Origin of the sequence: Marinobacter sp. CA1 (genome assembly GCF_020546665.1) — a bacterium.
GTDB lineage: Bacteria > Pseudomonadota > Gammaproteobacteria > Pseudomonadales > Oleiphilaceae > Marinobacter > Marinobacter xestospongiae.
The window spans coordinates 1,700,266-1,757,204 of the sequence record NZ_CP071785.1; the positions used below are offsets into that span (position 1 = coordinate 1,700,266).

Consider the following 56,939-nt stretch of genomic DNA (forward strand, 5'->3'; position numbering starts at 1 on the left):
AATCCAGGATCGAAGTTCTTTTCTTGCATCGCCGGCCGGGTCCCCGGACGTGAGATCCAGGTCGTCGCTGTTCGCATGTTCCTGGAGGATATCCGCCAGCATCTGCTGGGCATCCTCCAGCAGAATCTCTTCCCGGTTCTGTTCCAGCAAGGTCTGCAGGCAGCTTAGCACCAAGGGGCCACGGTTGGCGGAAAGCAACTTCCAGGCGGGGTGTTGATGGCGAGCAACCAGGTAGGTGCGGGTTTTCAGGTGGGTTTGTCGGTCCATAGGGCTATGGGGCGTTCATTCCCTCAGTCAGCTCGATGCCTCTTTTCAGAGGTGATCTTGAATTCATCAGTGTGTTGCTATCGACACTGGCCGTGGCTGCAAAGAGGCAGTACTCCCTCGAGTTGCTCGACGTGCCCCCCGCAGCCCACTCGCAATGATATGGCATTGGAAAGCTGCTGTCTGCCGCCCCCGTCAGGACCCGGCACCCCTACACCGGTATCACCTCAATCGGCCGCCTCATCCAGCCTTTCCCGATTGTACCGTTGTGTTCCACCGACGTTGTCCTGTGCCTGAGGCGGCGTAAACCCGGCCAGCCCCTCGGCTTCCAGCAGTTCCGCAAAGCGGATGGTGGTGAGGTCTTGCCCGGGGGCGGCGATAACCTGGACTCCAAAGGGCAAGCCGGCTGCCGTCCGGCCAATGGGCACTGAGGTGGCTGGCAGCCCCAGCAGCGAGGCCAGGGCGATCCAGCAGAACTGGTCCATGTAGGAGCGTTGCTGGCCGTTAACGGTGATTTGCCGTCTCACCACGGGATCACTTTGATCATGGGGAATGGCTGCGGTCGGGGTAATGGGTGTCAGCAGCACATCCACGCCCTGGAACAGGGATTCGATCTGGCTGCGCATCTGTTCCCGGTGTTCGTGGTGTATCAGCCATTGGTGCACCGGCTGGTTTACGCCACGTCCATACTGCCCGATCCCGGTGGTCATCGGTCCCAGATGGCGGAGTATTTTCTCCAGGCGACTGATCCACAGCATCTGCCGGCGTTGGGCCGGTTTCAGGGATGGACTCAGCAGGCTGCCCAGAAGGTTGAAGTAGAGCGGCAGGAGCTTGTCGAGGGACAGCAGAGGGTGATCGGCGGTGCCGATGTGGCAGGCCAGTCCTTTTAGCCGGTCGGCCAGGGTGTTGTAGCCGCCACTCAGTTCCTGACTGATGGGACAGTGGGGATCGTCAAACCACAGGCCGATCCGGCATTGGCTGAGGCTGGTAAGCGAGGCGGGCTCCATGTTCAACTGCCAGCTTCTGGCCTGATCCGGTCGTGGGCCGGCCAGGCCAGTCAGCAGTAATTCCAGGTCACGGGCACTGCGGGCCATCGGGCCTGCCACCGCCAAGTCCGGTTCAGACTGGGTGCCAGGGGGACCGGGGATATGGCCGCGCATTGAAATCAGATGACGGGAGGCCTTATGTCCGAAGACGCCACAAAAATGTGCCGGGGTTCGGATGGACCCTGCCAGGTCACTGCCCACCTCAAGAGGCGTCATCCCTGCCGCAAGGGCGGCGGCAGCCCCGCCGGATGAGCCTCCGGCGGTATGGCTGATGCCATAGGGATTGTTTGTGGTACCGAAGAGCCGGTTGTAGCTCTGCAAATCACTGGCGTAGAGTGGCACGTTGGTCTTGCCCAGAATGACGGCACCGCCTTCCAGCAGTCTGGCGATGGCGTTTGCTGCCAGGGTAGGGCGATGATGCTGCAATACCGGGGCGCCCGCGGTGCAGGCAAAACCGGGAACCTCCCAGGTATCCTTGATGGTCAGTGGCAATCCGTCCAGGGGGCCAAGGGGAGCACCTTGCTGCCGGCGCTGGTCTGAGGCCCGGGCGGCGGCCAGGGCCTGCTCCCGGTTCTGGGTGACAACGGCATTGATGACCGGGTTCTGGGTTTCGATTCGGGCCAGCAGGGCTTCGGTCAGGGCGACGCTGGTCACCTCACCCTGAGTCAGTTGTCGACTGAGTTCATGAGCGGGCAGGTAGTGCAAGGGTGCATTGTCCACGGTGGATGTCCTTATTCGTTGTTGTTGTCAATCGACAGCTGCTCTGCCGTTATTGTTGCGCTATGACTCTTTGGCGGCAGCCATTTCGGCGTTGGGCTGCTTGAGGTCCGAACGCCAGTGCTTGACCTGTACCTGGGTCTTGATGGCTTCAATAATCTCATTGATCAGCGAGATAAGCGCCTCGTTACGGACTTCCGGCGCTTCATGGTCGCCTGGTTGCGGCAGCACCACCTCAACGATGTCCTCAATAAAAGCGTGATTGGCCGACGAAGCCAGGTCTTCGAGGATCTGGTGGATTACGTTGGCGACGATGTCGCCTACCGCATCTTCCAGGGTTTCCTGGATGGTTGGGCCTACCATGGGGAGCAGGCGTAGCCGGGACAGTTCCAGGTTCTGCTTGAGAGCGTGATCCACCCGGTTCTCCAGGTAGACCCGCAGTTCTCCACGCTTGGGCATATAGCCTTCGCTGGCGGCACGGGAGACCCGGTCTGATAGCCACTCGGTCAGCATCGCCTTGCGTGGCACCAGAATGTCGTTCTGGATGCGCTCAAACAGCGGTGAACCCAGGGTGATTTCGCTCTGCACGCCAGAGAGAACCTTGATAACGATGCGGTCCGACAATTCCTCCAGAAAGGCTTCGTAGTAAAACGCGCAGAACTGGTACAGCCGCCACTGGGTGACATCGATGATGCGGTACTGATGCAGCCGGTAAATAATGGAGATGATCCGCAACACCCGCAGGAAGCGGAAGCTGCCCACCGGTATACAGCCCACCAGGTCGTACCAGTGAATGAACGGGTAGAAGTACCAGCGATCGTAGATCTTGGCTTTGATGGCGTAGCCCCAACGCACAAAAAACTCGGTCAGGAAGATCGCGACGAAGATCAGGTCGTAGAACAGGAAATTGGCGTGCACAGGCTTGTAAAGATCGTTGAACGCCGGCACCTGCTGGGCCAGGAACTGTTCAATGGCCTCAAAGCTGTATATGGAGTCGAAGATGATCAGGGTCAGGTTGAGGATCAGAAGACCCAGCATCAGAAAGTCGATGATGAACCAGATCAGCTGATGGCTGGTCTTCAGGTTTTCCCGGTTGATCTTGAGCATAGAGCCGTTCGGTTGCCTCCGAGACTGCGGATTCGGGTTATGGAGAGTGATGGCGTGTGCTGGACCGTGGTGGCAAGCATCGGTCAGTGGCAAACAGGAGAGCAGGGCCGTGACCCTGCACACCGGCTCATCAGAATACCCTATTTGAGTTCCCTGGACGACTTGCCCAGCAGTCTTCTGGCAATGATAAGAAGCTGAATCTGTTGAGTTCCTTCAAAGATATCGAGAATCTTTGAGTCCCGCGCCCATTTCTCCAGCAGCTCGCTTTCGGCAAATCCCAGGTGGCTGCACAGTTCCACGCATCTGAGGGTGATTTCGTTACCGACTCGCCCGGCCTTGGCCTTGGCCATGGAGGCTTCGCGGGAATTGGGTTGACCATTGTCCGCCATCCAGGCCGCTCTCAGGGTCAGCAGCCAGGCGGCATCCAGCTCGGCTTCCAGGCGTTGCAGCTCACGCACAGCGGCATTCTGGGTCCAGCCCTGGAGGCGATAGTCCAGATCCAGGCCGGTGCCTGCCAGCAGTTCCCGGGTTCGCTCCAGCGCGGCACGACCAACGCCAACCGCCATTGCCGCCACTACGGGACGGGTGTTGTCAAAGGTCTGCATGGCGCCGGCGAACCCTTTTTCCGCTTCAATGTCCGGATTACCGAGCAGGTTTTCCCGGGGGACGCGGCAGTTGTCGAATCGCAGGGTGGCGGTATCGGAGGCGCGGATACCGAGCTTCTTCTCCAGCCGTTCCACGGTCATTCCGGGGGTGCCTTTCTCCACCACAAACGACTTGATGGCCGCGCGGCCCTGGCTTGGGTCCAGGCTGGCCCACACCACCACCGCGTTGGCGCGGTCACCGGCAGTAACGTAGATCTTCTCGCCGTTGATGACATAGTCGTCGCCGTCCAGGGTCGCGGTGGTGCGGATGGCGGCGCTGTCTGAGCCGGCACCGGGCTCGGTGATCGCCATGGCCGCCCAGGTATCGCCGAAACGGGCGAGTTGTTCGTCGTTGGCAACGGCCGCAATGGCGGCGTTCCCCAGACCCTGACGCGGGATCGACAGCGCCAGCCCGACGTCTCCCCAGCACAACTCGGTCAGGCCGAGCACGGTGTTCATGTTGGTGCCATTGCGATTGCCGGTGTCACCTTTGGGGCCGGACTGGGCGAGCTTGCCGGCGCCAGCGGTGGCTTCGCCGGAGCCGGCGTTCATGCCATCCATGATGGTGGCGAACATGTCCAGTTCCCGGGGGTAGCTGTGCTCGGCCCGGTCATACTTGCGGGAGATTGGCCGGAACACCTCCCGGGCAACCTGCCGGGCCTGGTGGATGATGGGGCTGAACTTGCGGGGAATATCCAGATACATGATGCCGTCTCCTCAGGCGTGGGTGCCGCCGTAGTACACCGCGATGGACCGGAGGTCCCGATACCAGCGCTCGACCGGGTGTTCCCGGGTAAAACCGTGACCGCCGAGCAACTGCACGCCCTGGGTGCCAATCTCCACGGCTTTGTCGTTGCAGAATTGGCGGGCCAGACAGGCCTCCCGGTGCCAGCTCTGGCCGGTTTCCGCGCGGCTGGCTGCGCGCCAGGCCAGCAGTCGCATGCTGTCGGTTTCAATCGCCAGGTTGCTGATCGCAAAGGCGACGGCCTGGCGGTGGCTGATGGGTTCGCCAAAGGCTTTGCGTTCGTTGCAGTAGGGGATGATGTAATCCAGTACCGCCTGGGCGGTGCCAACCGCCAGGCCGCATCGCAGCAGGCTGCCATAGTCCAGAAAGGCGTTGTAATCGAAGTCGTCATCCCCCAACAGGGCGTCGGCCTCCAGCTGACAATCGCGGAAGGTCAGCCGGGTAAGCTGCGCCGCCCGCAGCCCCATGGCAGGCTCGCCCTGACGTTGCAGTCCGGGGGTGGTGCCGGGGACCAGAAACAGCCTGGGCTGGTGCTCCAGGGTCGCGGCGACCAGGATCAGGTCGCTGACATCACCCAATACGACGCCGCATTTCTCGCCGTCGAGGCAGTAACCGTTCCGGGTCCTGCGAGCCCGGGTTGTCAGCCGGTGGGGATCGAACATGGGGGTGGGTTCATCCACCGCGATGGTGGCAACCGCTGGCTCGGATTCGCAGAAGGCCGGCAGGAATCGTGATTGCTGCTCGCCGGTTCCCCAGTGGGTCAGTGCCTGGGCCACGCTGAACGGCGCCAGCAGGGCCATGGCCAGCGCCATGTCGCCCCAGGCCAGTTGTTCGGCGATCAGCACGCTGGTCACCGGTGATTGATGTTCGGCAACGCCGCCGAGGCTCTCGGGGATGGCGTAGAGGGGCAAGCCGAGTTCAGCGATGCTCTGGTGCAGATCGGCCGGCAGGGCGCCGGCTTCATCGGCTTCGGCGGCTGCCGGTCTGAGGGTGTCCCGGGCCAGACGCGCCAGCGTGTCGACGATCATCTGCTGGTCGTCATCCAGTCCCAGATCAAACAGCTCCGGGGTCGCTCGTTTGGACAATCGCTGGGTGGGTAGCCACTGTTTGGCGCGCCGGAACTGGCGGTTGGCCAGGTGCAGGGTCTGGAATCCGGCCCGCGTGCCGTGGAACGCGGCCTGCTCGACCGCGGGACGCAACCGCAGGCGGTCGAGCCAGTCGCTGCCAGCCAGCCGGGTCATGGCCGCCAGGGCCAGGCCGATGGGATCTCGGGTCATGGGTGGCTCCCCTTTTGTCTGCTGTTTTGTATTGTTGGTTGTTATTGGCTGTGTCTGATCATCTGGCCCGGGCGGTGCAAGACCATTGGCAGGGTTGGCAATGAGCTCAGGCAAATGGGTCAATCCTGGCGCAGGCGGTAAGTGCCTTCACCAGGCGGCGTGTTGATGGGCGTGGATTAACTTGACTGCCAGAGGGTAAAATCCCAGGCTTGGGGCCTGCTCCCTGCGCGGGGGCAATCTGAGGCTCCTTAAAGGATTGTTTGGAGGAAGTGACAGCGTGTCCCAATCGGTTTCAATGCAGCCTTACCCACCTGCCGAAGAGTGGTTAAACCAGGTCACTCATGGTCTGGCCGCGCTGCTGAGCGTGGTGGGCATGATCGTACTGCTGGTGATGGCGGCGCCGATGGACGATACCTGGAAGCTGGTCAGCTTCAGTGTCTACGGCGCCAGCATGACGCTGCTGTTTCTGGCTTCCACGCTGTATCACTCAGCCCGCCGACCGGCTCGACGCCAGTTCTTCAAGATGCTCGACCATTGCGCCATCTTCCTGCTGATTGCCGGCACCTACACTCCGTTTCTTCTGGTCAATATGCGTGAGGGCAGCGGCTGGACCCTGTTTGCGGTGATCTGGGGCCTGGCGCTTGGCGGCATAGCCCTGAAGCTGGCATTCGGGCACCGATTCAAACCGTTGCAGATCGTCATCTACCTGCTGATGGGCTGGTTGGTGGTGGTGGCCTCAAAGGAGCTGGCGGCCAGCGTCAATACGTTGGGGTTGTGGCTTGTCGTCGCGGGCGGCATTACCTACACCCTGGGCGTGGTGTTCTACCTGTTCAAACGCATTCCCTTCAACCATGCCATCTGGCACCTGTTTGTGGTTGCCGGCAGTACCTGCCATTTCTTTGCCATTTATCACGGGGTTCTGAACGGCCCCTCGGTGTGATGGATCAACTCGGCATGTTCTCCCGGCAGCCAGGCGCTGCCCAGCGAAGCCTCCGGCGCTTTGCCGTCCGGTGTCTGGCCGGGTTGGCCGGGGCGTTGCTGGCTGCAATCGCCTCGGCCCAGCAGGTGCTGGTGGAGGTTCAGGGCGATTACGACAACCTCCAGGACAATGCGGAAGCCTTCATTGGCGATGTGGAGGGGCGCAGTGAGCAGCGGCTGCGACGCTACATCCCTACCGCAGTCGGGCAGGTTGAACAGGCGCTGAAAGCTCTGGGCTACTACCAGCCCACCATCGAATCCCAGATGTTTGAAGATACCGAGCTGCCCACCGTGCTGTTGACGGTGATCCCCGGCGAGCCGGTTCGGGTGCGCACCGTCAACGTCACCATCCGCGGACCGGCCCAGGACGATCCCTTCTTCCTGCCGGTACTGCCGGAAAAACCGGCAGTGGGTGATGTGCTCAATCATGGCCATTACGATGCTCTGCGCCAGACTATCCGCAACCGTTCGCTGATCCTTGGCTATTTCGATGGTGAATTCACCAAGCGGACCCTGCTGGTGGACCCGGAAAACCATACCGCCGATATTGAGCTGGAATTCGTCAGCGGCGAGCGTTTCCGCCTCGGTGAGGTGACCTTTAATGGTGGCGACGAGTTTGATCGCTCACTGCTGGATCGGTTTGTGGAGATCGAGTCGGGCGATTACTACCATGCCGACAAAATTGCTGAACTCAGCGGCGATCTCTCCAACAGCGGCTATTTCGCTGAAGTCCTGGTGGACGCACCTCAGGAGGATGCGGTGGACCGGGTCATCCCGGTCAGTGTCCGGGTGCGGGCCCGGGACCCTCGCTCGGTATCGGCGGGTGTTGGCTATTCCACCGACGTTGGTCCCCGCCTCCGCGGGACCTGGCGGGAGCACTGGATCAACGAGCAGGGCCACCGTCGTGGTGCCGAAACCGAGTTGGCCAAACCCCGCCAGAGCATCAGTGGCTGGTACGAAATTCCCCTGGACCCGCCGATGACGGATCTGTGGCGCTTTTCCAGCGGTTACCTGCGTGAGGACATCGAAGACGTCGAGTCCGAGCGGCTGACGTTTGGGCAGCAGTGGCAGCATGAGAAAGACAATGGCTGGCTGCAGATCCTGTCGCTGCGCTGGGAGGGCGAACGCTACAGCATCGGTGGTGAGGAAACCAACCGCAGTTACCTGTTGTTGCCCGGCATTGGCTACTCCAAGCTCCGGGCCGACTCCCCCCTTGACCCGTCCCGGGGATACCGGGTGCAGTTCGACCTCACCGGCGCCCACCGGGAAGTGTTTTCCACCGCTGACGTGTTGCACCTGAATGTTCTGGTCAAGGGGCTGATTACCTTTGCCGACAAGCACCGGTTACTCACCCGTTTCCAGTTTGGTGGTGTGGCGACCAACGACTTTGATGAAGTACCGCCGTCGTTGCGTTTCTTCGCCGGTGGTGACCAGAGCGTCCGGGGCTATGGCTACGAGACCCTGTCCCCGGAGGACCGCGAAGGCGTGTCGGTCGGTGGTCGTTACCTGATGGCCGGCAGTGTTGAATACCAGTACACCATTGCCGATCGCTGGCGGCTGGCGGCGTTTTTTGACCGCGGCAATGCCATTGATGATCTGTTTGACCCCCTGGCCACCGGCGTGGGTGCCGGCATTCGCTGGATCAGCCCGGTAGGCCCGTTGCGGCTGGATATTGCCAAGGGGCTGGACCCGGAGTTTGGCGGTGACTGGCGCCTGCACTTCTCCATGGGGCCCGAGCTATGACCGCCACCGTACGTCACCCATTGCGCTGGCTGCTGCTGACGTTGCTGGCCCTGCTGGCGGTGGTGGTGTTGGCCATAGCCGGTGTCTTCGCCATGCTGCGTTCCGACACCGGCACCCAGTGGGTGCTGGAGCAGATCCCCGGGCTTACCGTCACCGCTGGTCAGGGCTCGCTGCTCGGGCGCTGGCAGGCGGAATCGCTGCACTGGCAGGGGTACGGGGTCATCGCAGAGGTTGCCTCGCCGCTGGTGGACTGGTCGCCGACCTGTCTGTTTGGCATGGAGTTGTGTCTGGAGGCGCTCTACGCCGAACGGGTGGACGTCACACTGCAACCGTCCGATGCTGAGCCGGCCAGCGGGCCGATACAGCTGCCGGAGCTGAACCTGCCGCTGGCACTGACCATTGGTGAGATTCGCCTGGGCCCGGTGACGGTTAACGGCAACCGGGTGGCCCAGTTGGCGGTGTTGCAGGCCGCCGGTTCCGGCGCCGACTGGCAGCTGCAGCGCCTGCGTTACCAGCTGGACGACATTGACGTCGACGCTCGCGGACGCCTGACCACCCGGGGAGACTGGCCGCTGAATCTGGAGGTGGCTACCCGCCTGCCACCGCCGGTTGGTGACCAGTGGCAGATTCAGCTGGAGCTGGCCGGCAGCGTTGCGGATCTGCGATTCCGGGGCCGGAGTGAGGGCTACCTCAACGCTGACATCGAGGGTCGCACCCGGCCGCTGCAGCCCACCTTGCCGGCCCGAGTGGCGGTGACCTCCAGTCGCTTCTTGGCTCACGACAGCCTGCCGCTTACCCTGGCGCTCAATGACTGGCGACTGGCGCTGGATGGCAGTCTCGAGTCGGGGTTTGCCACCGACCTGAAGGCCCGCCTGGAAGGCACCGAGGGCCCCGTGCAGCTGGCCCTGAGCGGGCAAGTCGGTACCACCGGCGCGGAGTCGGTAGAGCTGTTACTGACCACCGCCAAGACTGCTGAGCGGCCCGCCGGTCGCGTCAGTGTCAATGGCGAGGTGGACTGGTCCGGGGAGCTGGATGCCCGGGGCGAGCTGACGCTGGACCGGTTCCCCTGGCATTCACTGTTGCCGGATGTGACGCCACCGCCGGTGAACCTGACATCTCTGGTGGCTGGCGGCCATTACCGGGCAGGGAACTACCAGGCAGAGGCGGAAGCTCAGGTTACGGGTCCCCAGGGACCGGCGACCGTGGAGACCCAGTTCACCGGCGACCTGTCGGCGGTGTCACTGGACCGGGTGTTGGTGACGACTGAGGCCGGTCGGGCAGAAGGCAGCGCGGACGTCGGCTTTGCCGGCCCCCTGACGTGGCAGGCATCGCTGGAGCTGGCTGGCTTCAATCCCGGCTACTGGCTGCCGGTGCTGGAGGCAAGCCTGGATGGCGCCGTCAGCAGCCAGGGTCGCGTGGTCTCCGGGCACCCCCCGCAAGTGGCCGCCCAGTGGCAGGTGGCTGGGCAGTGGCAGGGCCAGCCAGCCGAAGCCCGGGGCCAGCTGGATGCAGCGAACGATCGCTGGCAGGTTGCCGGGCTTGAGCTGTCGGTTGGCCCCAATCAGGTATCCGGGGAAGGCGTCTGGGCCCGGCAACTGGAGGCGATGCTGACGTTGACCATCCCCCAGCCGGACATGTTGCTGCCCGGGCTCAGTGGGCAACTTAGTGCGGAACTGAAAGCCTCTGGGTCACCGGACCGTATCGATGGCCAGTTACATCTGGATGGCCAGAGCCTGGGCTGGCAGGACAGCGTTTCGCTGGAAAGCCTGGCGGTTAAGGCGGATCTCACGGACAGCCAGCGGCTGTCGGCGACGGTGACCGGTTCCGGGCTGGAGGCTGCGGGTCAGACTCTGGCGTCATTGGAACTGGCCCTGAACGGGGGGATCGAGCAGCATCAATTGACTCTGACCACGGTCCGCGACGAACTGGAAACCTATTGGCAGTTTGAGGGCGGCTGGCAGGACGGCTGGCGGGGGCAACTGGCCGACGGCCGCATCGACCTGCCACAGCAGGCCCAGCAGTGGCGTCTTGCGGCGCCAGCGGAGCTGGTTTACCGGCAGGCTGGGCCGGAGCTGACATTGGGCCAGCATTGCTGGCGCTGGCAGCAAAGTGAGGTCTGCGCCGGCGATCAGCAACTGATGCCTGAGCTGGCCATTGAATACCGCCTGACGGATTTTCCAACGCTGGCGTTGTCACCGTTCTTCCCCGATACGCTTAAGTGGGACAGTCGCCTGGATGGTCGGCTGGCATTCCGGCTGCCCGACGCCGGCCCTCAGGGTGAGGTGGTATTGACCGCCGATGCCGGCGCGGTGGAAGTGCTGGTGACCGACGCCTGGCATACCCTGGATTACGACACCCTGGACGTGCGCCTGGAGCTGATGCCGGAGGCGGCCAGTCTGGATCTGACGCTGGCGGGGCCGGACATCGGGCGACTGGTGACACAGGTAAGCCTGGACCCGAGTTCCCCCCGTTATCCAATGACCGGAACATTTGATCTGGCGGATCTGGATATCGCCTTCCTGGGCCCAATGCTGGATCTGGAAGCCGTGACCGGGATGGTCAGTGGTTCCGGCAAGGTGGGGGGCGAGCTGCTGTCGCCCCGGCTGGAAGGCGAGCTGTCCCTGGTGCAGGGCAGTCTGGTGGATCAGCGTCTGCCTACGCCGGTGCAGGATCTGGTGCTGGTGGTACGACTGGATGGCCAGCGTGCCGATCTTGAAGGGCGCTGGGCGGCGAATGATCGCAGCGAGGCCCGTATCGACGGCACCATGAACTGGCAGGGATCGCCGGAGATGACACTGTCCCTGGCGGGGCAGCGACTGCCGTTTAACTATGAGCCATACGCCAGCGTGGAGCTGGCTCCGGACCTCTCAATTCGCTACGCCGAGGGCGGGCTGACTATCGGCGGTGAGCTGAACGTACCGCGCGGTCAGATTCAGATACGTCAATTGCCGGAGCAGGCTGTGACAGTATCGGACGATGAAGAGCTGGTGGGCGTTACCCGCGAGGAGCCGGCGCTGCGCTCCCTCAATATGAATGTGACGGTCTCGGTGGGGCAGGATGAGGTGTCGTTTGACGGCTTCGGGGTTACCGGCAACCTGCAGGGCGGCCTGCGTCTTGGCAATGACCTGGACACCCGGGGCTCCCTGCAGTTGCGAGATGGTCACTTCGAGGCCTACGGCCAGGAGCTGGAACTGAGGCGTGCGCGGCTGGTTTTTGTGGGTCCTATCGCCGAGCCCTACCTTGATATTGAGGCCATTCGCCGAGTGGATCAGGTGGTGGCCGGGCTACGACTGTCCGGGCCAGTGTCGGAGCCGTCGACGGAGGTGTTCTCCGAGCCCTCGATGTCTCAGGCCAATGCCCTGTCTTACGTGATTCTCGGGCGGCCGTTACGTTCCGAGGGCGACCAGGGACAGGTGAGCCAGGCCGCGATTTCACTGGGCCTGACCCAGGCCAGCAAGGTGACCCAGAAGATTGGTGAGGAAATCGGTATCGAGCAGCTGATCCTGGAAACCGAAGGCTCCGGCGACCAGGCCTCGGTGGTCGCCAGCGGCTACCTGACAGAAGACCTCAGTCTGCGCTACGGGGTGGGTATCTTTGAGCCGATATCCACCATCGCTCTGCGGTATGATCTGGGAAGGTACTTCTACCTGGAGGCCGCCAGCGGACTCGCCGCGTCGCTGGACATCTTCTACACCCGTGATTTTTAGGTGAACCATGCTGCTTCATCAGGACCAGATTCGACTTACCCGCCGCGAGTGCCAGGTATTGCAGAAGCTGACTGGCGCGGATCCCAGTGGCATCACCAATCGCCAGCAGCTGCAGCGGTGGACCGAGACCCATCTCACCAGTCTGCCAGACGATGATCCTGCCGTGGCGGCCATCAAGGCGATCCTGCGTCAGCATCTGCCGATCTGACTGCCCCTGGCGTTAGGCCAGGGCCTCCCGACCTTCCAGTCGCGCCAGTTTTCGCAGTTTGGCGGCATGCACCAGGCTGCTGAAAATATGGCGATGGCCAGGGTGATAGAGCAGGTACTCCGGGTGCCACTGCACTCCCAGTACCCAGTGGCCCTCGGTATGCTCTATGCCCTGGACGAACCAATCGTTGTCCACCGCCACTACCCGCAGGTGTCGTCCCAGCACTTTGATCGCCTGGCTGTGAATGCGGTTGGCGCCAATGGAGGGTGCCGGCATGATCCGCCCCAGTAGACTGTTGTTCACCAGGCGCACCGTCTGTAGCGGCAACAGTAACGGGTGATGTCGGGTATGGACTCGCAGCGGGGTGACGTCCTGACACAGCGAGCCACCCCGAAACACGTTCAGCAGCTGTGCTCCCCGGCAGATCCCCAGTACTGGCAGATCCAGCCGTTCGGCCTGTGCCAGCAGGGACCAGTCGGTCTCGTCCCGGCGTCGGTCATAACCGGCTGAGACCTCCGGCTCCTGACCATAACGCCCTGGGTGAACGTGGGTGCCACCGCTGAGCACCAGGCCGTCCAGCAGGCTGACATCGACCCGGGCGCCAGGCCGAATGTAGAGCGTACCGGCGCCAGCGAGGCGCAGGGCCAAAGCGATCAGCCGATGGGGCATCCGTTTGCGTCTTGGTCCACTGATACCGATCGTTACCCCGGGATGCTCGCGCTCCGGCTTGTCAGACATAGTCGTTGACCTGCAGCCATTGATGGCAGGTTTCCGTCCAGCTGTGGGTCAGGTTGTGGAGGCTCAGGCGGTGGCTTTCACGGAACGCCTGCATCAGCTCCTGCAAGTGCGCTGGCCGGTTGGCTATGCGCTCAAGAACCACCCAGTCATTCCACACCGATGAGAAGTGCCAGCCCGGGTTGTCGATGTCGCAGTCCGGCAGGCGGTAATGCAGGGTGGGGCGGGACTTGATGCGATGGTCCTGGACATAATCCGCCAGCAGTTCCGGGTTGAGATGGGCAAACAGCGGCAACAGGTCCAGCGCACGGTTACGGGTGGGATTATCACGCAGGTAGTCCTGCATCAGCTCGTCGAGATTGGGGTGATAGTCAGGCTCCACCAGGCGTTCCACAAACAGGTGATCCCAGGGTTCGATGTAGCTGGTGATCTTGCGGCTGATATCGAGCTGATGGCGTTCCTTAAGCCAGTCGTACAGCACGGCAAAGGCTTGCAGGTAACGCAGCAGGGTGGGGGCCGACAGGTCCGGCAACTCTGGGTTCAGTTGCAGGGCGAAGGCGTAGTAGATGGCTTCCCGGCTGCCAAGAGCGCCCGCCTCCCGCAAGGCATTGCACAGGTCTTCGATCTGCTCAAGATCCTGGAACGCGATGGGCGGTGTGACAATCTCCAGGGGCACCAGCTTCTCGGCTGCGGCGTCAATCAGATTCATTGCATGACCACCGAGTTCCCGCAGGGATTCCGGCAGTTGCTCGTCCTGGAGATCCAGGTCCTTGATCGGATCGGAATCCAGCTCGATGGTGAAGTCGCCGTGATCGGTGCGGATCCGGGTGACATAGCGGGACGTGATCTCAGCCTCGCCATTGAGCATCTCTGTCACCAGATCCACCAGGGCCTGGTAGCTGAGGCCGGATACCTCTATCTCAATACCCACCCGTCGGGGCTGTTGTCCGGCGGTGTGGCACACCTCCGGCAACTGACAGGCGCTGACTTGCTTGACTGTGGTGTCTTCCATGGGGTGAACAACCTCCGGTATCGGGAAAGAGTCTCCTGACAGTATCGACAGAACCGATCCGATGGCAAACGGGCTTTGGGGCCAGCCAGCCTCACAGTGAAATGCGGCTTGGGGTTTACACTGGATAAAACACTGTATATATTTTGGCTTACTGTATAAAAAAACAGGAAGACACCATGAAGCTTACGGCAAGGCAAAGCCAGGTGCTGGATATCATCCGGCGCTATCTCGACGATACCGGCTATCCACCCACCCGGGCCGAGATTGCGGCGGAGTTGGGTTTCCGTTCAGCCAACGCGGCGGAGGATCACCTGAGGGCACTGGCACGCAAGGGCGCCATTGAGATGGTTCCCGGTGCCAGCCGGGGGATTCGTCTGCCGGAAGCTGAGCCTGATCTGGGGCTGCCAGTGATTGGTCAGGTGGCGGCGGGTAGCCCCATTCTGGCACAGGAGCACATTGAAGATCACTGTACGCTCAAGCCGGAGTTTTTCTCGCCGAGCGCGGATTACCTGTTGCGGGTACGCGGGATGAGCATGAAGGACATCGGCATTCTCGATGGTGATCTGTTGGCCGTGCACCGCACTCAGGACGTTCACAACGGCCAGGTGGTGGTCGCCCGTGTTGGCGAGGAAGTGACAGTCAAGCGCTTCCGCAAGCAGGGCTCCACGGTATGGCTGATTGCCGAGAATGAGGAGTTCGCCCCCATTGAAGTCGATCTCCGTGAGCAGGAAGTCTTTATCGAGGGGCTCGGCGTCGGCGTGATCCGCCGCTCCGACCTTCACTAGTTATTGCGTAGACCAGGCCATGCCCGGCGAGCGGGCAGGGGGAGAATGAAATGGAACAGCTCAGTTTCGACCGCAACCTGACCGTACCCGGAGCCCTGGCCGGTGGCATGAATGCCGGGCGGCGTATTGGTTCGCTGGCGCTGCGGCCCGCGCACCCGAAAGCGTCTGAACCTTCGGAGGCTGGCCCCCGGTTCTCTTCCCCCGCCCAGGCAGATGCCGAGACCGGTAATGTCACCGAAATCATTTTGCCGGCGGGGCAGGGAGACAGTGTCCAGTTGCTTCTGCCAATGCTGACCCAACTCAATCAGGAGCGGCGCTGGTTGGCCCTGATTGATCCACCGGCAGCCCTGGTCGGCAAATGGCAGACCATGCACGGGATTGTGGCGACAGAACTGCTGGTGTTGCGTTCAACCCCGGAGCATTCCGCCCAGGAGTTGGCAGAGCGGGCGTTGAGTGCCGGTACCTGCCATGCCGTGGTTATGTGGACCTCAAAACTCGCAAGGCCTGCCTTCCGGGCACTTCAGGCCGCCTCGGCCATTGGCAACAGCCACGGTGTGGTGCTGCGCCAGCGTTGAGTCGAGATGCTACGGGGCGTTCGGCCTGGATCAGGTGATCTGATGTGGTCAGGCTGGATTTGGCAGGAAGCGGGGCGGCCTTTACCAGGTAGGCGTTGAGCTGGGAAGGAAAGGCCGCCCGGGGTGTCGCGTCAGTGCAGGGTGTAAGACGGCTGGGTTTCGAAAGTGTCGTTGTCGTCCTCTTCCCAGTCGATATCGTGAGTCATGTTACCAACGGCTTCAATGCCAGCCGCAATCATCGCTTTGGCAACGGCCATATCGCGATCTTCCATCATTTCCCGGGCTTCTTCGGAAAACGAGATCTTAACCAGGGGCGCGCTGTCGTCGTCGATGCGGCGCAGGGCGTAATCGCCGTTGGTGAGTTGTACAATTTCAAAATAAGAAGGTGACATCAGCTCTGCCTTTGTCGATCGGGTTTCGGTGGTGTACAGAGGTGGCTCTGGTGATTACCACTCGTTGTGTCGTTCGGCGACGGTATCCGCAAACGCTTTCATGGCGGTGGCCATGCTGTTCAGGGTTGCGGTTGACCTGTCGGGGCCGGCTTCGGCCGATACGGCAATAATGTTGTCTGCCGAGACTGTCTTGCGTTTGGCGGCTGGTCGGGACAGGGAATGAGCCAGTTGATCCAGGCCTGACCACCAACTGTTGGTGTCCTGCTGAAGCTGTTCCAGCATGGAGATTTCGGGCCGGTCCTCGCCAATCAGTGCGGCCAGTTGATCCAGCTCTCCAGGGTTGGCGTCCTTGTGCTGATAGAAATCAGCGACCATGATCAATAACAGGGCACGCGCCCGTAGCATGAGCTCGATACTGCCCTGAACGATGGCCTCACGGACCGGCTGGCTTGAACCGTCGGTTGCGGAGTCAAGCAGAGTCCTGGCCAGAAACAGTTTCTGGGAAACGAGAGAATGCCACTGGGACGCCATCAAGAACCTTATCAATGCCTGGCCGGGGCCAGCGTTGGATACACAGCCCTTGAGCATACCATTTCCGGCAACGGATTTCTCCCACTGTCGTCGCTTCAATACAGATTGCCGTGATTCGGAGTTGGTCAAAGGTGCCTTAAGGCAAGTTGCTGATAAGTCGGAAAATCAATAGCCGCTCGGGCCTGCGTCTGACAAGATTCTACAAAAAAGCCCTTGTAACAAATTAAGCATTCAGGCAAAAAGCACATCAAATTGTAATATTGGTCATTTGCGGGCGAGTCAGCCCACAAGTGCCCGGGGTGGTTCTGCCGCTCCGATAAACCGGCCCGTCTGGACTGTTTGCTGTAGCCGCGGGGCCGTCCACACAACCGTGAAAGGTAAGTTAGAGCGGAGGTTAGTGAATGCGTAACCTGATACTTGTCGCGTGTACTTCGGCGGCAATGGTCTGTGGAGGACTGGCGCAGGCTCGCGTTAGTGAAGTTGAGGCAGCAAAACTGGGCAAGGAGTTGACACCGGTTGGCGCTGAGCGGGCAGGCAATGCTGAAGGCACCATCCCGGCCTGGACCGGTGGTCTGACCGAGCCACCCAAAGGCTGGCAGCCAGGGGAGCGTGAGATCGACCCGTTCCCGGGAGATCGCCCGCTGTTTACCATCACCAAGGACAACTACGAGCAGTACCGTGATCATCTGACCGATGGCCACATTGCGATGATGGAAACCTACGGCGATGACTATTTCCTGCCGGTGTACCAGACCCGTCGCACCGCTGCGTTTCCCGAGCACGTCTATGAAAAGTTCAAGCAGAACGCGCTGACCGCCGAGCTGCTTGATAACGGCAACGGTGTTCGCAACACCATCATGACCAGTCCGTTCCCGATTCCCCAGAACGGTCTCGAGGTGATGTGGAACCACACCTTGCGGTATCGCGGCGAGCAGTTGCTGTTCCGTGCGGCCCATGCCACGCCGACCGTCGGCGGAGAGTTTACGCCGATCCTCAAGGAGTACAGCTACTATTTTGCTTACGCCGAGCCAGGGGCTGAGCTGCAGGACATCGACAACAAGATCTTCTACCTGAAGACCGAGACCATTTCGCCGCCAAAGTTGGCCGGTACCCTGACCCTGGTCCATGAAACCCTGGACCAGGTCCGTTCACCGCGACTGGCGTGGCGTTATGAGTCCGGTTCCCGCCGGCTGCGCCGCTCCCCGAACCTGGCGTATGAAACCGACCTGCCGGATTCGTCCTCCTTGCGGTCTGTCGACCAGAAGGATCTCTATAACGGCGCGCCCAACCAGTATGACTGGGAGCTCAAGGGCAAACGCGAGATTTACGTACCCTACAACGCCTACGAGCTGCATTCGGACGAGCACAATGCGGAGGACGTCATCCGCGCCGGCCACATCAATCAGGAGCTCACCCGTTACGAGTTGCACCGGGTATGGGTGGTTGAGGCCAAGCTGCGGACTGGTATCAGCCACATCTACCACCGTCGGGTCTACTATGTGGACGAGGACAGCTGGCAGATTCTCGCCACTGAAGAGTACGACGAGGACGACAACCTGTGGCGTGTCTCCGAAGCCCACAACATCAGTTACTACAGTGAGCCGGTGTTCTGGACCACCCTGGAGATGACCTACGATCTCAAAGCCCGTCGCTACTATGTCGACGGTCTGGACTACGACCAGGCACCGTATGATTTTGATCCCGGGTTCCGCAGTCGCGAATTCACCGCATCCGCAGCCCGTCGGGCGGCCCGCCGCTAGGCAATCTCCTGCTGCTCAGGTAACTCCTGATTAGGGAGGCCGGCGCCTGTTTTCAGGCTTGCCGGCTCCCGACCCTCCCTCTTGTCATGGCACTGGCCCAGTGCTGGCCAACAGCAATCTGAGACGCTCTGTCCGGTGGCGCCGTGTTTGGATGCTTTCTGCAATGCCGCACAGGACCCCTCTGCAATACCCTGAACGGGATTCCTGCGGTTCGGGAACCACGGGCCCCTGCGCCGTGATATGCTCTGATGGTTGGCTGGAAAAGCCGTAACAGCAGTCACTAAAGGACACAGAGACTATGGCAAATTCGCTGGAACAACTGGATACCCTGATGGATGCCATCCGCCATGCGCTGACTCAACAGGACTGGGAGGCCATTGCGAAACTGGATGCCGAGGTACGCCCGGTGGTCGATCAGGTCATGGCGAGTCATCATGATGGTGACCTGGCGATGGAAGTGGTTCATGAGCGCCTGGAGCAGCTTCAGGCGTTGTGTGACGACGCCAGGGCCGGCGCTGAGACCGCCCGGGCTGAGGCCAAGGCCGGGCTGGATGAGATGCGCCAGACCCGGAACGCAACCCGTGCCTATCAGGACATCTCCGGTCGCTGAGGTGGTGGGTCAGGGTGATACAGGGATTCCGTCGCCAATGGGCGTCATAAAATTGACTCAGCCCGGTTAACCGTCTTAAATACGGCACAACGATGACGGACTTTCACTGCTGGTGCTCACCCTGACCCAGCCCGAGTGACGCTACTGCGAGAGAACCTACTGAATGTCAAAGAACAACAACGTCCTGGTGTTGTGCGATGATGCTTCCCGATGCCGAGATATAGCCACGATCCTGGAATTTATTGGTGAAGAACAGGTCGTGTCCGGTGAGTCAGCTCAGCAACTGCTGGCGGAGGCTGATCGCGAACAGTTGGATACGCTCTCGGTGGCGATCATCAATGGTGAAGAGGACTCTGCCGAGAATGCGGTCAAGGCTGTTTGCGGTGTTGACGATGGGCTGCCCATCCTGCTGATCGGCAATCCGGAGTTCAACGGGCTCAGCGAGCAGGAACAGAGCCGCATCATCGCCCGTCTGGACTGGCCACTGAACTACACCAAGTTCGTTGACTCTCTCTACCGCGCCCAGGTCTTCCGCGACCAGTTCGCCCGTTCCCGCGAGCGTGGCCAGCAGCGCAGCGTGCAACTGTTTCGCAGCCTGGTGGGCACCAGCCGCAGTGTGCAGCAGGTGCGTCAGCTTATGGAGCAGGTGGCGGACAAAGACGTCAGCGTGTTGATCACCGGCGAGTCCGGCACCGGCAAGGAAGTGGTTGCCCGTAACCTGCACTATCATTCACCGCGCCGGGATCGGCCGTTCGTGCCCGTCAACTGTGGTGCCATTCCCGCCGAACTGCTTGAGAGTGAACTGTTTGGGCACGAAAAAGGCGCTTTCACCGGCGCCATCACCGCCAGGATAGGGCGCTTTGAAATGGCCGAGGGCGGTACGCTGTTCCTCGATGAGATCGGTGACATGCCGCTGAACATGCAGGTGAAAATCCTGCGGGTTCTGCAGGAACGCACCTTCGAGAAGGTGGGCAGCAACCGCACCCAGTCCGCTGATGTGCGGGTGATTGCTGCGACCCACAAAAATCTGGAAGACATGATCGAAGGGGGCGAGTTCCGGGAAGACCTCTACTACCGCCTCAATGTCTTTCCCATCGAGATGCCGCCCCTGCGTGAGCGGGTGGAAGACATCCCGCTGCTGATTAACGAGCTGATTGCCCGCATGGAGAAGGAGAAGCGCGGCTCCCTGCGGATGAACTCTGCGGTGATTATGAGCCTGTGTCGCCACGACTGGCCCGGTAATGTGCGGGAGTTGGCCAACCTGGTGGAGCGTCTTGCGATCATGCACCCCTACGGTGTGATTGGCGTGCAGGAGCTGCCGAAGAAGTTCCGTTACGTCGACGATATCGATGAGAACCGGCCGGTCGAGGATTCCGGCATGCCGTCTGGGGTGCCCGGCCTGGTTGGGCTGGACGCGCCGGCGCTACTGCCGGTCAATGGCATTGATCTCAAGGATTACCTGGCGAACCTGGAGAAACAGCTGATCCAGCAGGCGTTGGATGAAGCTGGCGGTGTGGTTGCCCGTGCTGCCGAGAAGCTGAGAATTCGCCGCACCACGCTGGTGGAGAAAGTGCGCAAGCACGGTCTGCGGCAGAACGAATCCGAAGAGGCGTAGGGCATAGGGGTATTGGGCCGTAGAAGAGTGTCAACGGATTGTCGTTGGCCCCAGAAGATATTCCCCGCGACCGGAAGGGCGGCGACAAAAAATCGCCGCCTTTTCTTTTTGGTTTTTATTAATCCTTGAAATTATAGAGAAAAGTGAAGTTGGCATGAAGCTGGCTTAAGTCCCTGCAAACGAATCAAGTGGTCCATCCAGGGCCGGGAGTCGTCAGGGGGAATCATGAGCCAGCCACAACTTTCCATGCCAGCGTCAGAGCAGGACAGCGCCACCAACGCCGCTGCCGATGCCAACGACAAGGTGACCGCGCTGTTTCCCCAGCAGGTGGACGATCAGGCCGTTGGCACCGCCCTGGATCTGTTCAACCAGATGTCCCGCCAGATTACGGACTCCTACCGCACCCTCGAATCCCGGGTCAATCAACTGTCCGGCGAACTCACCGCCGAATCCCTGCAGCGCCAGCGCGAGCTGGAAGAAAAAGAGCAGCTGGCGGACCGCCTGTCCACCCTGCTGTCGGCGCTGCCTGCCGGGGTGGTGGTGCTCGACAGCCAGGGCGTGGTCACCCAGTCCAACCCGGCGGCAGTCGGTCTGTTGGGTGAGCCACTGGAAGGTGAGCGGTGGGTCAGCATCATTCAGCGTTGCTTTGCACCGCGCCGGGACGATGGTCACGAGGTGTCCTTGAAGGACGGTCGCCGGGTCAGTATCGAGATCCGGACCATGGAGAACCAGCCAGGTCAGTTGATCCTGCTGACCGATCTTACCGAAACCCGTCAGTTACAGACCCAACTTGCCCACGCCCAGCGACTATCGGCCATGGGCAAGATGGTGGCGTCACTGGCGCACCAGATCCGTACCCCGTTGTCGGCGGCCATTCTGTACGGCGGCCATCTCAGTGAGCAGGATCTTGACCCGGAACTGCGCCAGCGTTGCGCCAGTCGCCTGATGTCGCGGCTGACCCACCTGGAACAGCAGGTCCGGGATATGCTCATTTTCGCCCGGGGTGAAACCCGGCTGGCGGAGGAACTGCCGGCAGAAGCGCTGGTGTCCGGCCTGGGGTCGGCGCTGGAAGCCATCAATCTGGGTGGCGGGGCGCAGGTAAAACTGACCTCAGACATTACTGGGCTGTCGCTGCTGTGTAACCGCGACGCCCTGGTCGGAGCCTGCACCAACCTCGTCAACAACAGCATCGAGGCCGGTGCGACGCAGGTGGACGTGCGCCTGACGCGCACCGGTCAGGGTCTGGAGATCCGGGTACAGGACAATGGTCCCGGCTTTGCGGCCAACGAGGCGGGACAGATGATGGAAGCTTTCTATACCACCAAGTCCCATGGTACGGGGCTGGGCCTGGCGGTTGTCCAGGCGGTGGTCAAGGCGCATCAGGGCGAATTCTCCCTGGAAGCGCCCACCGTGGGAGGAGCCTGTGCCGTCATTCGGCTGCCGGTGTGCAGTCGTGCTCCTCATCAGCAAGATCACAGCAGTCAGTAAGCGGAGGCGATTATGGCCCGGTCTCAGATACTTCTCGTCGAAGACGATCACGACCTGCGCGAAGCGCTGGTGACCACCCTGGAACTCGCCAAATTCCGGGTGCGTGAGGCGGATTGCGCCGAGCAGGCGCTGGAGCGGTTGGCTGAGGATACCGTCGACATGGTCATCAGTGACGTCAACATGCCGGGCATGTCCGGTCATGAGTTGCTGGCGGAAGTCCAGCGCCGATACCCCGGCCTGCCAATGATGCTGATGACCGCGTATGGCCAGATCGACCAGGCGGTGTCGGCGATGCAGTCCGGCGCCACCGATTACCTGGTGAAGCCGTTCGAGTCACAGGTGCTGGTGGAGGCGGTCAACCGTATTGTTGGTAGCGCGCCCTCCGGTAAACGCGACCAGCCGGTGGCGGAAGATCCGGTCAGCAAGCGCCTGTTCCAGCTTGCCAGCAAGGTGGCCGCCAGTGAGTCGACCGTGATGATCTCTGGCGAGAGTGGTACCGGTAAGGAAGTCCTGGCCCGCTACATTCACCAGCAGTCGCCCCGTGCCGATCAGCCGTTTGTCGCCATCAACTGTGCGGCCATTCCTGAGAACATGCTGGAGGCGATCCTGTTCGGGCATGAGAAAGGGGCGTTCACCGGCGCTCATGCCGCCTCACCGGGCAAGTTTGAACAGGCCAACGGCGGCACCCTGCTGCTGGATGAGATTTCGGAAATGGAGCTCGGTCTGCAGTCCAAGCTGTTGCGGGTTCTGCAGGAGCGAGAAGTCGAGCGGGTGGGTGGTCGCAAGACCATTGCCCTGGATGTACGGGTACTGGCGACCACCAACCGGGACCTGGCGGACTACGTTCGCGAAGGCAAGTTCCGAGAGGATCTGTACTACCGCCTGACGGTCTTCCCAATGCAGTGGCAGCCGCTGCGGGAGCGGCCGCTGGATATCATGCCGCTGGCCCAGGCGCTGCTCAAGAAACACTGTCGCAAGATGAAACTGACCGGTATCCGGTTCAGCAACGGTGCCCGTGATGCGCTGTTGGACCATCCCTGGCCGGGCAATGTTCGTGAGCTGGACAATGCCATCCAGCGGGCCCTGGTGCTGCATCAGGGCAATCTGATCGAAGCCGGAGACCTGTGTCTGGAATTTGGCATTACCGGTCAGGTGGCCCCGGCGCCGCAACCGGAAGCGATCGTGCCGCGGACCACGGTGGTGGCGGAGCCGCCCCGGCAGCCAGCCGCGCTTGACGCTGAGGCGGAGCCAGAGCCGGAAGCCCGGGAGGTGTTCCAGGAACCGGCTTCCCTGGGGGACGACCTGCGCCAGAAAGAATTCCGGATCATCATCGACACCCTGCGTCGCGAGCGCGGTCGCCGTAACCGGGCCGCGGAACAGCTGGGTATCAGCCCCCGCACCCTGCGTTACAAGCTGGCCCAGATGCGGGATTGCGGCATCGATCTGGAGGCCGAGCTGGCCACAGCCTGAATCCATACTCCTTCGTCGGCGCCTACGGGCGCCGTTTTTTATTGCCGCCGGGCGCTGAGCAGGTCCGTCAGTACCCGCGAGACCACCCGGTAGGGCACCGACATATGGTCCTCACCCGGCTCGATCCGCACGCTGCTGCGCAGGCCATGGCCTGACAGGGGCCCCAGCCGCAGGGCCAGCGCCTGGGCATCCTGGATCTCCTGGGCGGAGTCCCACTCCGCCATCACCAGCGCCAGACTGGTGTGGGTCACAGAAACGTTGCCCTGTTCCACCTGTTGCCGAAACCGTTGCTCCGGTGCCAGCAGGTAACGGTCACGCCACCACAGACTAGGGCTGACCGCCACCACGTGGTCGAACAGCGCCGGCCGCTGGAACAGGGCGTAGACCGCAAACATCCCGCCGAAGGAGTGGCCGAACAGGCTCTGTTGATGCGGGTCCACCGGATAGCGCTCCGCCACCGCGGGCATCAGCTGTTGTTCGATAAAGTCGAGCAACTCATCCTGGCCACCCTGGGGAGGCTCGTTCTGATCGGCCGGCGCCGGGGGCGAGAAGTCGTAGGAGCGCCGCAGGAAATTCAGGGCCTGCTCATCTGGATAACCGATGCCCACCACAATGGCTTTCTGAAGCGCCGCCTGGGTCTGCTTGGCGGCGTGAAAGGCGGGAAAGTAGGCATTGCCGTCCAGCACATAGACCACCGGATAGCCACCGGTATAAGGCACCTCGCCCTGAGGCTTGCTGACCATGATGTGATAGGGGCGGCCCTGGGCGTTGGTGAGATGCCAGGACTCGGTGCCGGCCAGCGTGACGGCGGTTTCGGGGGCCGCGCTGTCCGCCCCGGAGGGCCCGGCCGGTTCTGTTGACAGGGTATCCGCGCCGGCAATCGACGCAGAAAGGATCAGGGCCGGGAGACCCAGTCGGGTAAGCCGTTGGCTCATGTCAGTGTCCTCTGGTGCAAAAGGTGTTTGGTCGGGCACAACCGAAACCACCCGGCAAACGGGTCGCCGGGTGGTTGTCGAAAGGTGCTTGTCGAAGGGCGCCGGGCTTACCAGCGGTAGCTGACGCTGCCGATCACGCTGCGGCCTTCGCCGCGGTAGCAGTAGCCGCTGGAGCAGGTGATGTACTGCCTGTCGAGCAGGTTCTTGGCGTTCAGCCCGAGGCGGATGCCCTTTAACGCCCCCGGCAGTGTGTAGTGCAGTCCCAGGTCCACCAGGGTGTAGCTGGCGTTCTTGCTGGTATTGGCCGCATCGTTATAGGCACTGCCGGTCCAGCGGGCGCCGCCGGACAGCGCCAGGCCGCTTAGCACCCCCTTGGCGACATCGTAGTTGAGCCACAGCGACGCCAGCTGCTCCGGCTTGTTGACCGGCGCCTTGCCTTCATTGCCATCGTTGCTGCGGGTGACCTCAAGGTCATTGAAGCTGTAGCTGGCGGTCAGCCGCAGACCGCTGGCCAGCTCGGATACTGCCTCCAGTTCCACACCACGGGCCCGCTGCTCACCGGTCTGGATGCGGTTTGCCGGGTTGGCGGGGTCGGCGGTCAGGACATTGGACTGGGTAAGCTGGTAGACCGAGGCGGTGTACAGGCTGTTGCCATCGCCGGGCTGGAACTTGAGGCCCAGCTCGTACTGCTCTCCCTCGGTTGGCTCGTAATCCCGGCCACTGGCGTCGCTGCCGCTCTGGGGCACGAAGGATTGGGCAAAGCTGGCGTAGGGAGCCAGCCCGGAGTCGAGGCGATAAAGCAGGCCAAGCTGGCCGCTGGTGCGGTCGTCATGGCGCGAGCTGGCGGTGCCGGCCAGGTGGTTGCGCTGGTCACTGTTGACCCAGTCCTGCCGCAGGCCCAGCGACAGCCGCCAGCGGTCCCAGGCGAGCTGGTCCTGCAGGTACAGGCCACTGTTGTGGCTGCGGCCGCTGAGGTCGGAAATGACGCTGTCCGGATGCGGCACCGGCTGGCGGTAGTCCGGCGACAACCGGTCAATGGCCGGCGCCTGGCCGCTGGCGTACTCCACCTCGAAGTCAATGTAGCTGTAGTCCAGCCCCAATAGCAGGGTATGGTCGATCGCGCCGGTCGCCAGCTTGCCCACCAGGCGGGTATCCACCGCCACCGACGCCATATCCTCATAGATGCCGTAGCTGGTCCGCTCCAGAGTGCGGCCATCGTCGGACGAACCGGCGACGCTCAGGTATTGATTGGTGGTATCAACCTGGCCAGCCCGCAGGTTCTGCTGGAATGACCACTGGCTGTTGAAGCCGTGTTCGAACTCATAGCCCAGGGCGTACTGGCGTTGGTCCAGTTTGTCGAAGTCTTCGTCACCGGCCCAGAACCGGGTAAGGCGAGTGCCGTCCTGGTAGGGGCGTGGAGAGCCGCTGGTCAGGCGCTCCTGGTATTGGCTGAGCAGGGTCAGATGGGTCCGCTGCCCCAGTTGCCAGCGCAGCGACGGAGCCAGGAAAACGGTGTCGTTATCGACCTGTTCGATCTCGGTCTCGGCATCGCGGACCACGCCCACCAGCCGGTATTTCAGGTCGCCACCCTGGTCCAGGGTGCCGCCGCTGTCGAACTGTCCCTGCCAGTGGTTATGGCTGCCACCCTGCAGTTCCAGCTCGTGCCGGTCTTCGCCGGTGGGGCGTTTGCTGATCCGGTTGACCATGCCACCCGGGTTGATCTGACCGTACAGAACCGAAGCCGGCCCCTTCAGTACATCGATGCGTTCCAGGTTGTAGGGCTCGGTACCGTAGTAGGACAGCCAGCCGGTGTTGGGTTGGCGCAGGCCGTCGAGAAAGTCGGCTGTGGTGGTGGCGGCAAAGCCGCGAATCTGGATCTGGTCGAAGCGCGGATCAAGGCCGGATTCCCCCACCCGAACACCAGCGGTGTAGGCAACCGCATCCTGAACGTTGGTTGCTTTACGGTCAGCGATCAGGTCGGCACTGATCACGCTAACACTTTGGGCGGTTTCCAGTAGCGGGGTGTCGGTTTTGCTGGCGGAGCGGCTGGCATTGGCGGTGTAGCCGCCAACCGGGCCGACGCCGCTGAGGGTGTCAGCTTCGATGGTGATGGGATTGAGCTGGTAGCCGGTGTCATCGCCGGCGGGCAGGATCACATAGCCGGTATCGGTACGTCGGGCGATCAGGCCGGTGCCTGCCAGCAGCCGCTGCAGGGCATCGGCGACGGTGTAGCGACCCTGCAGGCCGGAGCTTTGGCGGTCACTGACCAGGGTCGGGTTGAAGGTCAAGGTGATACCGGCCTGCTGGGCGAAGCGGCTGAGCACGTCATCCAACTGCCCCGCCGTCAGGGTGATCGCGCTGCTGGCGGTATCGGCGCTGGCGGCAAGGGCGACCATCGGAGTGAGCGCCAGGGTGGCGGTCAGGCACAGCGCCGTCCCCAGACGCCGACAAGGTGTCAGGTGGTGAGCGTGAGGGGATAGGGTGCTTGGTGGCAGTGAGCGTGTTGGCATAACGGGTCCCGCTATCAGTGGATTGGATACCCTGTAACCGAACCGGAAAGGAAATCCCGACAGTTTTTTTCGTTGGATTCCGAAATCCCAATCTCAACTCTTAAATCTCAACGCCTGGATCTCAACTCTTGGACTTCAACCTCGGGCAGTAAGGTTCGTCCACCAGCGAGTGCGGGACCGAATCTCGATGGGCAGTACCAGCGGCAGGTCTGCCAGCAGGGCATCGGGATCGTCCAGCTGAAACACGCCGGACAATCTCAGGTTTGCCACCTGCTGGTCGACGCCCAGGTAGCCATGGCGATAGCGGGCCAATTCGGCGGCGAACTCCGCCAGCCGGATGTCGTCCACCACCATCATGCCGCGAGTCCAGGCGGCAGGTTCCAGGGCGCCGTTACCGGTCCGGCTGACGCCGTGTTGATCCAGGCGCCAGGATTCGCCGGCACCGGCCTCTTGCCCCCGTCCACTCATACCCAGCAGCTGCAGTCGCCCCTGCTCAACCACCACCTGGGCGTAGTGTTCGTGTTGCCGCACTACAAAGCGGCTACCCCGGGTCTGGCAGTGGCCGAAGTCGCAGCTCAGCCGTAAGGAGCGTGGGTCGGATGTGGCGCCCAGAGTGTCCACCATCACTTCCCCCTGGTGCAGGGTCAGCTGGCGCCAGTCGGTGTCGAAGGCCACATCCAGTGCGGAATTGGTGTTGAGCATGACACGGGAGCCGTCGGCCAACTCAAGGGTCCGCCGTTCCCCGGTTCCGGTGGTGAAGTCTGAGCGCCATGGCGAATGCTGATGGACGGTGTAACCGGCAGGGCCTGCCAGCATCAGGGTCGCCGCCAGCAGCTTCAGGGTGCGGCGACGTTGCAGATCAGTGCCGGCGCGTTGCAGCACTGGCAGCGCGAGTTCGGGCTGCCCCAGGGCGTCCAGGCTGGCGCTCAGCTCCTGCTGCAGGGTGCCTAATTGCTGCCAGGCCAGGGCGTTCTCCGGTGCCCGTCGACACCAGGCCAGGATCTGGCGACGTACCAGTTGGCTGTCGTTCGCGGTCTCAAGCCTCAGTTGCCAGTGGATGGCGGCTCTTACAACCGAGTCTGACAGGGGCGTATTGGCCGCAGGGGCAGGAGTGTCACCGATCATCGAATCGCAGCCGGTAGCAGTGCAGCATGGCGGTGGCGACATGCCGTTCAACGGTGCGGCTGGACACACCCAGCTGTTCCGCGATGGCGCCATGAGTGAGGCCGCCAAGCCGGTACAGCAGAAAGGCGGTGCGGACTCTTGGCTTCAGGCCCTCCAGCATGGCGGCGATGTGTTCCAGGGTCTGCAGGGTTTCGTGATGCTGTTCTGCAGAAGGCTGGTGGGCTTCCGGCAGTTGCGCCAGTGCTTCCAGGTAAGCTCGCTCCAGGGCGCTGCGACGCCAGTGATCAATAACCAGGCCGCGGGCTATGGTGCGCAGCAGCGCACGGGGCGCCTGGTTGGCGACCGGTTCGGACCGCACCAAGATTCGGACAAAGGTGTCCTGCGCCAGGTCGGCAGCCTGCTGGGGGCAGTCGAGTTTGCCCCGAAGCCACTGGCACAGCCAGCCATGGTGGTTGTGGTACAGGGTATCCAGAGGAATGTGGGTATCCAGTGTGGTCGCTGACATGATTGTGGCTGGTACGTGGTGGCGTCGGGTCCGGCTTGTGGTGATGGCATTTGCGGTGCTGGGAACCGCTGCCCAGCGGTTTGGGCTCTGCGGGTTGGGGGATACATTATTCGAGAATGGTTCTCATTACAATGGTGTCATTTGGGTGACGACTTTTCAGCGCCCTGGTCGAGGTGTTGTGGTTCGCCTTTGAGGCGCCAAAAAGTCGGCGATCACGAGGGAAGGGGCTCTAAGGTTTATCTATAATATCATGTAAAATAAGGATAAATGTTTGATGGCCCGTGATTTGCATTTTAGGCCGGTAACTGACGTTATCGATGTCGACTGCTCATTACACCGGCGATATAGCCATGGGGTGGTCGATCAGAGGGGGAGCTATGGTACAACGCGCCGACATCAACAATGTGCTTTCTGAAATCCGCAATTTGCGGTCGCAGATGATGCAGAATCAGCGTGTTGAGCAGGACAACGCCATCCGTGGCGCGGTTGACCGGCCTCAGAAGGTGCAGGAAACCCAGGAAACACCGGGGTTTTCCGACATGCTAAGCCAGGCCGTCAACCACGTTAACGATCTCCAGAAGACCTCCAGTGATTTGCGCACGTCTTACGACATGGGAGATCCCAATGTCGATATCAGCCGGGTAATGATTGCGTCCCAGAAAGCGTCTGTCTCCTTCGAAGCAATGACCCAGGTCCGCAACCGGGTGGTCAAGGCCTATGAAGACATCATGAACATGCCGGTGTAATTGCGGAGTTAAGCCATGTCCAGCGTACCTGCGGAAACCGCCCCCACCAACCCGCCCGCGGATGAGGAAGCCACCGGGCTGGAGTCCAGAAGCGACCTGATGTTCGGCTTCAGCCGGCTGGCCCTGCTGCGTCAGATTGGCCTGATGGTGGGTCTGGCCGCCAGTGTTGCCCTCGGGGTCGCGGTGGTGCTGTGGGCTCAGGAACCCAACTACCAGCCGGTGGTGGGCGATCTGTCCAGCTACAACCCGGACGATGTGACTTCCATTCTTGAGCAGAACGGCATCAACTACCGCATGGAGCCGCGCACCGGTGCCCTGCTGGTGTCCTCTGAAGACGTCTATAACGCCCGGCTGAAGCTGGCCGCCGCCGGAGTGACCGACGAGAAAACCCTGGGCTATGAACTGCTCGATCAGGAGCGCGGCCTCGGCACCTCCCAGTTCATGGAGAACATCAGCTATCGCCGTGGTCTCGAGGGCGAGCTGGCCCGCACCATCGGCAGCATGCGCAATGTCCGCAGCGCCCGGGTTCACCTGGCCATTCCCAAGCGCTCTGTGTTCGTGCGCGATGCCCGTACCCCCACCGCTTCGGTGTTCCTGGACGTCTTTGCCGGGCGTCGTCTGGAGCATGAGCAGATCTCCGCCATCGTCAACCTGGTGGCGGGCAGCATTCCGGAAATGGACAAGGACAATGTTACCGTCGTGGACCAGAACGGCAATTTGTTGACGGACCGCGAAGAGCAGGGAAATCGTCAGCAGATGCAGGACCAGTATGAGTACCAGTCCCGCATGGAAGAGCGGCTGACCCGTCGGGTGGCCTCGATTGTCGACCCCATCATCGGCGATGGCCGCTTCCGTGCCGAGGTCACCGCGGACCTGGACTTTTCCTCCGTGGAGCAGGCAGAAGAGCTGTTCAACCCGGACCAGCAGGCGGTGCGCAGCGAGCGTCAGTTGTCTGAGCAGCGTACCAGCGATTTCATGGGCGGTGTGCCGGGGGCGCTGTCAAACCAGCCACCGGGTGAAGCCACCGTGCCGGAGCAGGTGCAGGGCGAAGGCGATGAAGATGCGCCAGCGACTCCGGTCAATATCCGCGAGGAGGCGACCCGCAACTATGAGATGGATCGCACAGTCAGCTACATTCGTCAGCAGCAGGGGCGCCTCCAGCGCCTGACGGTGGCGGTGGCAGTCGATGACATGAAAGTGATCGATCCCGATACCGGCGAAGTCAGCTACCAGCCCTGGCCGGAACAGGAACTGCAGCGTCTGACCATGCTGATTCGCGATGCGGTGGGCTACTCCGCCGCCCGTGGGGACAGTGTCACGGTGATGAACACGGCCTTTGCGCCGGAAGAAGCGGTCGTCTACGAGGCGCCGGGATTCTGGGAGCAGCCTTGGTTCTGGGACCTGATGAAGCAGGTGCTGGCGGGCTTTGTGATCCTGGTGCTGGTGTTGGGCCTGCTGCGCCCGACCCTGAAGAACCTCTCCGGTGGCGGCCGCAGCGAGCGTGGCGAGCTGGAGGGCGGCGAAGGCTACGACGAACTCGAGGGGCTGGGCAGTGACGGTTCGCTGCGGGATGCCCTCAGTTCCTCCGAGGATGAACTGCTTTTGCCCGGCGCAACGGACAGCTATGATAGACAATTAAATGCTCTCAAGGGCCTGATCACCGAAGACCCCGCTCGGGTGGCCCAGGTCATGCGCCAATGGGTGAATGTCGATGACTGATGAAAACAACCCACAGGGGGATGCGCCGGCCAAGCCGATGCGCAAAATCCCGCGTCTGGAGCAGGCCGCTATCCTGTTGATGACCCTGGGGGAAGCTGACGCCGCGGAAATTCTCAAGCACATGGGCCCGAAGGAGGTTCAGCGCGTGGGTATGGCCATGGCGCAGATGAAAGACGTCAGCAAGGATGAAGTCACCTTTGTGCTGAACCAGTTCGTGGATGCGGTGGGTGGCCAGACCGGCCTCGGTGTCGGCAATGACGACTACATCCGCGCCATGCTCACCCAGGCCCTGGGTGACGACAAGGCGGCCAGCCTGATCGACCGTATTCTGGTAGGTGGTAACACCACCGGTCTTGATACTCTCAAGTGGATGGAGCCGCGAGCGGTGGGGGACATCATCCGCTACGAGCACCCACAGATTCAGGCCATCGTCATTTCCTATCTTGATCCGGACCAGTCCGCCGAAATTCTGTCGACCCTGGATGAAAAGGTGCGCCTGGATGTGATGATGCGCGTGGCCTCGCTGGAGAGCGTCCAGCCCCAGGCCCTGCAGGAACTCAACGACATCCTCGAGAAACAGTTCTCCGGTGGTTCCTCGACCCAGACCAGCCGCATTGGCGGCGTCAAACGTGCGGCGGATATCATGAACTTCATGGATCGCAGTGTCGAAGGTGGCCTGATGGATTCCATCAAGGACATGGACCCGGACCTGGCGTCCACCATCGAGGACCTGATGTTCGTGTTCGACAACCTCAAAGACATCGACGACCGGGGCATACAGGCATTGTTGCGGGAAGTGTCCTCCGATGTGCTGGTTGTGGCCCTGAAGGGGGCCGACGAAGGGGTCAAAGAGAAGATCTTCAAGAACATGTCCAAGCGGGCGGCAGAGTTGCTGCAGGATGACCTGGAAGCCAAGGGACCGGTGCGGGTCAGTGAAGTGGAGACTGCCCAGAAGGACATCATCACCATTGCCCGTCGCATGGCCGAAGCCGGTGAGATCACCCTCGGCGGCTCCGGCGAAGAAATGATGTAATGAGCCAGGACCGTCGCAAGCGCATCCCCTCCGGAACTCTCACCGCCTATGAGCGCTGGGAGTTGCCGTTGCTGGACGAAAATGGCAATGAGGTGGTCGAGGAGGAGATCGAGGAAGTCAAACCTTTGACGGCGGCCGATCTCGAAGCGATTCGCAAGGAAGCCTGGGACGACGGTCACCAGGAAGGCCGCGCAGCCGGTATTGAAGCGGGCCATGCCGAAGGTCGTGAGCAGGGCTTCCGCGAAGGGCATGAGGCCGGGCTTGCCGAGGGTCGCGCCAGCGGCCATGAAGAGGCGCTCAGCCAGACCCGCGGTGAGGTGGAGGCCAAACTGGCGAACCTGGAGTCGCTGCTGGGGGAGCTGCTGCTGCCTATCCAGCGTCACGAAGATGAGCTTGAAACGGCTCTGGTTAACGTCACCACTGTGCTGGCCCGGGCGGTGGTGTTCCGGGAGCTGAGCATCGACTCCTCCCACATTGCCATCGTGGTACGTCAGGCCCTGGCAGCGCTGCCGTCCACCCAGGACAACGTCCGGCTGTCGGTCAATCCCGCCGATGCGGAATGGGTCCACCAGGTCGCCGACGACTACGAAGCCGATACCTCCATTATCGAAGATCCCACCATCCTTGCCGGCGGCTGTAAGGTGGAAACCCGTCACAGCCTGGTGGATTTCACCGTTGAGAAGCGCTTCCAGAAAGCGGTCCAGAGCATGTTGAACCAGCAGCTGGCCAGTGAAGAGCCGGGCGACAGCGCGGAACTGAGTGACATGATGGGTGACCTGTCGGATTACCACGGTGATGTGCTTGCCGGTCCCGGTCAGCAGGAGGCTCCCGATGACGACCAGTCTGGCTGAGCGCCTCGAACGCCTGAAAGATTATCTCCCCCCTAAACTTGAACCGGAGTTGTCCGGTCGTCTGACCCGTATGGTTGGTCTGACCCTGGAGTGTGTCGGCTGCCCGATGGTGGTGGGCGACCGCTGCCTGATCCAGGGACAAGGTCTGGGGAATGTGGAGGCCGAAGTGGTGGGCTTCGAGGATGACCGGGTTTACCTGATGCCGCTCACCGCGATTGAGGGGCTGCGCCCGGGGGCCCGGGTGGTGCCGCTGTCGGCTGCCAGTCGGGTACCGGTAGGACCTGAGTTGTTGGGGCGTGTCGTCAACGGCACCGGCGATCCGCTGGACGACAAGGGGCCGCTGAAAACCCAGCAGCAGGTGTCGCTGGCTGGCGAAATCATCAACCCGCTGAACCGGGCACCGGTGCGCCAGTCCATGGATGTCGGCATTCGCGCCATCAACGCTCTGCTGACGGTGGGTCAGGGGCAGCGTTTGGGGCTGTTTGCCGGCAGCGGTGTGGGTAAGAGTATGCTGCTGGGGATGATGACCCGGTTTACCGATGCCGACATTACCGTGGTGGGGCTGATTGGCGAGCGGGGTCGTGAGGTCAAGGAGTTCATTGAGGACATCCTGGGCGAAGAGGGCCTGGCACGCTCCGTTGTCGTCGCGGCACCGGCGGACGACTCACCGCTGATGCGTTTGCGGGCGGCCATGCTCACCACCCGCATTGCCGAATACTACCGCGACCAGGGTAAACGGGTGCTGCTGCTGATGGATTCGCTGACCCGCTACGCCCAGGCCCAGCGGGAGATTGCCCTGGCGGTGGGGGAACCGCCGGCGACCAAGGGCTATCCGCCCTCGGTATTTGCCAAGCTGCCGCAACTGGTGGAGCGCACCGGCAATGGCCGGCCGGGGGGCGGGTCGATCACCGCTTTCTACACCGTGTTGACCGAAGGCGACGACCAGCAGGACCCGATTGCTGACGCCGCCCGTGCTATTCTCGATGGTCACATCGTGCTCTCCCGCCGCCTGGCGGAAGAGGGTCACTACCCCGCCATTGACGTGGAAGCGTCGGTGAGCCGGGTCATGCCGCAGGTGACCGAACAGGAACACTTCGCCCAGGCCCAGCGATTCAAGCAGGTCTATTCCCGCTATCAGCAGGCCCGTGACCTGATCAGTGTTGGTGCCTATGTCCAGGGTTCCGACCCTGAAACCGACGTTGCCATTGCCCACATCGACAGCATGCGCCAGTTCCTGCGCCAGGGCTTGCGGGAAAGCGCGCCTCTGGCGGCCGCGATTGAACAGTTGCAGAGTGTGGTCCCGAAAGCCAGGGGCCAGGCCCGCCAGGAGACTAGCTGATGCTGCGCTCGCAACGGCTTGCCGTGGTGCTGGAGCTGGAGCAGCGGCGGGAGCAGCAGGCGTTGGAAAAGCTGGCTGCGGCCCGGGACCAGTGGCAGCAGCACCAGAACCAGCTGGAAGAGTTGCGGCAATACCAGGCGGGCTACCAGCAGCAGATCCGCAATGACCAGCAGGGTACGGTCTCTGTAGCCCGCCTGCAGGGTTGGCAGGCCTTCGTTACTCAGCTTGACCAGGTTATTGGCCAGCAGGAGATCAAGGTCCAGAAGGCCAAGGAGCAAATGGAACAGTGTCGGCAGGACTGGCAACAGGCCTATGAGCGCCGCCGGGGCATGGCGCGCTTTATCGACAGTTGTCGGGAACAGGAACAGCGGGCGCAGGATGCCCGGGACCAGAAGGCCATGGACGAAGCCGCCGGCCGTGCCTTCGGTCGCCGTCGCTGATTGCACTGCCAGGAATGTCCCGCAACTGCCAACAAACTGAAATGACTGATGCATTTTGTGGTTGCTGGGCTATCCTTGGGGCAGGGACGCTGTCATGTCCGTCAGAGGTTCCCGCTCAGTCATCGCATTCACCAAGCCAGGAAGGGAGGACCCGGGATGCCGATCGAGACACGTCGAAGTGACGATGGCCGTACCCTGACGATCAAGATCGAGGGGCGCTTCGATTTCAGTACCCACCAGAGCTTCCGTGATGCCTACGAACATAGTGATCAGGGAGTGGTTAACTATGTGGTCGATATGTCAGATACCACCTACCTGGACAGCTCGGCACTGGGCATGCTGCTGTTGCTGCGGGATTTCGCCGGCGGTGATTCCGCCCAGATCTGCATCGAGAACTGCAATGGTGATGTCCGTCGCATCCTGTCCATCTCCAACTTCGAACAGCTGTTCGCCATTCGGTAGCCCATCGCGCCAGCCCGTGGCGGGAGACTGGTATGGATGAACCCCTGACCGAACAGGCCCCGCTGACCATTCTGATCGCGGACGACAGTGATACCGACCGGTTGATCCTGGGCAAGCTGATCTCGCGCCAGGGCCATCAGGTGGTTGGGGCGGTCGATGGTCAGGACGCCATCGAAAAGTTTGAGCAACACCAGCCCCACATGGTTCTGCTCGATGTCATGATGCCACGTCTGGATGGCATGGCGGCGGCTCGGGAAATCAAGCGCTTGGCCGGCGAGCGGCTGGTGCCTATTATATTCCTGACCTCCATTTCCGACGCCAAGACCCTGGCCAGTTGCCTGGAATCCGGTGGTGACGATTTCATGTCGAAGCCCTACAACCGGGTCATCCTCGAGGCCAAGGTCAAGGCCTTCAACCGCATGCGGCTGATGCACCGCACTCTCAGCGAGCAGCGTGACCTGATCAGCGAGCGGAACCGGCAACTGTTGTCGGAACAGCAGGTCGCCAAGCGGGTGTTCGACAACGTTGCCCACTCTGGCTGCCTGGACTCGCCCAATCTGAGGTACCACGCCTCGCCGCTGTCGTTGTTTAATGGCGATGTGCTGTTTGCCTGCCCGCGACCAGCCGGAGGCATGCACATTCTGATCGGTGACTTTACCGGTCACGGGTTACCGGCGGCCATTGGCGCGATGCCAGTGGCGGAAATCTTCTATGGCATGACCAGCAAGGGATTTGGCTGCGGTGATGTGCTGCGGGAGATCAATCAGAAGCTCAAGCGTATCCTGCCAACCGGGATGTTCTGTTGCGCGGTGTTTATCCAGGCGGATTTTCACCTCAATCAACTGCGGGTCTGGAATGGCGGGCTTCCCGACGCCTACCTTCAGCGCCACAGCGGTGAGCGGTTGGTGTTGCCGTCTTCCCATCTGCCATTGGGAGTGCTGAGCACTGAGCGGTTTGCCGCCGATGTGGATGTCATTCGCACTGAACCTGGTGATGCCCTGTTTGTGGCGACAGACGGGCTGATTGAGGCGGAGGCACCGAACGGCCAGATGTTCGGTGAGGAACGTCTGGTGACGGCGTTGGACGACCACCGTGGCAGCGAAGCCATCTTCCAGTCGGTGCTGAACGCGGCGCGGGTCTTTGCCGGTGATCGCGAACTGCAGGACGACTTCACCGTGTTCTGTCTGGAGATGGTGGATGAAGAGGCACTGGAACAACTGCCCGACAGACTGTTACCGTCGGCGCTGACAGGGCCATCGGACTGGCAGTGTGACTATGAGCTCAACGACACCACCCTGGGCAAGTTCAACCCGCTGCCGCTGCTGTTGCACATCTGCATGGAAGTGCCGGGACTGCGCCGTCGGGCCGGGGAGGTCTACACGCTGTTGTCCGAGCTTTACACCAACGGCCTGGAGCATGGCATCCTGAAACTGCCGTCGGCGTGGAAAAATTCCCCCGAGGGGTTTGGTCAGTACTATGCTGAGAGGGAAAGGCGCATGGCCGCAATTGAGGGGCATCACCTGAGGTTTTCCCTGAGCCACCGTCCGAGTGCCGATGGCGGATGCCTGACGATACGCTGTCGGGACAGCGGCGAGGGTTTCGATTATCAGCATCTGATGGCAAAACGGCCAGACGATCACCAGTATGCGGGGCGGGGTATCATGCTGCTGCGGCAGTTGAGCACGTCGTTGCGCTTTCTGGGCAAAGGCAACGAAGTGGAAGTGGTCTACGACTGGCAGTACGGCTGAGGTCGCCTGCCCGGCATTCAGGATTGGAAACGAACAGGGTTGAGATAACAATGCGTGCGGCATTAAAAGGAGGGAGTGGTTATGGTCGATAAACCGCACCTGGACGAAGAGGCGCTGGCTGAACTCAGGGACGTCATGGAGGATGAGTTCGATGTGCTGATCGAAACCTACCTCAGTGACTCCGCCGACCGCATTAACACGCTGCACCGGGCGCTGGTCGCTGAGGACAACGAGATGTTCACCAAGTCCATCCACAGCTTCAAGGGCAGTTCCATCAACATTGGTGCGCCGCTGCTGGGCGAGCTGTGTCTGCGGGCCGAGTGCGCCGGTCGCAATGGGCATCTGGACGAGGCGGGGCAGGTGCTGGACCGTATCGAGAGTGAATTCCGGACGGTCAGCGACCTGTTTCAGAGGCTCCTGAACGCCTGACCAATCTCACAGTGGCATCATCCTTGCTGACAACCTCTCAGAGAGTTGTGTCCAACAGAAACCGGCAAGAGGTTGCCATGGCAGCAATGGTCTTCCCCCAGACTCCGGCCCCCGAAGCGGCGGGCCCAACCAAGGAACGCAGGTCGCCCCGGGAATCCGATGGTTCCGACGACAGCGGCTTCGAGGCCGTGTCCCGCAAGGAGCGGGAACGGCTCGACCGGGAGTCGACCAAGGTCGAGCGCCGCAAGGAAGAGGCGGCGAATGCCGACGCGAAACAACAGGCCAAAGCGCCAGACCGCCCGACGGAGAAGACCGGGGCGGATTCCACCAAGACTGACGCTGGCGCCGTTGCCGAGGCGGAGACAGCCGAGGACGCTGAGGCGGTGTCCGACCTGGAGAGCGATACCAGCGTACCGTTCACCTTTGCTGACCTGCAGAAGCTGGTACAAAACTCGCAAGGCGCGGCCGTGGATGGGGATGTCGATACACCGACGGTGCCCAGGCTGACGCTGGCCAGCGGCCAGGGCCTGCCCGGAATGCCGGGTGTGCCAGGGCTCCCTGGCGCCTCCGCCATGAATGGGTTGCCCGGCATGAACGGCGCTGGTGAGTCCGGCGGCAAGCCTTTGCCGGGGCAAACGGCGTCCCAGATGATGGCTGACCTGATGTCCGCCAATAATGGCGGTGATGGAGCCAAGACGCTGGATCCTGCGCTGTCGTTTTCCGCGGCCCGCGCTTCGGCGTCGGCGGAACTGGCCAATCAGACCAGTCAGTCGCTGACCTCTCTGGCGGGCCAGAAGGGGGCCGAGCAGGGGCTGGCGCTCAAGGGCTACGCCACCAGTATCGATGTGCCGGTAGGGCATGCGGAGTGGGGCGATAAACTGGTGGGCAAACTCACCTGGCTGACCGCCCGCAACCTGTCAGTGGCGGAGATTCATATCACGCCGCCGGATATGGGGCCCCTGGATGTACGGGTTCAGGTTCAGCAGGACCAGGCTACGGTGACGGTGCACTCCGCCAATCCGGTGGTTCGTGACCAGCTGGAACTCAATTCGCATCGCCTGCGGGACATGTTGGGAGAGCAGGGCATCGACCTGGACCAGTTTGAGGTGATGGATTCGCCTGATCGGCAACCTGGCCACCCGGACAGCGAAGAAGGTGAGTCCGCGGCTGGCGGTTCCGGCGGGGCGCTGGCCTCCGAGGACGGCGGTGATGCTGACGATGACCTGCTGCCCGGCAGTGCCGGAGCGGTAGACCTGAGCTGGCGTGGTGAACTTGATCTGTACGCCTGATCCCGTAACTTGAGTGGCGCCTGAGCGGCGCCCGCCTGCCTATCCCTGCCGTCGGCAAATCTCTTTGCCCATCCCTGATCCGGGCGCTAAACTGCTGTTTCAAAAGCGGGTTGGCCAGCGTCCGGACGCTTAATCCAGACCCAGGCCGCCAAGTGGCAATCTGGCCCGCTGCTTGCTTCAATCAGTGGGGGCGCCCCATCTGGTGGTTGTTCCGACGATTTTTTGACTGACTCCGCGAGCGCGGATTCTCATGGGAAGACAGTGATCTATGGCCGATGACAACGCGCCTGATGGTGCCCCCAAGAAAGGCAAACTCAAGACAATTCTGCTGCTGGTGGTGGTGGTCATCCTGGCAGTCGGTTTGTCTGTCGCAGGCACCCTGTGGTTCCTGCAGGAAAAGTCCGACGACGGTGACGATGCCAGCAACAATGGCGAACCTGCACAGCCGGCGTTCCAGCCCAGCCAGTATGCCGAGATCGAGAAAGCTCTGGTCACCACCGTGCAGGCTGAGGGGCGACAGCGTTACGCTCAGGTCTATGTGGCGTTTGAGGCGGACAATGCCGCCGCCCTCGCGGCGACCGAGTTGCACATGCCGCTGTTGCGTGCCCAGTTGATCAACGTGCTGGCAGCCAGCGACTTCATGACTCTGCAGAGCGCTGAAGGTCGCCAGCAACTGTCGCAGACGATGCTGGACGCCGTTAACGGTGTGCTGGAGCAGGAAGGTGAGCCCCCGCTGAAACGGGTGCTGCTGAGAAACTTCGTATTGCAGTGACGGGCGGGAATTAGCATGCAGGACTTACTGTCACAGGACGAAATTGATGCGCTGCTCCACGGGGTGGACGACGGCGACATTGATACCTACGACGAGACCGACGACACCGGCGTCAAATCCTACGACCTTGCCAGCCAGGACCGCATCGTCCGTGGCCGGATGCCCACCCTTGAAATGATCAATGAGCGGTTTGCCCGCTACACCCGGATCAGTCTGTTCAACCTGCTTCGCCGCAATGCGGATGTCTCCACCGGCGGTATCCAGATCATGAAGTTCGGTGAGTACATCCACACCCTCTACGTACCGACCAGTCTCAACCTGGTGAAGGTGCGGCCACTGCGGGGCACCGGTCTGTTCATCCTTGATGCCAAGCTGGTGTTCAAACTGGTGGACAACTTCTTCGGTGGGGAAGGCCGCCACGCCAAGATTGAAGGTCGTGAGTTCACGCCCACCGAAACCCGGATCGTCCAGATGGTCCTGGAGCAGGTTTTCCACGACATGCGGGAAGCCTGGCAGGCGGTGCTCAAGGTGGAGTTTGATTACATCAACTCGGAAGTGAACCCGGCGATGGCCAACATCGTCAGCCCCAGCGAGGTGGTGGTGATCAGCACCTTCCACATTGAGCTGGATGGCGGTGGCGGCGAGCTGCACATGGCGCTGCCCTACTCAATGATCGAGCCTATCCGTGACGTGCTCGATGCCGGGGTCCAGAGTGACATCGACGATGTCGATGAGCGCTGGGTTCACGCCCTGCAGGAGGATATCAAGGACGTCGAGGTGCCGGTGAATGCGATGGTATGCCGCCGTCGCATTTCGCTACGGGAGGTTGCGCGTTTCCAGGCCGGGGACATTATCCCGGTAGAGCTGCCGGAGAGCCTGACCGTGACCGCCAATGGCATTCCGGTCTATCAGGCCAGTCTGGGTACCCGGGACGGTAAGCTGGCATTGAGAGTGAACAAGCGGGCCAAGCGGCCTGAAGTGAAGAAACAATTGAAGGTGGGACGAAATGGCTGACGACGACAAGAAAGACGAGCAGGAGATGAGCGAAGACGAGAAGCTCGCTGCTGAGTGGGAAGCCGCGATGGAGGAGTCCGGTGACGAGCCCGCCGCAGAAGACGCCGGTGGTGGTGAGGCCGGAGGCGATGAGGCCGAGCGTGCCGACGAGTGGGCGGCCGCGATGGCGGAAGCCGGTGACACGCCGGATGAGCCAGAGGACGACGTTCGCACCGCACCGATGGAAGAGTTTGGCGCCGACAGTGCTCTGGCCGCCGGCGGCGAGTCGCCGGACCTCGATGTCATCCTCGACATTCCGGTGACCATTTCCATGGAAGTGGGCAACACCCAGATCCCGATCCGCAATCTGCTGCAGCTGAATCAGGGCTCGGTGATCGAGCTGGACCGGCTGGCAGGGGAGCCGCTGGACGTGCTGGTGAACGGCACCCTGATTGCCCATGGCGAGGTGGTCATGGTGAACGAGAAGTTCGGTATCCGCCTGACCGACGTGATCAGCCCCGGTGAACGCATCAAACGGCTGCAGAAGTGATATGCCCATGATCCGATCCTGTCTTCATGGCCTGGTTGGGCTGGTGGTCATGGTGCCGGCACCGTTGCTGGCGGCGGCTGAAACCGAGTCCACCCGCCAGGGCGGGCCAGACACCGTCGGCAGTCTGGCCAGTCTGAGTCTGGGACTGATTGCCGTTATCGCGCTGATCTTTGGTTGTGCCTGGCTGGTCAAGCGGATGAGCGGTCTGTCCGGAATGAACAGCCAGGCGATGAAAGTGGTGTCGGTGATGAACCTGGGCACCCGCGAGCGGATCGCGCTGCTGGACGTCGGTGGCACTCAGATCCTGGTGGGCATCACGCCGTCCACCATTCGCACCCTGCATGTGTTTGATGAGCCGGTACTGACGCCGGATACCGCGCCTCCGGGGGATTTCGCCCGCCGCCTCCAGGGACTGCTGAACCGCCAGAACAATCCCCCCGGCAGTGGCCACGGAGACAGCCATCGCGGAGACGGCCAATGAATCGCTGGCTGGTCTGGTTGGGCGGTCTGGCGCTGATGCTGGCGGGTTCGTCGGCCCTGGCGGACCTGCCCGGTATTCCGGCGGTCACCATGACGCCCGGAGAAGGGGAAGGGGCCCAGGAATACTCGGTCACCCTGCAGATCCTGGCGCTGATGACCGCGCTGACGTTCCTGCCGGCGATGGTGATGATGATGACGTCATTCACCCGCATCATCGTGGTGTTCGCCATCCTGCGTCAGGCGCTGGGGCTGCAGGCAACGCCCTCCAACCAGATTTTGCTGGGACTGACGCTGTTCCTGACCATCTTCATCATGAAACCTGTGCTGGAAGAGGCCAACCGGGTGGGGCTGCAACCCTATCTGGCGGAGGAGGTCACCTCGCTGGAGGCGGTGGAGTTGGCCAGTGAACCGTTCCGCGATTTTATGCTGGGGCAGACCCGGGAGGATGACCTGGCGCTGTTCATGCGCATTTCCGACACCCAGTACGATACCCCGGAGGATGTGTCCTTTTGGGTGCTGATGCCGGCGTTTGTCACCAGTGAGCTGAAGACCGCCTTCCAGATCGGCTTTATCCTGTTCATACCGTTCCTGATCATTGACATGGTGGTGGCCAGCGTGCTGATGGCTATGGGTATGATGATGCTGTCCCCGATCATCATTTCGCTGCCGTTCAAGATCATGTTGTTCGTGCTGGTGGACGGCTGGGCGCTGGTGATGGGCACCCTGGCGGCCAGCTATGGTATCTAGTGAGCCACAGCCCGTGATCAACGGGAGGAGAGACCCGCGATGACTCCGGAAACCGTAATCGACATCATGCGGGAAGCGCTGTGGATGATCGTTCTGCTGTCGGCGGTGATCATCGGTCCTGGTCTGGTGATCGGCCTGGTGGTCAGTACCTTTCAGGCCGCCACCCAGATTAACGAGCAGACCCTGAGCTTCCTGCCCCGCCTGATCATCACCTTGCTGGTGCTGATCTTTGCCGGCCCGTGGATGCTGACCCAGCTGATGGATCACGCCGAAGGCCTGATCTCCAGCGTTCCCTACCTGATTGGCTAGCCCGTGATCCCGCTGGAATTCACTGCGGACCAGATTGGCCAATGGGTGGGGCAGCACCTGTGGCCGTTGTTCCGGATCGCCAGCTTCATGATGGTGATTCCGTTCATCGGTACCCAGCTGGTACCCGCCCGGATACGCCTGGGGCTGGCGCTGCTGATGACCATCCTGGTGGTGCCTATGATCGGTGAGGTGCCGAAGGTGGAAGCGCTCAGCGGCGATGCGGTGGTGATCACCCTGCAGCAGATTCTCATCGGTGTCGGTATGGGGTTCGCGCTGACGGCGCTGTTCCAGTTGTTCGTGGTCGCCGGCCAGATGATCGCCATGCAGATGGGGTTGGGGTTTGCGTCGATGAACGATCCCGCCAACGGGGTCACGGTACCTGTATTGTCTCAGTTGTACACCATCACCATCACGCTGCTGTACCTGGCGATGAATGGTCATCTGGTGGCGTTTGAGGTGTTTCTGGAGAGCTTCCGCACTCTGCCGATCGGTCTTGAAGGCATCGGGCAGGGTGGCTTGTGGATGCTGGCTCACCGTATCAGCTGGATGTTTGTGTCGGCGATGCTGCTGGCGCTACCGGCGGTGACCGCGGTGCTGATCGTCAACATCTCGTTTGGGGTGATGACCCGGGCGGCGCCGCAGATGAACATTTTCGCACTGGGTTTCCCGATCGGGCTGATCTTTGGCCTGTTTGCGATCTGGGTACTGCAAAGCAATTTTCTGCCCCATTTTCACCAGTACACCGAGGAAACCTTTGAATTCATGCGCCAGTTGCAGGGGGTGCCCTGAGGTAGCGATCGATGGCGGAAGACAGCGACGACAGTAGTCAGGAAAAGACCGAAGAGGCCACCCCCCGACGATTGGAAAAAGCCCGGGAAGAGGGCCAGACCGCGCGATCCCGCGAGCTGGCCACTATGGCGGTGCTGATCGTGGGGGCCGGTGGCCTGCTGGTGTTTGGCGCGAGTATGGGCGAGGCGTTTGCCAACATCATGCGCAACAGTTTCGACATTGAGCGCGACACCATTTTCGATACCAGCCAGATGAGCATCCAGCTGCTGGCTGCCGCAGAGGAGGCGACACTGGCGGTGGCGCCCCTGCTGGTGTTGTTGCTGGTCGCCGCCATTGCCGGTTCCATCGGCATTGGCGGTCTGCTGTTTAGCGGCAAGGCGATCATGCCGAAACTGAACCGCATGGACCCGATCAAGGGGCTCAAGCGGATGTTCTCCACGCGTTCGCTGATTGAGCTGGTCAAAGGGATTGCCAAGGTGGGGCTGGTGATGGTGGTCGCCATCCTGATCCTGGACCTGCGCACCGAAGACCTGCTCAGTATCGCTGAGGAGCCTCCGGTGCCAGCTATGCGTCACGTGGTGTGGACCCTGGGCTGGAGTTTTTTCCTGCTGTCCTGTGCCACCATCCTGATTGCGGTGATTGACGTTCCCTTCCAGATCTACGATCACCAGAAAAAACTGCGGATGACCAAGCAGGAGGTCAAGGACGAGTTCAAGGACACCGAGGGCAAACCAGAGGTGAAGGGGCGGATACGCCAGTTGCAGCGGGAAATGGCGCAACGGCGGATGATGCAGGATGTCCCCGATGCCGACGTGGTCATCACCAACCCCAGTCACTATGCGGTAGCTCTGAAGTACGATCAGGCCACCATGGCGGCCCCTATCGTGGTGGCCAAGGGCGCGGATGACGTCGCCTTCAAGATCATGGAAATCGCTCGGGAGCACCGTGTGGACGTGTTGCGGACGCCACCTCTGACCCGGGCGGTCTATCACAACACCGAAGTGGGCGGCGAGATTCCGGACGGACTGTACATGGCCATCGCCCAGGTGCTTGCCTACCTGTTCCAGCTACGCCAGTTCCGTCGAGGTCAGGGCGCCAAGCCCGGCATGCCGGACTTCCCGATCCCGCGGGATCTGCGACGCGACTCTTAGGGCGTCAAACAGCGGTGCCCTGGAGTGTGTCCTGGCATGGCCCCGTCCGGGCTTCAATGACCCGCACCATGGGGTTGTCCCGACTCCGGGGGATCGCCAGGGTGTGATAGAAGTCCCTGGGGTTGTGGACGTTCGTCGCCGCAAACCCCAGGTTCTCAAAATGGCCGGCGGCGTGGCCGTCATCCCGGAAATGGAAGCTGACCTGGCTCTGGGTCATTCCTCCGAGTACCTTGCTGAGCAGATCGATGCTGCCACGCAGCAGTGGCTGGGGTGGTGGCAGATAGCTGTCCGTGAGGTAGACCGAGCCGGGGCGTCGGGCGAGTGCGGTGGCAAGCCGTTGCCAGAAATCGCTGATTACCGGCAGTGAGAAGTAGTTGGTCAGACCTTCGGTCACCACAATCACCGGGCCGCCGGCGTCGAAACAGCGGTCGATCACCGTTTCCAGGGCCTGCTCGCCGGATGGGGCCAGAATATCGATGGGGGTAACCTGGTGATGGGGGCCAAGATGGCCGCTGGCTGCCAGCTTGGCGGCCTTGCGCCGGGCCATGTCAGTCAGGTCGGCTTCCACCATGTGTAGGTTAGGGAAGCGTTGTCGCAGGCGAATGCCTCGCGGGGAAAGACCGCAGGCAATCTCCAGCACCTGGCAAGCGCCGTGCTGGCGGATGGTCTGTTCGATCAGATGATCAATGATCAGGTGGCGTTGCAGCAGAAAGGTTCGCAGGTTGCCGCCAGCAATCTGGCGGCTGACGGCTTCAAACGGGCTCATCAGCTGATAGAGCCATTTGCCCTGAACGGTGGTGAGGCTATCGTCGGAGAGCCCATTCCGGTGCCAGACGGCACCGGTGTAGAGGGCTGTGAAGCTGATACCGGAACTGTCAGTCGGCTTGGTGCTCATAGATGGCTTTTCCCCAGGCTTCCCTGTCGCCGGGCAGAACCAGGTTGAGCGCAATGGCGACGACCGCACACAGGGCAATGCCTTCCATGTGGCCGAGTACCATGCCGCCGATGCCGAACACCAATGTGACGCCGACAATCACCAGGTTGCGTGCTTCCGACAGATCCACCTGGTGGCGGATCAGGGAGTTCAGGCCTACCACGGCAATCGAGCCGAACAGCAGGCACAGGATGCCGCCCATCACCGGGACCGGGATGGTCTGCAGGGCTGCCCCGAATTTGCCGACAAAGGCCAGCACGATGGCAGTGACAGCAGCCCACAGCATCACCCGCGGATTGAAATTGCGGGTCAGCATGACCGCACCAGTCACCTCGGAATAGGTGGTGTTGGGCGGTCCGCCGAGCAGGGCAGCGGAACTGGTAGCGAGCCCGTCACCCAGCAGGGTGCGGTGCAGGCCGGGTTTCTTCAGGTAGTTCTTGCCAGTGACGTTGCTGATCGCCAGCACGTCACCGATGTGTTCGATTGCCGGCGCAATCGCTACCGGAATCATGAACAGGATCGCCGACCAGCCAAACTCCGGAGCCACGAAGTTGGGCATCGCCAGCCAGGGCGCTTCCAGAATCGGGGTGTAGTCGACAATGCCGGTGATGGCCGAGAGCACGTAACCGGTTACCACACCAAACATGATCGGAATCAGCCGGAACAGGCCTTTGGCCCAGACGGAGGCCACAATGGTGACGATCAGCGAGGCCATGGCAATCAGAATGGCGGTGTCGTAGGGCACCAGCTGGGCACTGCCGTCACCGGCGCGACCAGAGGCCATGTGCACGGCAACCGGTGCCAGGCTGAGCCCGATCACCATGATCACCGGACCAATCACCACCGGCGGCAGCAAGCGGTTGATGAACCCGGTACCGCGGAGTTTGACCAGTCCGCTGAGGAGAATGTAAAGGATACCCGCAGCGACCAGGCCGCCCAGGGTTTCCTCCAGACCAAACTTGGTTTTGGCAGCCAGGATCGGTGCGATAAAGGCGAAGGACGAGGCCAGAAAGATGGGGATCTGCCCGCCCGTCACCAAATGGAAGACCAGGGTGCCCATGCCCGCGGTGAACAGCGCGACATTCGGGTCCATACCGGTGATCAGTGGCATCAGCACCAGGGCGCCGAATGCCACCAGCAGCATCTGCGAGCCGGCCAGGGCCTGCCGCAGGATTCCGGTGGTTGAAGGGGACTGCATGTTCAGATGTCCTTTTGCTTGGTGCCGAAGATCTTGTCGCCGGCATCACCCAGGCCAGGCAGGATATACCCTTTTTCATTCAGGCACTGGTCAATGGAGGCCGTATAGATGGACACATCGGGATGGGCCTCCAGCACTTTTTCCACACCTTCCGGTGCCGCGACCAGAACCAGCGCGCGGATCTCGGTGCTGCCGGCCTTCTTCAGCAGGTCGATGGTACCGATCATGGAGCCACCGGTTGCCAGCATCGGATCAATGATAATGGCCATGCGCTGGTCCAGCTCGCCCACCAGTTTCTCCAGGTAGGTGCTGGCTTCCAGGGTTTCCTCGTTGCGGACCTGGCCCACCACACTGACCCGGGCGCCGGGAATCAGACTCAGCACGCCATCCATCATGCCCAGACCGGCACGCAGGATCGGGACGATGGTGACTTTCTTGCCGGTGATCTGCTCCACCTTCACCGGACCTGCCCAGCCTTCGATGGTGGCCTCGTCGAGCGAGAAATCCTGGGTCGCCTCGTAGGTCAGCAGGGCGGACACCTCCTGCGCCAACTCACGAAAATTCTTGGTGCTGATATCGGCCCGGCGCATCAGGCCGAGTTTGTGGCGGATAAGGGGGTGTTTCACCTCGTGAATGGGCATGGCTCACCTACTGTGTTCTGGATTGCGGAAATTGGGGAAATATCGTCGCAAGGATAACGTATATCGCAGGGGGCGTCAGGCGTTGCCGCGCAATTGCGGGTAAGGAGTGGTACAGATATTGCGACAACGACAGGGAACGGCGCTTGGGCGTCAAATTTTCGACTGGATTTCATTGCAGCGACGGCTGCGATGACAGTAAGGGGAGTATTACCGGGCATGGACCGAGCGCTAGTCCTGAACAACGTCAAATCCCTGACGCGGGGGAACCTGGGTATCCCGCTCATGCTGATAGCGCTGCTGGGCATGATGATTCTGCCCATGCCCACCTTCCTGCTGGACGTCCTGTTTACCTTCAACATCACCCTGTCCATCGTCATCCTGCTGGTGTGTGTGTACGCCTTGCGGCCAATGGAGTTTGCGGCTTTCCCCACGGTGTTGCTGGTGGCCACACTGCTGCGACTGGCCCTCAACGTGGCTTCAACCCGGATCGTGCTACTCAATGGTCATGCCGGTGGCGACGCCGCTGGTAAGGTCATCGAGTCCTTCGGCGCGGTGCTGATTGGCGGCAACTACGCGGTTGGTCTGGTGGTGTTTGCGATTCTGATGATCATCAACTTCATGGTGGTCACCAAGGGTGCCGGCCGGGTGTCTGAAGTCAGTGCCCGCTTCACCCTCGATGCCATGCCAGGCAAGCAGATGGCGATCGATGCCGATCTCAACGCCGGCCTGATCAACCAGGACGAGGCCAAGCATCGTCGCGAAGAGATTGCCCAGGAGGCCGACTTCTATGGCTCCATGGACGGTGCCAGCAAATTCGTGAAGGGCGATGCCATTGCCGGGCTGCTGATCCTGCTGATCAACATCGTCGGCGGGGTGGTCATCGGTATGCTCCAGCACGGGCTGGATTTCACCACCGCGATGCAGAACTACGCCCTGCTCACCATTGGTGACGGACTGGTGGCGCAGATTCCGTCGCTGCTGTTGTCGACCTCGGCCGCCATCATGGTCACTCGGGTCACCACCTCCCAGGATATGGGCAGCCAGATCATCCAGCAGATGTTCAGTGGGCCCAAGGCGCTGTCGATCGCTGCTGGCATCCTGATTCTGTTGGGCCTGATTCCCGGCATGCCTCACCTGGCGTTCCTGGGTCTGGGAGGCATTGCCGCCGCTTCGGCCTACTTCATCTGGCAGCGGGACCGGCAGACCGTTGAGGAAGGCGGTGCCTTCCCGGCACGCGGTGGTGGCATGCCGGCACCGCGTCCGGGTGGTGATGCCCCCGGCGGTGCCGGTCCGGACCAGTCGTTGCCGGCGCCCACCGAAACCCGCGAGCTGGGCTGGGAGGATGTTTCCACCGTCGATGTGGTAGGGCTGGAAGTGGGTTACCGGCTGATTCCGCTGGTGGACAAGAGTCAGGGTGGGCAGTTGCTGACGCGGATCAAGGGCGTGCGCAAGAAGCTGTCCCAGGACCTGGGGTTCCTGATGCCGTCGGTACACATCCGTGACAATTTGGACCTGATGCCCAACGTCTATCGCATCACCCTGATGGGGGTCACCATCGCCGAGGCGGAGATTCATCCGGACCGTGAACTGGCGATCGATCCCGGCCAGGTGTTCGGCAAGGTTGAGGGCATCGAAGGCAAAGATCCGGCCTTTGGGCTGGACGCCTGCTGGATCGAGGAAAGCAAGAAGGATCAGGCCCAGACCCTGGGGTATACCGTGGTGGATGCCAGCACGGTGGTGGCCACCCACCTCAACCAGGTCCTGCAGAAGCATGCCCACGAACTGCTGGGGCATGAAGAAGCGCAGAAGTGGCTGGATCAGCTGGAGAAGCTGTCACCGAAGCTGGCCGAAGAGCTGGTGCCGACCACGGTCTCCATCAGCATTCTGCTGAAGGTATTGCAGAGTCTGCTGAAAGAAGAGGTGCCGATCCGCGACATGCGCTCCATTGCTGAGGCCATCGTCAACCTCCATCCCCGCAGCCAGGACCCGAAAGTGCTGACCACAGCGGCGCGCCAGGCGCTGCGGCGGATGATCGTACAAAGCATCTGTGGCAACGAATCCGAGATTCCGGTGATCACCCTCGATCCGGAGTTGGAACAGATGTTGCTAAAGTCTCTGCAGCAGAGTCAACAAGCCGGCGGTGGCGAAGACATCGGTCTGGTGCTGGAACCGAACATGGTCGAGAAACTCCAGCGCTCGCTGCAGGAGAGTGTGCAGCGCCAGGAGATGCTCGGGAAGCCCGCCATCCTGCTGGTATCAGGGCCTTTGCGGCCGGTGTTGGCGAAATTTGCCAGTTATGGCGTAGAGCGACTGCACGTGTTGTCCTATCAGGAAGTGCCGGATAACAAGCAGATAACGATTGTGGCGTCCGTCGGGCAGTGACAGAAAGTCGGCGTCAAATAGGTGACAGGGGTGTCCTGATCACCACGGAGGATGAATCATGAAGGTTAAACGGTTCTTTGCACCCACCATGGCCGAGGCGCTGAAGCTTGTCAGTGCCGATATGGGCCCGGACGCGGTGATCCTCTCCAACCGGAAGGTTGATGGCGGCGTGGAGATCGTGACCGCGTTGGACTACGACGAGAATGTGGCGCGCCAGCGTTTGGGGGAGTCGGCCGAAGAGGCCACCAACAGTGCCCGGCTGGCGGAATTGCAGGCAGATCAGCAGCGCAGGCTGGAAGAGGAGCTCAACCGCAGCAAGGCCCGGATCACCGAAGTCCGTGGCCACCAGTCTGAGCCCGTCCCGGCGTCGGCAGAGTCTGAGCCGGAAGGGTTTGTCGCCCGGGGACGGACGGATCTCGACTGGAATCTGCCGGAGCCTCAGCCGCAAACACGGCAGGTTCAGCCTCCGTCACCGCAGGTCCAGCACGATGAGCTGGCGGCGATGAAGGCGGAGATCCAGTCGTTACGGGACCTGGTGCAGGCTCAGGGCGAGCAGCGCGCCAGCAGGCCGGAACCAGCTCCCGTACAGCCCCAGCCGCAGCCGGCCCAGCACCGTCTGATGGAACGGCTGCAGGACTTCGGTCTCAGTCATGATCTGGCAACAGCGCTGTCCCGCAGCCACGGTCGTGGTCGCCTGGAAGATGGCTGGAAGCAGGCGCTCAAGACCCTGGCCGCAGGTATCAAGACGTCACGGGCAGAGTGGCTGGAGCAGGGCGGCATCTTCGCGCTGGTCGGCCCGACCGGTGCCGGCAAGACCACCACCATCGGCAAACTGGCGGCCCAGTATGTACTGCGTCACGGCGCCGACTCGCTGGCGCTGGTGACCACTGACCGCTTCCGGGTCGCCGCCCATGAACAGCTGTTCGTGTTCGGGCGCATCCTCAACGTGCCGGTTCGGGTAGTGGATGACCGGCATTCCCTCGACGATATTCTGGCGGAGCTGTCAGACCGTCATCTGGTGCTGATCGATACCGCCGGCCTTAACCAGGGCGACAAGGGCTATCAGCAGCAGCTGGCGGAACTGGCGGGCAGTGATTATCCGATTCGCCCGCACCTGGTGGTGTCCGCCACCAGCCAGCCCCGTATTATGAAATCCGTCTGGCATTGCTATAAGATGGCGGATCTTGCCGGTTGCGTAATTACCAAGCTGGACGAAGCGCTGACGCTGGGGGAATCCCTGGGGTTTGCCATGGAGACGGGGCTGCCGGTGGCCTATTATACCGATGGCCAGAAGATACCGGACGACCTGCACCACGCCGAACCGGCGACCCTGGTCCGCCAGGGTGTGGAACGGCTCAAGCAGGTACAGCGGGATACGGTGGTGGCCGAGGGCGCCTGAGCCGTTGCCGGCGTCGACCGTAGTCAGTATTCAAGTAAACCAGTCATCGGCATCCGTGGGTGCCGGACACTGATGGGCAAGAGACAAGACACAATATGAGCAAATCACATCCGGTTCAGGTGATCGCGGTTACAGGTGGCAAGGGCGGCGTCGGCAAGAGCAATGTCTCGGTGAACCTTGGCATCGCGTTGGCCCAGAAGGGGCGCCGGGTGGTTTTGCTGGATGCCGATCTGGGGCTTGCCAACATCGACGTTTTGCTGGGTATTACCGCCAACAACAATCTGTCCGACGTGTTGAATGGTGAGTGCGATCTCCGCGATGTCTTGGTAGATGGCCCAGGCGGCATCAAGATCGTGCCGGCATCCTCCGGTACCCAGAAGATGACCCAACTGTCACCGCTGGAGCATGCCGGCCTGATCAATGCGTTCAGTGAGCTGGGGGACCAGATCGACGTGCTCATCGTCGACACCGCAGCCGGCATTTCCGAGTCGGTGGTGAGCTTCCTGAGGGCCTCCCAAGAGCTGCTGCTGGTAGTCTGTGACGAGCCTACGTCGATCACCGATGCCTACGCCCTGATCAAACTGATGAACCGCGATTACGGCATCAACCGCTTCCGCATCCTGGCCAACCAGGTTCGCAATGAGCAGGAAGGGCGACACCTGTTCGGAAAACTCGCCCGGGTAACCGAACGTTTCCTCGATGTCGCGCTACAATACACGGGAATAGTGCCCTACGACGAAGCCGTTAAAAAAGCCGTGCAGAGACAGCGGGCCGTGCTTGATGCCTATCCCCGAGCCAAGGCCTCCCTGGCCATCAAGGCGCTGGCCGAGCAGGTGGACAATTGGCCACTGCCGTCCTCTCCCCGCGGGCACCTGGAGTTTTTTGTCGAACGGCTCGTTGAGGTCTGATTTATCCACCGTCACTGGTAAGCTGGTTACATGACATTGGCGAAGAACCTGGGATTATACCATCGCACCGGCGCCGGGCAGGCCCATCAACTGGTTGAGCGACATGCCCCGTTGGTCAAGAAGATCGCGCTTCACCTGCTGGCCCGGTTGCCAGATTCCGTGCAACTGGATGACCTGATGCAGGCGGGCATGATCGGCCTGCTGGAAGCTGCCCAGAAGTACCAGTCCACCAAGGGCGCATCGTTTGAAACCTACGCCGGCATCCGAATTCGTGGCGCCATCGTTGATGAAATACGCAAGGGCGACTGGGTGCCACGTTCGGTTCATCGCAACGCCCGACGTGTCGCCGAAGCCATCAAGGCGGTGGAGTCCCGCGAAGGCCGGGAAGCGCAGGACGTGGAAGTGGCAGCCGAGCTCGATATGAGTCTGGCCGACTACCACGCCTGCCTCAACGACGCCAGCAGCGGGCGACTTTTCAGTCTCGATGAACTCAATGAATCCGGTGAGGTGCCGATAGAGGAGTCAGACGGTTCTGACAATCCGCTGCAGGGCATCACCTCGGATGCCTTCCGCCACAGCCTGGCGGGTGCCATCGAAGAGCTGCCGGAGCGAGAAAAGCTGGTGCTGAGTCTTTACTACCAGGAAGAGCTGAACCTGAAGGAAATTGGTGCGGTCCTGGGCGTAAGCGAAAGCCGGGTCAGCCAGATTCACAGTCAGGCGGCGATGCGGCTGCGGGCCCGTCTGTCGGACTGGCAGAAAGCTGACGCGGGACACTAGATCCCTTGCCAGTGGCCATCTGCGGCGGGATTGATACTGATCATGGCCGGTGCCGAATAACCCGACAATCTGTGTAGAATTTGGTAACAGATGCTTTACAAGTCGGTGAAAGACAACACAATACAGGGTGTAATCCCGACAGCCTGCTAGAATTTAGTCGGGAGGCCGAAATCCTGAGGGGTCACGGCTGCCGGCCCCACGAATTCCGGGTGTTATTAACTGGAGGTCCCATTGGACAAAAACATGAAAATCCTCATCGTGGACGACTTCTCCACGATGCGACGGATCATCAAGAACCTGCTGCGTGATCTCGGGTTCACCAATACGGACGAGGCCGATGACGGCAACACCGCGTTGCCGATGCTCAAGAGTGGCAAGTACGACTTCTTGGTGACCGACTGGAACATGCCCGGCATGACCGGCATCGAGCTGCTCAAGGAAGTGCGTGCTGACGATAACCTCAAAACCCTGCCAGTGCTGATGGTTACCGCCGAAGCCAAGCGTGACCAGATCGTCGCGGCGGCCCAGGCCGGCGTGAATGGGTATGTGGTGAAGCCATTCACCGCAGCGGTGCTCAAGGAAAAGATCGAAAAAATCTTTGAACGAATTCAGTGACGGGTCGGACGCGCTCCTATGAGCAATAACAACGATGACGAGAAGGGCCTCGACCCGGAAGTAATCGAAAAGCTTCGGACTCAGGCCGCAGAGCTGGTGGAACAGGTCAATGCCGGCGATTACGCCCGCGCCATGGGCCTGATCAACGAGCTGAATGAAGTTCGCGACCAGAGCCTTTATCGGGAAGTCGGACGACTGACCCGCAGCCTTCACGAAGCCATTCGCAACTTCCAGATCGATCCCCGCAATGCCGAACAGCAGGAAGCCCTGTCCAAGATGACAGACGCTTCCGACCGGCTGGAATACGTGGTGCAGATGACCTCCAAGGCCGCCAACCGCACCATGGACCTGGTCGAAGACACCATGCCCAAGGCGATGGCGCTGAAAGAACAGGCGGCCTCGTTGCGAGACGACTGGCAGCGCCTGCGGCGTCGCGAGATGGAACCAGCCGAGTTCCGCGAACTGTATGGTCGGATCGATAACTTCTTCGTCAGTCTGACCGACGAAGCCGACAGCATCTACGGCAGTCTGTCCGAGATTCTGCTGGCACAGGACTTCCAGGATCTCACCGGTCAGGTAATCCAGAAAGTGACCGGCCTGGTGAAAGAGGTGGAAGACCACCTGCTGAGTCTGGTGGTGATGGCCAGTCATGTGGACCAGATCACCGGTACTGTCCATGACCTTTCCGAGGCGGAGCCGGCAGAGCCGGATGAGAAAGCCGCGGATCAGGGACATGGTCCCCAAATCAACGCTGCAGACCGCTCGGATGTGGTGTCGGGGCAGGACGATGTTGATGACCTGCTGTCCAGTCTCGGTTTCTAAGTGAGGGTAATGCATGGCATTCGATGCAGATGAAGAGATCCTTCAGGATTTTCTGGTAGAGGCCGGGGAAATCCTCGAAAACCTGTCTGAGCAGTTGGTCGATCTGGAGCAGAATCCGGACGACGGCGATCTGCTCAATGCCATCTTCCGTGGCTTCCATACCGTCAAGGGCGGCGCCGGGTTCCTCCAGCTGGATGCCCTTGTCAGTTGCTGCCACTCTGCCGAGAACGTGTTTGATACTCTCCGCAACCACAAGCGCCGGGTGGATTCGGAGCTGATGGATGTGGTGCTGCAGGCACTGGATAACGTCAACTCGATGTTTGATCAGGTCCGCAGCCGGGAAGAGCCAACGCCGGCGCCGGATGACCTGATCGCCGCGTTGGATCAACTGGCGCTACCGGCGGACCAAGCGCCGCCGGCGGCAGCAGAACCAGAGCCGGAGCAACCCGCCACCGAAGCTGAACCGGAAGCGCCAGAAACTGGCAACCAGGGGCAGGGCGGTGACATTACCGACCAGGAATTCGAGCAGTTGCTGGATGCGCTGGATGGTGAAGACGGTGCTGACGCCGCCAGCGGTGCAGACGACAGCCTAGGTGGCGCTGCCAGTGAGTCCGGCGGTGACGACGAGATAACCGACGACGAGTTTGAGGCGTTGCTGGATCAGCTGCACGGCAAGGGCCAGTTCAGTGGTCCGCCACCGGAGTCTGAACAGGAGGCCCCGCAGGAGGATGCGGCGTCCCCGGATTCGGGCAAGGGTGGCGACGATCTGATTACCGACGACGAGTTTGAACAGCTGCTCGACGACCTGCATGGCAAGGGCGGTGCGCCTACGCCCAAGGCGGACGCCAAGTCTGATGCCAATCCGACCGCTGACAAACCGGCTGAAAGTGCCAAGCCTGAGCCCAAGCCACAACCAAAGCCAGAGCCGAAACCGGCCCCCAAACCGGCGGCAGCGGCCAAGCCCGAGCCAGCCAAAAAGCCCGGTGGCGATGGCAACAGCCATCCGGCACCGGTGGCGGAGACGACGGTTCGGGTCGACACCAAACGGCTTGACGACATCATGAACATGGTCGGTGAGCTTGTTCTGGTGCGTAACCGCCTGCAGCGCCTTGGGGCGGCGAGTGAAGACGAGAACATGCACAAGGCGGTCTCCAACCTGGATGTGGTGACCACCGATCTGCAGGCTGCGGTCATGCAAACCCGGATGCAGCCGATCAAGAAAGTGTTTGGCCGCTTCCCGCGGGTGGTGCGGGATCTGGCCCGCAGCCTGAAAAAAGAAATCAATCTGGTGATGCATGGCGAGGAGACGGACCTCGACAAGAACCTGGTTGAAGCCCTGTCTGACCCGCTGGTTCACCTGGTGCGTAACTCGGTGGATCACGGTATCGAGGCGCCGGATGTCCGGGAAGCCGCGGGCAAGCCCCGGGTTGGCCGCGTCACGCTGTCCGCCGAGCAGGAGGGCGACCACATCCTGCTGTCGATCGAGGACGACGGTGCCGGCATGGACCCGGAGAGACTGCGTGCCAAGGCGGTAGAGAAGGGGCTGTTCGATCAGGATGCCGCTGACCGTCTCACCGACAACGAGTGTTTTAACCTGATCTTTGCCGCCGGCTTCTCCACCAAGGAGCAGATCTCGGACGTGTCCGGCCGGGGTGTGGGCATGGACGTGGTCAAGACCAAGATCGGCCAGCTCAACGGCCAGATCAATATCGAGTCCAAGATGGGCAAGGGCTCGCGGATCATCATCAAGGTGCCGCTGACCCTGGCCATTATGCCAACGCTGATGATCATGCTGGGCGACCAGTCCTTTGCGCTGCCGCTGGTCAATGTGGTGGAAATCTTCCATCTCGACCTCAGCAAGAAGAACATCGTCGACGGCAAGGAATGCATCGTGGTGCGCGACAAGGTGTTCCCGCTGTTCCACGTCAAGCGCTGGCTGGTACACGGCGCGGCGGGCGAGCCGGACCCCACCAACGGCCATGTGGTGATTGTCGCCATGGGCACCAAGAAAGTCGGGTTTGTGGTGGATCAGCTGATCGGCCAGGAAGAAGTGGTGATCAAGCCCCTGGGCCGGGCATTGCAGGGTACTCCGGGCATGGCCGGGGCGACGATTACCGGTGACGGTCGCATCGCCCTGATTATTGATGTGCCCAGCCTGCTGCAGCATTACGGCTAAGGTGGCTCGAATGATGACTCTTAACGGGAGATGTAGATGACGGTTTCTGTTCTGGTCGTTGATGACTCAGGGTTTTTCCGTAAGCGACTGACTGAAATCCTCAATGCTTCCGGTAACATCAAAGTGGTGGGCGTGGCGACCAACGGTCGTGAGGGCGTGGAGCTGGCAGAACGCCTGAAGCCGGACGTCATCACCATGGATTACGAGATGCCGGTGCTGGATGGCATTTCGGCGGTGAAAGAGATCATGAAGCGCCGGCCGACGCCGGTGCTGATGTTTTCCTCACTGACCTACGAAGGTGCCCGGGTGACCCTGGATGCACTGGAAGCCGGGGCGGTGGATTTTCTGCCCAAGAACTTCGAGGAAATTGCCCGCGATACCAGCCAGCTCCAGAAGATCCTCAAGGATCGCATTCTGGATGTTGCCCGCAGCCGGCCCGGTGCCCGCACGGCCCCCGCACCGGAGCCTGCCCGTCGGCCTGCGCCGGCCTCACCTGCGGCCCGCCCGTCGGCCTCCGCTTCCCGACCTGCGCCTGCCACTCCATCACGGAGCCAGCCGGAACCGGCGGCACCCCGGGCCAGCGGCAAGCGCACTCCCAGCAAGCACTACAACGTGGTGGGCATCGGCACCTCAACCGGTGGCCCGATTGCCCTGCAAAAGGTATTGATGGCGTTGCCGGCGAGTTTCCCGGCGCCGCTGGTGCTGGTTCAGCACATGCCGGCCAGTTTTACCCCGGCCTTTGCCGATCGCCTCAAC

53 protein-coding genes (2 of these 53 only partly in view) are annotated in these 56,939 nt (G+C 61.6%); 37 read left to right on the plus strand and 16 right to left on the minus strand.

Annotation, left to right across the window (positions count from 1 at the left end):
• The 5 genes from J2887_RS07855 to J2887_RS07875 form a co-directional block, all read right to left on the minus strand.
• Positions 1–267 carry the beginning of a DUF3375 domain-containing protein gene (locus tag J2887_RS07855; RefSeq protein ID WP_227175424.1) on the minus strand. Its footprint begins 1,230 nt before the window's first position, so the window shows 267 of its 1,497 coding nt (coding positions 1–267); the start codon lies at positions 265–267; its stop codon lies beyond the left edge, outside the window.
• 224 nt (positions 268–491) lie between these two features.
• Positions 492–2,030 carry an amidase gene (locus J2887_RS07860; protein ID WP_227175425.1) on the minus strand — a complete coding sequence of 513 codons (1,539 nt, stop codon included), beginning with the start codon at positions 2,028–2,030 and terminating at the stop codon, positions 492–494.
• Positions 2,031–2,090: 60 nt separating this feature from the next.
• The gene (locus J2887_RS07865) at positions 2,091–3,134 is read right to left on the minus strand and encodes a hypothetical protein (RefSeq protein ID WP_227175426.1); all 1,044 of its coding nucleotides are present in this window, start codon (positions 3,132–3,134) and stop codon (positions 2,091–2,093) included.
• 140 nt (positions 3,135–3,274) lie between these two features.
• Positions 3,275–4,483, minus strand: coding sequence for an acyl-CoA dehydrogenase family protein (locus J2887_RS07870; RefSeq protein ID WP_227175427.1), 1,209 nt, complete (start codon positions 4,481–4,483; stop codon positions 3,275–3,277).
• Between the two features lie 12 nt (positions 4,484–4,495).
• Positions 4,496–5,800 carry an acyl-CoA dehydrogenase family protein gene (locus J2887_RS07875; RefSeq protein ID WP_227175428.1) on the minus strand — a complete coding sequence of 435 codons (1,305 nt, stop codon included), beginning with the start codon at positions 5,798–5,800 and terminating at the stop codon, positions 4,496–4,498.
• Between the two features lie 277 nt (positions 5,801–6,077).
• Here J2887_RS07875 and trhA point away from each other — a divergent pair, with 277 nt between their 5' ends.
• Genes trhA through J2887_RS07895 form a run of 4 tightly spaced genes read left to right on the plus strand, consistent with a single transcriptional unit; the run spans position 6,078 to position 12,436 of the window.
• Positions 6,078–6,740, plus strand: a complete 663-nt coding sequence (gene trhA / locus J2887_RS07880) for a PAQR family membrane homeostasis protein TrhA (RefSeq protein ID WP_416381899.1) — start codon at positions 6,078–6,080, stop codon at positions 6,738–6,740.
• 14 nt (positions 6,741–6,754) lie between these two features.
• Positions 6,755–8,521: an autotransporter assembly complex protein TamA gene (locus tag J2887_RS07885; RefSeq protein WP_227175429.1), complete on the plus strand. Its 1,767-nt coding sequence runs from the start codon at positions 6,755–6,757 to the stop codon at positions 8,519–8,521.
• A complete protein-coding gene (locus tag J2887_RS07890; RefSeq protein WP_227175430.1) occupies positions 8,518–12,228 on the plus strand; it encodes a translocation/assembly module TamB domain-containing protein in 3,711 nt (1,236 codons plus the stop codon). The genes J2887_RS07885 and J2887_RS07890 overlap by 4 nt, the downstream gene beginning before the upstream one ends.
• 7 nt (positions 12,229–12,235) lie before the next feature.
• Positions 12,236–12,436: a hypothetical protein gene (locus tag J2887_RS07895; RefSeq protein WP_227175431.1), complete on the plus strand. Its 201-nt coding sequence runs from the start codon at positions 12,236–12,238 to the stop codon at positions 12,434–12,436.
• A 12-nt stretch (positions 12,437–12,448) separates the two neighbouring features.
• On the opposite strand, the gene J2887_RS07900 is transcribed toward J2887_RS07895, so the two are convergent.
• Positions 12,449–13,174, minus strand: coding sequence for a gamma-glutamyl-gamma-aminobutyrate hydrolase family protein (locus J2887_RS07900; RefSeq protein ID WP_227175432.1), 726 nt, complete (start codon positions 13,172–13,174; stop codon positions 12,449–12,451).
• Positions 13,167–14,183, minus strand: coding sequence for an amidoligase family protein (locus tag J2887_RS07905; protein WP_227175433.1), 1,017 nt, complete (start codon positions 14,181–14,183; stop codon positions 13,167–13,169). The genes J2887_RS07900 and J2887_RS07905 overlap by 8 nt, the downstream gene beginning before the upstream one ends.
• Positions 14,184–14,359: 176 nt before the next feature.
• On the opposite strand from J2887_RS07905, the gene lexA reads away from it, so the two are divergent.
• Together lexA and J2887_RS07915 are read left to right on the plus strand one after the other, a co-directional pair.
• Positions 14,360–14,968 carry a transcriptional repressor LexA gene (gene lexA, locus J2887_RS07910; protein ID WP_227175434.1) on the plus strand — a complete coding sequence of 203 codons (609 nt, stop codon included), beginning with the start codon at positions 14,360–14,362 and terminating at the stop codon, positions 14,966–14,968.
• Positions 14,969–15,018: 50 nt separating this feature from the next.
• Positions 15,019–15,543 (plus strand): cell division inhibitor SulA, encoded by a 525-nt coding sequence (locus J2887_RS07915; RefSeq protein ID WP_227175435.1) that lies wholly within the window; start codon positions 15,019–15,021, stop codon positions 15,541–15,543.
• A gap of 131 nt (positions 15,544–15,674) precedes the next feature.
• Here J2887_RS07915 and J2887_RS07920 read toward each other — a convergent pair whose 3' ends face one another.
• Positions 15,675–15,935 carry a hypothetical protein gene (locus J2887_RS07920; RefSeq protein WP_227175436.1) on the minus strand — a complete coding sequence of 87 codons (261 nt, stop codon included), beginning with the start codon at positions 15,933–15,935 and terminating at the stop codon, positions 15,675–15,677.
• Positions 15,936–15,989: 54 nt separating this feature from the next.
• Positions 15,990–16,523: a DUF6586 family protein gene (locus tag J2887_RS07925; protein ID WP_227175437.1), complete on the minus strand. Its 534-nt coding sequence runs from the start codon at positions 16,521–16,523 to the stop codon at positions 15,990–15,992.
• A gap of 344 nt (positions 16,524–16,867) precedes the next feature.
• Between J2887_RS07925 and J2887_RS07930 the strand changes: the two genes are divergently transcribed.
• The 5 genes from J2887_RS07930 (at position 16,868) to J2887_RS07950 (ending at position 23,409) form a co-directional block, all read left to right on the plus strand.
• Entirely contained in the window at positions 16,868–18,226 is a 1,359-nt protein-coding gene (locus J2887_RS07930) for a DUF1329 domain-containing protein (RefSeq protein ID WP_228752847.1), read from the plus strand.
• Positions 18,227–18,524: 298 nt separating this feature from the next.
• Complete coding sequence (gene fliT / locus J2887_RS07935; protein ID WP_227175438.1) at positions 18,525–18,836, plus strand: flagellar protein FliT; 312 nt, start codon at positions 18,525–18,527, stop codon at positions 18,834–18,836.
• A gap of 163 nt (positions 18,837–18,999) precedes the next feature.
• Positions 19,000–20,451: a sigma-54 dependent transcriptional regulator gene (locus tag J2887_RS07940; RefSeq protein WP_227175439.1), complete on the plus strand. Its 1,452-nt coding sequence runs from the start codon at positions 19,000–19,002 to the stop codon at positions 20,449–20,451.
• A 225-nt stretch (positions 20,452–20,676) separates the two neighbouring features.
• Entirely contained in the window at positions 20,677–21,939 is a 1,263-nt protein-coding gene (locus J2887_RS07945; RefSeq protein WP_227175440.1) for a sensor histidine kinase, read from the plus strand.
• A 12-nt stretch (positions 21,940–21,951) separates the two neighbouring features.
• On the plus strand, positions 21,952–23,409 hold the full coding sequence (locus tag J2887_RS07950; protein ID WP_227175441.1) for a sigma-54-dependent transcriptional regulator: 1,458 nt from the start codon (positions 21,952–21,954) through the stop codon (positions 23,407–23,409).
• Positions 23,410–23,447: 38 nt separating this feature from the next.
• Here J2887_RS07950 and J2887_RS07955 read toward each other — a convergent pair whose 3' ends face one another.
• The 4 genes from J2887_RS07955 to J2887_RS07970 all read right to left on the minus strand — a co-directional run bounded on the left by J2887_RS07955 (position 23,448) and on the right by J2887_RS07970 (position 28,484).
• The gene (locus tag J2887_RS07955; RefSeq protein ID WP_227175442.1) at positions 23,448–24,344 is read right to left on the minus strand and encodes an alpha/beta hydrolase; all 897 of its coding nucleotides are present in this window, start codon (positions 24,342–24,344) and stop codon (positions 23,448–23,450) included.
• A 107-nt stretch (positions 24,345–24,451) separates the two neighbouring features.
• Positions 24,452–26,854: a TonB-dependent siderophore receptor gene (locus J2887_RS07960; protein ID WP_227175443.1), complete on the minus strand. Its 2,403-nt coding sequence runs from the start codon at positions 26,852–26,854 to the stop codon at positions 24,452–24,454.
• A gap of 135 nt (positions 26,855–26,989) precedes the next feature.
• The gene (locus J2887_RS07965) at positions 26,990–27,979 is read right to left on the minus strand and encodes a FecR family protein (RefSeq protein ID WP_227175444.1); all 990 of its coding nucleotides are present in this window, start codon (positions 27,977–27,979) and stop codon (positions 26,990–26,992) included.
• The gene (locus J2887_RS07970) at positions 27,969–28,484 is read right to left on the minus strand and encodes a sigma-70 family RNA polymerase sigma factor (RefSeq protein ID WP_227175445.1); all 516 of its coding nucleotides are present in this window, start codon (positions 28,482–28,484) and stop codon (positions 27,969–27,971) included. Before J2887_RS07970 ends, J2887_RS07965 begins: the two co-directional genes overlap by 11 nt.
• A 377-nt stretch (positions 28,485–28,861) precedes the next feature.
• Here J2887_RS07970 and fliE point away from each other — a divergent pair, with 377 nt between their 5' ends.
• From fliE to flhB, 18 genes are all read left to right on the plus strand, one after another.
• A complete protein-coding gene (gene fliE, locus J2887_RS07975; RefSeq protein WP_227175446.1) occupies positions 28,862–29,230 on the plus strand; it encodes a flagellar hook-basal body complex protein FliE in 369 nt (122 codons plus the stop codon).
• 15 nt (positions 29,231–29,245) lie between these two features.
• Positions 29,246–30,949, plus strand: coding sequence for a flagellar basal-body MS-ring/collar protein FliF (gene fliF, locus J2887_RS07980; protein ID WP_227175447.1), 1,704 nt, complete (start codon positions 29,246–29,248; stop codon positions 30,947–30,949).
• 37 nt (positions 30,950–30,986) lie between these two features.
• Positions 30,987–31,982 carry a flagellar motor switch protein FliG gene (gene fliG, locus J2887_RS07985; protein ID WP_416381912.1) on the plus strand — a complete coding sequence of 332 codons (996 nt, stop codon included), beginning with the start codon at positions 30,987–30,989 and terminating at the stop codon, positions 31,980–31,982.
• Positions 31,982–32,833: a flagellar assembly protein FliH gene (locus tag J2887_RS07990; protein ID WP_227175449.1), complete on the plus strand. Its 852-nt coding sequence runs from the start codon at positions 31,982–31,984 to the stop codon at positions 32,831–32,833. The genes fliG and J2887_RS07990 overlap by 1 nt, the downstream gene beginning before the upstream one ends.
• Positions 32,814–34,172 carry a flagellar protein export ATPase FliI gene (gene fliI / locus J2887_RS07995; protein WP_227175450.1) on the plus strand — a complete coding sequence of 453 codons (1,359 nt, stop codon included), beginning with the start codon at positions 32,814–32,816 and terminating at the stop codon, positions 34,170–34,172. The genes J2887_RS07990 and fliI overlap by 20 nt, the downstream gene beginning before the upstream one ends.
• Positions 34,172–34,612: a flagellar export protein FliJ gene (gene fliJ / locus J2887_RS08000; RefSeq protein WP_227175451.1), complete on the plus strand. Its 441-nt coding sequence runs from the start codon at positions 34,172–34,174 to the stop codon at positions 34,610–34,612. The genes fliI and fliJ overlap by 1 nt, the downstream gene beginning before the upstream one ends.
• A 156-nt stretch (positions 34,613–34,768) precedes the next feature.
• The gene (locus J2887_RS08005) at positions 34,769–35,074 is read left to right on the plus strand and encodes an STAS domain-containing protein (RefSeq protein ID WP_227175452.1); all 306 of its coding nucleotides are present in this window, start codon (positions 34,769–34,771) and stop codon (positions 35,072–35,074) included.
• Positions 35,075–35,106: 32 nt separating this feature from the next.
• Positions 35,107–36,822 (plus strand): ATP-binding SpoIIE family protein phosphatase, encoded by a 1,716-nt coding sequence (locus J2887_RS08010; protein ID WP_227175453.1) that lies wholly within the window; start codon positions 35,107–35,109, stop codon positions 36,820–36,822.
• Positions 36,823–36,903: 81 nt separating this feature from the next.
• A complete protein-coding gene (locus tag J2887_RS08015) occupies positions 36,904–37,251 on the plus strand; it encodes an Hpt domain-containing protein (protein WP_227175454.1) in 348 nt (115 codons plus the stop codon).
• Between the two features lie 77 nt (positions 37,252–37,328).
• Positions 37,329–38,540 (plus strand): flagellar hook-length control protein FliK, encoded by a 1,212-nt coding sequence (locus J2887_RS08020; RefSeq protein WP_227175455.1) that lies wholly within the window; start codon positions 37,329–37,331, stop codon positions 38,538–38,540.
• Positions 38,541–38,808: 268 nt separating this feature from the next.
• Complete coding sequence (locus J2887_RS08025) at positions 38,809–39,312, plus strand: flagellar basal body-associated FliL family protein (protein WP_227175456.1); 504 nt, start codon at positions 38,809–38,811, stop codon at positions 39,310–39,312.
• Between the two features lie 15 nt (positions 39,313–39,327).
• Entirely contained in the window at positions 39,328–40,326 is a 999-nt protein-coding gene (fliM, locus tag J2887_RS08030; protein ID WP_227175457.1) for a flagellar motor switch protein FliM, read from the plus strand.
• The gene (gene fliN, locus J2887_RS08035; protein WP_227175458.1) at positions 40,319–40,855 is read left to right on the plus strand and encodes a flagellar motor switch protein FliN; all 537 of its coding nucleotides are present in this window, start codon (positions 40,319–40,321) and stop codon (positions 40,853–40,855) included. Before fliM ends, fliN begins: the two co-directional genes overlap by 8 nt.
• A 7-nt stretch (positions 40,856–40,862) precedes the next feature.
• Entirely contained in the window at positions 40,863–41,336 is a 474-nt protein-coding gene (fliO, locus tag J2887_RS08040) for a flagellar biosynthetic protein FliO (RefSeq protein ID WP_416381900.1), read from the plus strand.
• A complete protein-coding gene (gene fliP / locus J2887_RS08045) occupies positions 41,333–42,082 on the plus strand; it encodes a flagellar type III secretion system pore protein FliP (protein ID WP_416381901.1) in 750 nt (249 codons plus the stop codon). The genes fliO and fliP overlap by 4 nt, the downstream gene beginning before the upstream one ends.
• 39 nt (positions 42,083–42,121) lie before the next feature.
• Positions 42,122–42,391, plus strand: coding sequence for a flagellar biosynthesis protein FliQ (gene fliQ, locus J2887_RS08050; RefSeq protein ID WP_227175459.1), 270 nt, complete (start codon positions 42,122–42,124; stop codon positions 42,389–42,391).
• A 3-nt stretch (positions 42,392–42,394) separates the two neighbouring features.
• Entirely contained in the window at positions 42,395–43,180 is a 786-nt protein-coding gene (gene fliR / locus J2887_RS08055; RefSeq protein WP_227175460.1) for a flagellar biosynthetic protein FliR, read from the plus strand.
• An 11-nt stretch (positions 43,181–43,191) separates the two neighbouring features.
• Entirely contained in the window at positions 43,192–44,331 is a 1,140-nt protein-coding gene (flhB, locus tag J2887_RS08060) for a flagellar biosynthesis protein FlhB (RefSeq protein WP_227175461.1), read from the plus strand.
• 4 nt (positions 44,332–44,335) lie between these two features.
• Here the strand turns inward: flhB and J2887_RS08065 are convergent, their stop codons facing one another.
• Genes J2887_RS08065 through upp form a run of 3 tightly spaced genes read right to left on the minus strand, consistent with a single transcriptional unit; the run spans position 44,336 to position 47,104 of the window.
• A complete protein-coding gene (locus J2887_RS08065) occupies positions 44,336–45,226 on the minus strand; it encodes a class I SAM-dependent methyltransferase (protein WP_227175462.1) in 891 nt (296 codons plus the stop codon).
• The gene (locus J2887_RS08070; RefSeq protein ID WP_227175463.1) at positions 45,207–46,463 is read right to left on the minus strand and encodes a uracil-xanthine permease family protein; all 1,257 of its coding nucleotides are present in this window, start codon (positions 46,461–46,463) and stop codon (positions 45,207–45,209) included. Before J2887_RS08070 ends, J2887_RS08065 begins: the two co-directional genes overlap by 20 nt.
• Positions 46,464–46,465: 2 nt before the next feature.
• Positions 46,466–47,104 (minus strand): uracil phosphoribosyltransferase, encoded by a 639-nt coding sequence (gene upp, locus J2887_RS08075; protein WP_227175464.1) that lies wholly within the window; start codon positions 47,102–47,104, stop codon positions 46,466–46,468.
• A gap of 216 nt (positions 47,105–47,320) precedes the next feature.
• On the opposite strand from upp, the gene flhA reads away from it, so the two are divergent.
• The 8 genes from flhA to J2887_RS08115 form a co-directional block, all read left to right on the plus strand.
• A complete protein-coding gene (gene flhA, locus J2887_RS08080; protein WP_227175465.1) occupies positions 47,321–49,486 on the plus strand; it encodes a flagellar biosynthesis protein FlhA in 2,166 nt (721 codons plus the stop codon).
• Between the two features lie 58 nt (positions 49,487–49,544).
• A complete protein-coding gene (gene flhF / locus J2887_RS08085; RefSeq protein ID WP_227175466.1) occupies positions 49,545–50,885 on the plus strand; it encodes a flagellar biosynthesis protein FlhF in 1,341 nt (446 codons plus the stop codon).
• Between the two features lie 95 nt (positions 50,886–50,980).
• Positions 50,981–51,793: a MinD/ParA family protein gene (locus J2887_RS08090; protein WP_227175467.1), complete on the plus strand. Its 813-nt coding sequence runs from the start codon at positions 50,981–50,983 to the stop codon at positions 51,791–51,793.
• 30 nt (positions 51,794–51,823) lie between these two features.
• Positions 51,824–52,570, plus strand: a complete 747-nt coding sequence (locus tag J2887_RS08095; protein WP_227175468.1) for an RNA polymerase sigma factor FliA — start codon at positions 51,824–51,826, stop codon at positions 52,568–52,570.
• A 231-nt stretch (positions 52,571–52,801) separates the two neighbouring features.
• Positions 52,802–53,185: a chemotaxis response regulator CheY gene (cheY, locus tag J2887_RS08100; RefSeq protein ID WP_227175469.1), complete on the plus strand. Its 384-nt coding sequence runs from the start codon at positions 52,802–52,804 to the stop codon at positions 53,183–53,185.
• A gap of 18 nt (positions 53,186–53,203) precedes the next feature.
• Entirely contained in the window at positions 53,204–54,007 is an 804-nt protein-coding gene (locus tag J2887_RS08105; protein WP_227175470.1) for a protein phosphatase CheZ, read from the plus strand.
• Positions 54,008–54,020: 13 nt separating this feature from the next.
• Positions 54,021–56,183 (plus strand): chemotaxis protein CheA, encoded by a 2,163-nt coding sequence (locus J2887_RS08110; protein ID WP_227175471.1) that lies wholly within the window; start codon positions 54,021–54,023, stop codon positions 56,181–56,183.
• A gap of 36 nt (positions 56,184–56,219) precedes the next feature.
• A protein-coding gene (locus J2887_RS08115; RefSeq protein ID WP_227175472.1) for a protein-glutamate methylesterase/protein-glutamine glutaminase crosses the window boundary here: on the plus strand, positions 56,220–56,939 show its 5' portion. It continues 417 nt past the right edge of the window; 720 of the gene's 1,137 nt are visible here — the first part of the coding sequence; the start codon lies at positions 56,220–56,222; its stop codon lies beyond the right edge, outside the window.

Bases quoted from the DNA above. Each gene is read 5' to 3' on its own strand.
- J2887_RS07990 (WP_227175449.1), top strand. From the start codon at position 31,982: ATGAGCCAGGACCGTCGCAAGCGCATCCCCTCCGGAACTCTCACCGCC.
- J2887_RS08005 (WP_227175452.1), top strand. From the start codon at position 34,769: ATGCCGATCGAGACACGTCGAAGTGACGATGGCCGTACCCTGACGATC.
- J2887_RS07930 (WP_228752847.1), top strand. From the start codon at position 16,868: ATGCGTAACCTGATACTTGTCGCGTGTACTTCGGCGGCAATGGTCTGT.
- J2887_RS08010 (WP_227175453.1), top strand. From the start codon at position 35,107: ATGGATGAACCCCTGACCGAACAGGCCCCGCTGACCATTCTGATCGCG.
- J2887_RS07920 (WP_227175436.1), bottom strand. From the start codon at position 15,935: ATGTCACCTTCTTATTTTGAAATTGTACAACTCACCAACGGCGATTAC.
- fliP (WP_416381901.1), top strand. From the start codon at position 41,333: ATGAATCGCTGGCTGGTCTGGTTGGGCGGTCTGGCGCTGATGCTGGCG.
- J2887_RS07890 (WP_227175430.1), top strand. From the start codon at position 8,518: ATGACCGCCACCGTACGTCACCCATTGCGCTGGCTGCTGCTGACGTTG.
- J2887_RS07900 (WP_227175432.1), bottom strand. From the start codon at position 13,174: ATGTCTGACAAGCCGGAGCGCGAGCATCCCGGGGTAACGATCGGTATC.
- J2887_RS07960 (WP_227175443.1), bottom strand. From the start codon at position 26,854: ATGCCAACACGCTCACTGCCACCAAGCACCCTATCCCCTCACGCTCAC.
- fliJ (WP_227175451.1), top strand. From the start codon at position 34,172: ATGCTGCGCTCGCAACGGCTTGCCGTGGTGCTGGAGCTGGAGCAGCGG.
- J2887_RS08020 (WP_227175455.1), top strand. From the start codon at position 37,329: ATGGCAGCAATGGTCTTCCCCCAGACTCCGGCCCCCGAAGCGGCGGGC.
- J2887_RS07925 (WP_227175437.1), bottom strand. From the start codon at position 16,523: ATGCTCAAGGGCTGTGTATCCAACGCTGGCCCCGGCCAGGCATTGATA.
- J2887_RS07865 (WP_227175426.1), bottom strand. From the start codon at position 3,134: ATGCTCAAGATCAACCGGGAAAACCTGAAGACCAGCCATCAGCTGATC.
- J2887_RS07895 (WP_227175431.1), top strand. From the start codon at position 12,236: ATGCTGCTTCATCAGGACCAGATTCGACTTACCCGCCGCGAGTGCCAG.
- J2887_RS07940 (WP_227175439.1), top strand. From the start codon at position 19,000: ATGTCAAAGAACAACAACGTCCTGGTGTTGTGCGATGATGCTTCCCGA.
- J2887_RS07875 (WP_227175428.1), bottom strand. From the start codon at position 5,800: ATGACCCGAGATCCCATCGGCCTGGCCCTGGCGGCCATGACCCGGCTG.
- fliE (WP_227175446.1), top strand. From the start codon at position 28,862: ATGGTACAACGCGCCGACATCAACAATGTGCTTTCTGAAATCCGCAAT.
- fliT (WP_227175438.1), top strand. From the start codon at position 18,525: ATGGCAAATTCGCTGGAACAACTGGATACCCTGATGGATGCCATCCGC.
- J2887_RS07955 (WP_227175442.1), bottom strand. From the start codon at position 24,344: ATGAGCCAACGGCTTACCCGACTGGGTCTCCCGGCCCTGATCCTTTCT.
- upp (WP_227175464.1), bottom strand. From the start codon at position 47,104: ATGCCCATTCACGAGGTGAAACACCCCCTTATCCGCCACAAACTCGGC.
- fliG (WP_416381912.1), top strand. From the start codon at position 30,987: ATGCGCAAAATCCCGCGTCTGGAGCAGGCCGCTATCCTGTTGATGACC.
- J2887_RS08105 (WP_227175470.1), top strand. From the start codon at position 53,204: ATGAGCAATAACAACGATGACGAGAAGGGCCTCGACCCGGAAGTAATC.
- J2887_RS07970 (WP_227175445.1), bottom strand. From the start codon at position 28,484: ATGTCAGCGACCACACTGGATACCCACATTCCTCTGGATACCCTGTAC.
- J2887_RS08110 (WP_227175471.1), top strand. From the start codon at position 54,021: ATGGCATTCGATGCAGATGAAGAGATCCTTCAGGATTTTCTGGTAGAG.
- J2887_RS07885 (WP_227175429.1), top strand. From the start codon at position 6,755: ATGTTCTCCCGGCAGCCAGGCGCTGCCCAGCGAAGCCTCCGGCGCTTT.
- J2887_RS08090 (WP_227175467.1), top strand. From the start codon at position 50,981: ATGAGCAAATCACATCCGGTTCAGGTGATCGCGGTTACAGGTGGCAAG.
- flhA (WP_227175465.1), top strand. From the start codon at position 47,321: ATGGACCGAGCGCTAGTCCTGAACAACGTCAAATCCCTGACGCGGGGG.
- J2887_RS07915 (WP_227175435.1), top strand. From the start codon at position 15,019: ATGGAACAGCTCAGTTTCGACCGCAACCTGACCGTACCCGGAGCCCTG.
- J2887_RS08015 (WP_227175454.1), top strand. From the start codon at position 36,904: ATGGTCGATAAACCGCACCTGGACGAAGAGGCGCTGGCTGAACTCAGG.
- J2887_RS08025 (WP_227175456.1), top strand. From the start codon at position 38,809: ATGGCCGATGACAACGCGCCTGATGGTGCCCCCAAGAAAGGCAAACTC.
- flhF (WP_227175466.1), top strand. From the start codon at position 49,545: ATGAAGGTTAAACGGTTCTTTGCACCCACCATGGCCGAGGCGCTGAAG.
- fliM (WP_227175457.1), top strand. From the start codon at position 39,328: ATGCAGGACTTACTGTCACAGGACGAAATTGATGCGCTGCTCCACGGG.
- J2887_RS08095 (WP_227175468.1), top strand. From the start codon at position 51,824: ATGACATTGGCGAAGAACCTGGGATTATACCATCGCACCGGCGCCGGG.
- fliQ (WP_227175459.1), top strand. From the start codon at position 42,122: ATGACTCCGGAAACCGTAATCGACATCATGCGGGAAGCGCTGTGGATG.
- fliI (WP_227175450.1), top strand. From the start codon at position 32,814: ATGACGACCAGTCTGGCTGAGCGCCTCGAACGCCTGAAAGATTATCTC.
- lexA (WP_227175434.1), top strand. From the start codon at position 14,360: ATGAAGCTTACGGCAAGGCAAAGCCAGGTGCTGGATATCATCCGGCGC.
- fliN (WP_227175458.1), top strand. From the start codon at position 40,319: ATGGCTGACGACGACAAGAAAGACGAGCAGGAGATGAGCGAAGACGAG.
- J2887_RS07870 (WP_227175427.1), bottom strand. From the start codon at position 4,483: ATGTATCTGGATATTCCCCGCAAGTTCAGCCCCATCATCCACCAGGCC.
- J2887_RS08065 (WP_227175462.1), bottom strand. From the start codon at position 45,226: ATGAGCACCAAGCCGACTGACAGTTCCGGTATCAGCTTCACAGCCCTC.
- fliO (WP_416381900.1), top strand. From the start codon at position 40,863: ATGATCCGATCCTGTCTTCATGGCCTGGTTGGGCTGGTGGTCATGGTG.
- J2887_RS07905 (WP_227175433.1), bottom strand. From the start codon at position 14,183: ATGGAAGACACCACAGTCAAGCAAGTCAGCGCCTGTCAGTTGCCGGAG.
- J2887_RS07965 (WP_227175444.1), bottom strand. From the start codon at position 27,979: ATGATCGGTGACACTCCTGCCCCTGCGGCCAATACGCCCCTGTCAGAC.
- flhB (WP_227175461.1), top strand. From the start codon at position 43,192: ATGGCGGAAGACAGCGACGACAGTAGTCAGGAAAAGACCGAAGAGGCC.
- J2887_RS08070 (WP_227175463.1), bottom strand. From the start codon at position 46,463: ATGCAGTCCCCTTCAACCACCGGAATCCTGCGGCAGGCCCTGGCCGGC.
- J2887_RS07950 (WP_227175441.1), top strand. From the start codon at position 21,952: ATGGCCCGGTCTCAGATACTTCTCGTCGAAGACGATCACGACCTGCGC.
- fliF (WP_227175447.1), top strand. From the start codon at position 29,246: ATGTCCAGCGTACCTGCGGAAACCGCCCCCACCAACCCGCCCGCGGAT.
- J2887_RS07945 (WP_227175440.1), top strand. From the start codon at position 20,677: ATGAGCCAGCCACAACTTTCCATGCCAGCGTCAGAGCAGGACAGCGCC.